50 protein-coding genes (2 of these 50 running past the window's edge) are annotated in these 57,671 nt (G+C 40.6%); 32 read left to right on the top strand and 18 right to left on the bottom strand.

What is annotated here, in order from left to right; translation table 11 throughout:
• From VRK28_RS03380 to VRK28_RS03360, 5 genes are all read left to right on the top strand, one after another.
• Window positions 1-599, top strand: partial view of a MipA/OmpV family protein gene (locus tag VRK28_RS03380; protein WP_062565711.1) — the 3' portion only. Its footprint begins 232 nt before the window's first position; 599 of the gene's 831 nt are visible here — the last part of the coding sequence; its start codon lies off the left edge, out of view; the stop codon is at window positions 597-599.
• Window positions 600-1,031: a hypothetical protein gene (locus VRK28_RS03375; protein WP_063527237.1), complete on the top strand. Its 432-nt coding sequence runs from the start codon at window positions 600-602 to the stop codon at window positions 1,029-1,031.
• 67 nt (window positions 1,032-1,098) lie between these two features.
• Window positions 1,099-2,400 (top strand): DEAD/DEAH box helicase, encoded by a 1,302-nt coding sequence (locus VRK28_RS03370; protein ID WP_062565709.1) that lies wholly within the window; start codon window positions 1,099-1,101, stop codon window positions 2,398-2,400.
• 208 nt (window positions 2,401-2,608) lie between these two features.
• Window positions 2,609-4,855: a carbohydrate binding family 9 domain-containing protein gene (locus VRK28_RS03365; protein WP_332393316.1), complete on the top strand. Its 2,247-nt coding sequence runs from the start codon at window positions 2,609-2,611 to the stop codon at window positions 4,853-4,855.
• Between the two features lie 24 nt (window positions 4,856-4,879).
• Window positions 4,880-5,386, top strand: a complete 507-nt coding sequence (locus tag VRK28_RS03360) for an Sbal_3080 family lipoprotein (RefSeq protein ID WP_269407174.1) — start codon at window positions 4,880-4,882, stop codon at window positions 5,384-5,386.
• Window positions 5,387-5,404: 18 nt separating this feature from the next.
• On the opposite strand, the gene VRK28_RS03355 is transcribed toward VRK28_RS03360, so the two are convergent.
• From VRK28_RS03355 to VRK28_RS03330, 6 genes are all read right to left on the bottom strand, one after another.
• Window positions 5,405-5,923, bottom strand: a complete 519-nt coding sequence (locus VRK28_RS03355) for a protein tyrosine phosphatase family protein (RefSeq protein WP_332393311.1) — start codon at window positions 5,921-5,923, stop codon at window positions 5,405-5,407.
• Between the two features lie 19 nt (window positions 5,924-5,942).
• Complete coding sequence (locus tag VRK28_RS03350; RefSeq protein ID WP_332393309.1) at window positions 5,943-7,679, bottom strand: amidohydrolase; 1,737 nt, start codon at window positions 7,677-7,679, stop codon at window positions 5,943-5,945.
• Window positions 7,680-7,752: 73 nt separating this feature from the next.
• Complete coding sequence (locus VRK28_RS03345; RefSeq protein ID WP_250660465.1) at window positions 7,753-8,718, bottom strand: Solitary outer membrane autotransporter beta-barrel domain; 966 nt, start codon at window positions 8,716-8,718, stop codon at window positions 7,753-7,755.
• A gap of 116 nt (window positions 8,719-8,834) precedes the next feature.
• Complete coding sequence (locus tag VRK28_RS03340) at window positions 8,835-10,430, bottom strand: AbgT family transporter (RefSeq protein ID WP_054562399.1); 1,596 nt, start codon at window positions 10,428-10,430, stop codon at window positions 8,835-8,837.
• A gap of 77 nt (window positions 10,431-10,507) precedes the next feature.
• On the bottom strand, window positions 10,508-10,807 hold the full coding sequence (locus tag VRK28_RS03335) for a hypothetical protein (RefSeq protein ID WP_175081605.1): 300 nt from the start codon (window positions 10,805-10,807) through the stop codon (window positions 10,508-10,510).
• Between the two features lie 7 nt (window positions 10,808-10,814).
• Window positions 10,815-11,075, bottom strand: coding sequence for a DUF3081 domain-containing protein (locus tag VRK28_RS03330; protein WP_332393308.1), 261 nt, complete (start codon window positions 11,073-11,075; stop codon window positions 10,815-10,817).
• Window positions 11,076-11,276: 201 nt separating this feature from the next.
• On the opposite strand from VRK28_RS03330, the gene VRK28_RS03325 reads away from it, so the two are divergent.
• The gene (locus VRK28_RS03325) at window positions 11,277-12,143 is read left to right on the top strand and encodes a TlpA family protein disulfide reductase (RefSeq protein ID WP_332393307.1); all 867 of its coding nucleotides are present in this window, start codon (window positions 11,277-11,279) and stop codon (window positions 12,141-12,143) included.
• Between the two features lie 79 nt (window positions 12,144-12,222).
• Complete coding sequence (locus VRK28_RS03320; RefSeq protein WP_058584118.1) at window positions 12,223-13,503, top strand: flavohemoglobin expression-modulating QEGLA motif protein; 1,281 nt, start codon at window positions 12,223-12,225, stop codon at window positions 13,501-13,503.
• Between the two features lie 90 nt (window positions 13,504-13,593).
• Here the strand turns inward: VRK28_RS03320 and VRK28_RS03315 are convergent, their stop codons facing one another.
• From VRK28_RS03315 to VRK28_RS03290, 6 genes are all read right to left on the bottom strand, one after another.
• Window positions 13,594-14,811 (bottom strand): type III PLP-dependent enzyme, encoded by a 1,218-nt coding sequence (locus VRK28_RS03315; RefSeq protein WP_332393305.1) that lies wholly within the window; start codon window positions 14,809-14,811, stop codon window positions 13,594-13,596.
• Between the two features lie 259 nt (window positions 14,812-15,070).
• On the bottom strand, window positions 15,071-15,961 hold the full coding sequence (locus tag VRK28_RS03310) for a transporter substrate-binding domain-containing protein (RefSeq protein ID WP_332393304.1): 891 nt from the start codon (window positions 15,959-15,961) through the stop codon (window positions 15,071-15,073).
• Between the two features lie 29 nt (window positions 15,962-15,990).
• A complete protein-coding gene (locus tag VRK28_RS03305) occupies window positions 15,991-16,794 on the bottom strand; it encodes a DUF1338 domain-containing protein (RefSeq protein ID WP_055021080.1) in 804 nt (267 codons plus the stop codon).
• 40 nt (window positions 16,795-16,834) lie between these two features.
• Window positions 16,835-18,307, bottom strand: a complete 1,473-nt coding sequence (gene astD, locus VRK28_RS03300; protein ID WP_332393301.1) for a succinylglutamate-semialdehyde dehydrogenase — start codon at window positions 18,305-18,307, stop codon at window positions 16,835-16,837.
• Between the two features lie 18 nt (window positions 18,308-18,325).
• Window positions 18,326-19,360, bottom strand: a complete 1,035-nt coding sequence (astA, locus tag VRK28_RS03295) for an arginine N-succinyltransferase (RefSeq protein WP_062565696.1) — start codon at window positions 19,358-19,360, stop codon at window positions 18,326-18,328.
• 45 nt (window positions 19,361-19,405) lie between these two features.
• On the bottom strand, window positions 19,406-20,611 hold the full coding sequence (locus VRK28_RS03290) for an aspartate aminotransferase family protein (RefSeq protein ID WP_062565695.1): 1,206 nt from the start codon (window positions 20,609-20,611) through the stop codon (window positions 19,406-19,408).
• A 204-nt stretch (window positions 20,612-20,815) separates the two neighbouring features.
• Between VRK28_RS03290 and VRK28_RS03285 the strand changes: the two genes are divergently transcribed.
• Complete coding sequence (locus tag VRK28_RS03285; RefSeq protein ID WP_054554593.1) at window positions 20,816-21,244, top strand: Lrp/AsnC family transcriptional regulator; 429 nt, start codon at window positions 20,816-20,818, stop codon at window positions 21,242-21,244.
• 71 nt (window positions 21,245-21,315) lie between these two features.
• Window positions 21,316-22,479: a cellulose-binding family II protein gene (locus VRK28_RS03280; protein WP_332393289.1), complete on the top strand. Its 1,164-nt coding sequence runs from the start codon at window positions 21,316-21,318 to the stop codon at window positions 22,477-22,479.
• On the opposite strand, the gene VRK28_RS03275 is transcribed toward VRK28_RS03280, so the two are convergent.
• Window positions 22,473-23,396: a hypothetical protein gene (locus tag VRK28_RS03275; protein WP_304637042.1), complete on the bottom strand. Its 924-nt coding sequence runs from the start codon at window positions 23,394-23,396 to the stop codon at window positions 22,473-22,475. The two genes, VRK28_RS03280 and VRK28_RS03275, sit on opposite strands and share 7 nt — an antisense overlap.
• Before the next feature lie 42 nt (window positions 23,397-23,438).
• Window positions 23,439-25,262: a putative bifunctional diguanylate cyclase/phosphodiesterase gene (locus tag VRK28_RS03270; protein WP_420331606.1), complete on the bottom strand. Its 1,824-nt coding sequence runs from the start codon at window positions 25,260-25,262 to the stop codon at window positions 23,439-23,441.
• A gap of 1,307 nt (window positions 25,263-26,569) precedes the next feature.
• Between VRK28_RS03270 and VRK28_RS03265 the strand changes: the two genes are divergently transcribed.
• The 11 genes from VRK28_RS03265 to rluF all read left to right on the top strand — a co-directional run bounded on the left by VRK28_RS03265 (window position 26,570) and on the right by rluF (window position 43,200).
• Window positions 26,570-26,869, top strand: coding sequence for an isoamylase early set domain-containing protein (locus VRK28_RS03265; protein WP_054562386.1), 300 nt, complete (start codon window positions 26,570-26,572; stop codon window positions 26,867-26,869).
• Window positions 26,870-26,877: 8 nt separating this feature from the next.
• The gene (gene malQ, locus VRK28_RS03260; protein ID WP_063527863.1) at window positions 26,878-28,854 is read left to right on the top strand and encodes a 4-alpha-glucanotransferase; all 1,977 of its coding nucleotides are present in this window, start codon (window positions 26,878-26,880) and stop codon (window positions 28,852-28,854) included.
• Window positions 28,854-31,091, top strand: a complete 2,238-nt coding sequence (glgB, locus tag VRK28_RS03255; protein ID WP_304637041.1) for a 1,4-alpha-glucan branching protein GlgB — start codon at window positions 28,854-28,856, stop codon at window positions 31,089-31,091. Before malQ ends, glgB begins: the two co-directional genes overlap by 1 nt.
• The gene (gene glgX, locus VRK28_RS03250; RefSeq protein ID WP_332393284.1) at window positions 31,081-33,138 is read left to right on the top strand and encodes a glycogen debranching protein GlgX; all 2,058 of its coding nucleotides are present in this window, start codon (window positions 31,081-31,083) and stop codon (window positions 33,136-33,138) included. The genes glgB and glgX overlap by 11 nt, the downstream gene beginning before the upstream one ends.
• Entirely contained in the window at window positions 33,131-35,653 is a 2,523-nt protein-coding gene (locus VRK28_RS03245; RefSeq protein ID WP_332393283.1) for a glycogen/starch/alpha-glucan phosphorylase, read from the top strand. Before glgX ends, VRK28_RS03245 begins: the two co-directional genes overlap by 8 nt.
• An 18-nt stretch (window positions 35,654-35,671) precedes the next feature.
• Entirely contained in the window at window positions 35,672-36,973 is a 1,302-nt protein-coding gene (glgC, locus tag VRK28_RS03240; RefSeq protein WP_054562381.1) for a glucose-1-phosphate adenylyltransferase, read from the top strand.
• 123 nt (window positions 36,974-37,096) lie between these two features.
• On the top strand, window positions 37,097-38,635 hold the full coding sequence (locus VRK28_RS03235; protein WP_130167627.1) for a glycogen synthase: 1,539 nt from the start codon (window positions 37,097-37,099) through the stop codon (window positions 38,633-38,635).
• A gap of 91 nt (window positions 38,636-38,726) precedes the next feature.
• Window positions 38,727-39,941, top strand: a complete 1,215-nt coding sequence (locus tag VRK28_RS03230; protein WP_054562379.1) for an EAL and HDOD domain-containing protein — start codon at window positions 38,727-38,729, stop codon at window positions 39,939-39,941.
• Between the two features lie 7 nt (window positions 39,942-39,948).
• Window positions 39,949-41,031, top strand: a complete 1,083-nt coding sequence (locus VRK28_RS03225; protein ID WP_332393279.1) for a DUF418 domain-containing protein — start codon at window positions 39,949-39,951, stop codon at window positions 41,029-41,031.
• 43 nt (window positions 41,032-41,074) lie between these two features.
• Window positions 41,075-42,166 carry an ABC transporter substrate-binding protein gene (locus VRK28_RS03220; RefSeq protein ID WP_304637038.1) on the top strand — a complete coding sequence of 364 codons (1,092 nt, stop codon included), beginning with the start codon at window positions 41,075-41,077 and terminating at the stop codon, window positions 42,164-42,166.
• A gap of 89 nt (window positions 42,167-42,255) precedes the next feature.
• The gene (gene rluF, locus VRK28_RS03215; RefSeq protein ID WP_332393276.1) at window positions 42,256-43,200 is read left to right on the top strand and encodes a 23S rRNA pseudouridine(2604) synthase RluF; all 945 of its coding nucleotides are present in this window, start codon (window positions 42,256-42,258) and stop codon (window positions 43,198-43,200) included.
• Between the two features lie 73 nt (window positions 43,201-43,273).
• On the opposite strand, the gene VRK28_RS03210 is transcribed toward rluF, so the two are convergent.
• The 3 genes from VRK28_RS03210 to VRK28_RS03200 all read right to left on the bottom strand — a co-directional run bounded on the left by VRK28_RS03210 (window position 43,274) and on the right by VRK28_RS03200 (window position 47,724).
• Window positions 43,274-43,405, bottom strand: coding sequence for a hypothetical protein (locus VRK28_RS03210; RefSeq protein WP_285835542.1), 132 nt, complete (start codon window positions 43,403-43,405; stop codon window positions 43,274-43,276).
• A gap of 162 nt (window positions 43,406-43,567) precedes the next feature.
• Entirely contained in the window at window positions 43,568-46,639 is a 3,072-nt protein-coding gene (locus VRK28_RS03205; protein WP_062565683.1) for an efflux RND transporter permease subunit, read from the bottom strand.
• Entirely contained in the window at window positions 46,639-47,724 is a 1,086-nt protein-coding gene (locus tag VRK28_RS03200; RefSeq protein ID WP_250660533.1) for an efflux RND transporter periplasmic adaptor subunit, read from the bottom strand. Before VRK28_RS03200 ends, VRK28_RS03205 begins: the two co-directional genes overlap by 1 nt.
• 117 nt (window positions 47,725-47,841) lie before the next feature.
• Here VRK28_RS03200 and VRK28_RS03195 point away from each other — a divergent pair, with 117 nt between their 5' ends.
• Together VRK28_RS03195 and VRK28_RS03190 are read left to right on the top strand one after the other, a co-directional pair.
• Window positions 47,842-48,753, top strand: coding sequence for a LysR family transcriptional regulator (locus VRK28_RS03195; protein ID WP_054562369.1), 912 nt, complete (start codon window positions 47,842-47,844; stop codon window positions 48,751-48,753).
• The gene (locus VRK28_RS03190; RefSeq protein WP_054562368.1) at window positions 48,737-49,045 is read left to right on the top strand and encodes an MGMT family protein; all 309 of its coding nucleotides are present in this window, start codon (window positions 48,737-48,739) and stop codon (window positions 49,043-49,045) included. The genes VRK28_RS03195 and VRK28_RS03190 overlap by 17 nt, the downstream gene beginning before the upstream one ends.
• Here VRK28_RS03190 and trhA read toward each other — a convergent pair.
• A complete protein-coding gene (gene trhA, locus VRK28_RS03185) occupies window positions 49,042-49,671 on the bottom strand; it encodes a PAQR family membrane homeostasis protein TrhA (protein ID WP_062565680.1) in 630 nt (209 codons plus the stop codon). The genes VRK28_RS03190 and trhA overlap by 4 nt on opposite strands.
• Before the next feature lie 258 nt (window positions 49,672-49,929).
• Here trhA and VRK28_RS03180 point away from each other — a divergent pair, with 258 nt between their 5' ends.
• The 10 genes from VRK28_RS03180 to VRK28_RS03135 all read left to right on the top strand — a co-directional run.
• Window positions 49,930-50,208 carry a hypothetical protein gene (locus tag VRK28_RS03180; RefSeq protein ID WP_250660534.1) on the top strand — a complete coding sequence of 93 codons (279 nt, stop codon included), beginning with the start codon at window positions 49,930-49,932 and terminating at the stop codon, window positions 50,206-50,208.
• Window positions 50,209-50,428: 220 nt separating this feature from the next.
• The gene (locus VRK28_RS03175) at window positions 50,429-51,007 is read left to right on the top strand and encodes an LON peptidase substrate-binding domain-containing protein (protein WP_130167624.1); all 579 of its coding nucleotides are present in this window, start codon (window positions 50,429-50,431) and stop codon (window positions 51,005-51,007) included.
• Between the two features lie 62 nt (window positions 51,008-51,069).
• Window positions 51,070-51,693: a sigma-70 family RNA polymerase sigma factor gene (locus VRK28_RS03170; protein ID WP_054562364.1), complete on the top strand. Its 624-nt coding sequence runs from the start codon at window positions 51,070-51,072 to the stop codon at window positions 51,691-51,693.
• Entirely contained in the window at window positions 51,686-52,336 is a 651-nt protein-coding gene (locus tag VRK28_RS03165; RefSeq protein ID WP_332393267.1) for a ChrR family anti-sigma-E factor, read from the top strand. The genes VRK28_RS03170 and VRK28_RS03165 overlap by 8 nt, the downstream gene beginning before the upstream one ends.
• A 10-nt stretch (window positions 52,337-52,346) precedes the next feature.
• A complete protein-coding gene (locus tag VRK28_RS03160) occupies window positions 52,347-53,300 on the top strand; it encodes a YbgA family protein (protein WP_332393265.1) in 954 nt (317 codons plus the stop codon).
• Window positions 53,300-54,691, top strand: a complete 1,392-nt coding sequence (gene phrB / locus VRK28_RS03155) for a deoxyribodipyrimidine photo-lyase (RefSeq protein WP_332393264.1) — start codon at window positions 53,300-53,302, stop codon at window positions 54,689-54,691. The genes VRK28_RS03160 and phrB overlap by 1 nt, the downstream gene beginning before the upstream one ends.
• A gap of 1 nt (window position 54,692) precedes the next feature.
• The gene (locus tag VRK28_RS03150; protein ID WP_105181833.1) at window positions 54,693-55,139 is read left to right on the top strand and encodes a nuclear transport factor 2 family protein; all 447 of its coding nucleotides are present in this window, start codon (window positions 54,693-54,695) and stop codon (window positions 55,137-55,139) included.
• Window positions 55,139-55,849 (top strand): SDR family NAD(P)-dependent oxidoreductase, encoded by a 711-nt coding sequence (locus VRK28_RS03145; RefSeq protein ID WP_054562359.1) that lies wholly within the window; start codon window positions 55,139-55,141, stop codon window positions 55,847-55,849. Before VRK28_RS03150 ends, VRK28_RS03145 begins: the two co-directional genes overlap by 1 nt.
• The gene (locus VRK28_RS03140) at window positions 55,846-57,102 is read left to right on the top strand and encodes an NAD(P)/FAD-dependent oxidoreductase (protein WP_332393261.1); all 1,257 of its coding nucleotides are present in this window, start codon (window positions 55,846-55,848) and stop codon (window positions 57,100-57,102) included. Before VRK28_RS03145 ends, VRK28_RS03140 begins: the two co-directional genes overlap by 4 nt.
• Window positions 57,095-57,671, top strand: the 5' portion of a protein-coding gene (locus VRK28_RS03135; RefSeq protein WP_062565675.1) for a DUF1365 domain-containing protein. It continues 173 nt past the right edge of the window; only the first 577 of its 750 coding nucleotides appear in the window; the start codon lies at window positions 57,095-57,097; the stop codon falls past the right edge of the window. The genes VRK28_RS03140 and VRK28_RS03135 overlap by 8 nt, the downstream gene beginning before the upstream one ends.

Here is a 57,671-nt window from a genome sequence, read left to right as displayed (position 1 = left end):
TTTTGTGGCAACAAGAAAATCTCCATTTAGATTTATCTGCCAACGTAGGTCTTGCAGTAGACAGTGAGGACAACAAAGCCCGAGAAGGTATGGATGATCTAGATTGGGTGTTTGAATTAGGGCCTTCCCTTAATTACTACCTAATAGGTGAACCAAACGCTAAACAGCATTTGTATTTAAGCCTGTTTGCACGCAAAGCCATTGCGACAGATTTCTCAGGTATTGATGATATTGGCTGGCGTTATGGGCCAAGTGTGTATTATCGAGTGCCGATCATCGAAAAGGCGGATTCACAATTTTCATTAGCGTTTCGTGGCAATATCAACTTTGCTAGCGATAAATACCTTGATTACTACTATGGAGTGAGTGACTTACATAGCAATGAAACTCGCCAAGCATACTCAAGTCGTTCAGGTTTTTCTGGCGCTGATGTATCAATTGGGGTACATTTTGACACACCAAAGTATTGGTTAGGTGGTTTTGTTAAATATCATCACCTTGCTAACAGTCAACAAGATGCAAGCCCACTCGTTAAGCAAGATTATAATGTTTCGGTTGGTTTTGGTGTTGCATGGAAATTTTATAGAAGGAATTTTTAAATGAAGTTATTGACCCTTGCCTGTGTTTTAGCTGCTTGTTTGTTTTCAACAAACAGTTTTGCACGTGATGATATACAAACGCTACCTGTACAAGCATTACTTGAAACTAGCAAAGCGAAACAAGCGCTGTTAGATGTTCCGCTGTATTTTGCTGATCAAAGTCATAACAGCATTAAAACCAACTATGGTGAAGTGATCACCAACAAGAAAACCAACGCATTTAATAAAACTGACCGAGAAGCGTGTGAGTGGGTAATGCTGAGTGCTTTAAAAGCATTACAAGAGCGTGCTATTCGTGAAGGCATGAATGCAGTTGTAAATATTCAGTCGTATTACAAGAAGCGTGAGTTTGTTAGCCAAACAGAATATCAATGTGGTGCGGGCACATTTGTTGCTGGCGTGGCATTAAAAGGCACTTTAGTTAAGTTATAACTAACTAAAGTCATTTTTTTTCTGTATAATTTGCGACCCTTGATATGATGGCCGCAGGTTATACAGCATGAATTTTAAATCATTTAGTTTTTCTTCTGAGCTTTTACAGGCATTAGAAGAACTTAATTTCGAAACGCTTACTCCCGTTCAACGTAGTGCAATTCCTGCGGTAAGAAAAGGCAAAGACGTACTTGTTAGTGCGCAAACAGGCACGGGTAAAACCGCTGCATTTGCTTTACCACTTATCCAAAAATTATCAGAATCAGCGGTTAGTGAAAATAATGCACCAAGTGCATTAGTGCTTGCACCTACCCGCGAGTTAGCTGAGCAAATTGCTAATAATTTTAAAGCGTTTGCAAAATACACAGAACTCAAAACAGTGTGTTTGTTTGGTGGTATCAATCTAGCGGGTCAAGCTAACGATTTGAAAGCAGGTGTCGATATCGTGGTTGCAACACCAGGGCGCTTACTTGATCATCTGCGTTTAGGTAACATCAGCTTAGCTAATGTTAAGCATTTAGTGCTTGATGAAGCTGACCGTATGCTAGACATGGGCTTTATCAGCGATATGCAAACTGTTATTAATGGTTGTGATGAAGCGCGTCAAATCTTGTTGTTCTCTGCCACTTTCCCGGCGGCAATTAAACAATTTGCGAGTAAAGTACTAAAGCAGCCTGAAATTATTCGTGTTGATCAAACAAACAGTACTGCAGAAACAGTGCAACATGTTGTTTATCCAGTTGAAGAACGCCGTAAGCAAGAGCTTTTATCTGAATTGATTGGTAAGAAAAACTGGCAGCAGGTACTTGTTTTCGTAAACATGAAAGAAACTGCCGATGAGCTTGTAAAAGAGCTTAACCTTGATGGTATTCCTGCTGTTGTTTGTCATGGTGATAAAACCCAAGGTAACCGCCGCCGCGCTTTACGCGAGTTTAAAGAAGGTAAAGTTCGCGTGCTGGTCGCAACTGAAGTAGCTGCTCGTGGTATTGATATTGAAGGGTTGCCACGTGTGATCAACATCGATCTACCTTGGCTTGCAGAAGACTACGTGCATCGTATCGGCCGTACAGGTCGTGCTGGTAAGCCGGGTCAAGCAATTTCGTTTGTCAGCCGTGAAGAAGAAAACACTTTATTCGATATCGAAAAGCTAATCGGACAGCGCATCAAGCGTGTTGTTTTACCAGGTTACGAAGTAAGCAGCCGTGAAGTACTGATTGATAAAATTGGTAAAAAGCCGTCGCATTTACGTCGTAGCCGTACAAATAAGGCTTCGGGTCAGGCAACGGGTGAAGCGCGTGCAAAGAACCGTTCACGAATCGCAAATGTTCGCAAATCTTTGAAAGGCAATAAATTAAGCCTTAAAAAGTAATAGATTTCGATAACAAACGTATGAAAAGCCCCATTGCTGTTTGGCAATGGGGCTTTTTTGGCTCTTTTATTAGTACAAATGGAGTATTTTGTTAAATTTTACGACACAAAACTGAAAATTAGATTAACAAATGTACCTTACTGAATTACAATCGCTTTGAAATCAGTCAAGTAGCGTTTCTAGCGCGTCAGTGTCTAAATGGATGTTTATGCAGTACTTAAAAAGAATAATAAATAAAATAGTCGCCCCTACTTTTTTACTTAGTGTTGCCTGTGTGCCTTTTTCTGCCAATGCATTTGATAAAGCAGAGTTCTCCCTTGCCCATATTAAAGAGTCTATTAGCGTTGATGGTGTGATGGATGAGTCGCATTGGCAATACGCCACAAAAGTACCATTAAAATATCAGAATGAGCCAACCGAAAAAGGCACGCCGCTCGTACAAACCGATGCCTACATGTATGAAGATGGTAAATACTTGTATGTTGGTTTTATTGCAAAAGATAATGACCCTTCTCAAATTCGTGCCGCCCTTCGAGATCGTGATACGCTTTGGCAAGACGACAATGTTGCCTTGATGATTGATACCTTCAATGATGAACGAACCGGCTATGAGTTTTATGTAAACCCTCTTGGTGCGCAAGGCGATATGCGCATGACTGATATTGATGATTGGGTTGAAGACCCATCATGGGATGCCATTTGGGATAGTGCAGGGCAAATAACTGACGATGGCTATGTGGTTGAAATGCGTATTCCGTTCACTGCACTTCGCTTTCCAAAAGATCAAACAGAGTTAACGTGGAGTTTTGCAGTTTGGCGAAATTATCCGCGTGATGTGTATTATCAAATGTCGAATGTTGGTTTTGACCGAGATGTAAAATGTAGCTTTTGCCAGTTTGATAAACTCACAGGCTTTGCCAACATGACAGAAAGCCAAAACATTCAGCTTACGCCCACTTTAACTGCGCTTCGCCATGATACCAAAGACGAAGTACCGGGTGATTGGCAAAATGGCGATATTGATACTGAAGCGGGTTTAGATTTACGCTGGGGTGTTACGCAAGATGCGGTTATTAATGCCACCATTAATCCTGACTTTTCGCAGGTCGAGGCAGATTCACTTGAGCTTGATGTAAATACTACTTACTCAATTTATTATGCTGAAAAGCGTCCATTCTTTTTAGATGGCGCCTCTTACTTTAATACCAGCCAACTAGAGCTTTTATATACGCGAATGATTGCTGAACCTGATGTTGGTTTAAAGTTAACAGGTAAAACCGGCGCGCACAGCTACGGCTTTATGTATGCTGACGATCAGAATACCAGTGTCTTACTTCCGACGAATCAAGGTTCTGGCTTTGCTAATCTAGCAGATAAAACGCAAGCCGTAGCAGGGCGCTATCAGTTTGATATTGGCCAAAAAGGCACAATTGGTGTGATGAGCACTCACCGTGAAAATGATGATTATCATAATACGGTGTTATCTTTAGATGGCAGCTACTGGTTTAATCAATCAGATAGTTTGCAGTATCAAGTAGCAAGCACAGATACCACTAACTCAGAATTTTTAGTTGATTATTATGGCATTGATAAAAATCAATCAGATCAAGCTTATGCCATTGAATTTACAAGAACTAAGCGTGATTACGAAGTCTATGCTAGCTACGAAAATATAGGTAAAGAATACCGCTCAGATTTGGGTTATCAAGCTAAAGTTGATTACGAGCAAGTACAACTAGGCGGTGGACAAACTTGGTATCTTGATGCTGATGATGCAATCACTGAGTACAGCTATAATGTTGAGTGGGATAAAACATGGGCGCAAAATGGCGACCTACTCGAAGAAGAATACGATGGCTTTTTTACCTTTAAAGGTAAGATGCAGTCGCAAACAGAAATTGGCTTTATTCATCGAAATGAGTTTTATGCCGGCGAGTTCTTTAATCAAAACATAGGTTATATCTACGGCGGTTTTAGACCCATTCGTGACGTAAGCTTTTTATTGTATGCTCAATACGGCAGTAAAATTGATTACAGTAATGCAGCTTTAGGTACTATGGTTCGCATTGAGCCTGAGATGACATGGGACATAAACGATCATTGGCAGGTTCAATTAGAGCACAGCTACAGCTATCTAGATAACGAGCAAAATGAGCGTGTTTATACTGCAAACTTAACGGATCTACGTGTTTATTATAAATTTAATATGCGTTCAATGCTGAAACTCGTTTTGCAGTTTGAAGATGTCGATCGAAACAATGAAGCTTATCGATTTGATGTAAGCCAAACTAACCGAGATTATGGTAGTCAGTTAGTGTACTCGTATAAAATTAACTCACAGACACTGTTTTATTTAGGGTATTCTGACAAAGGCTATCAAGATGATTCGTTGAAGAATCTTGAGCGTGATCAGCGCACCTTCTTCACTAAGCTAAGCTATGCATGGCAGCTTTAAAAATTATAAAAAAGGAAAATCATAATGAATATTGCAAAAATATCAGCTGTTGCAGTTGCAGCAACCGTACTTGCGGGTTGTGCAGCGAAACAAGATGTAAGTCGTTTTGAAGCGGAAAAACCAAAAACCGTGTGTATTGCAGAGCACCAAGCAGTTAAAGAAGGTGTTGTAGCATCACTACAATCAGGCTTTGCAAAACATAACGTGAAAACGCGTGTGATCCCAGCCAACTATGTTATGAAACATCAAGCGTATCAAACAGACATCTCAACTGCTAACACAGATGGTTGTGATGCTGTTGCATTTTATGTTGCTAACTGGCGTTGGGATTTAGCCCTTTATATGGCATATGCCAATATTTGGGTCACTAATGTTGACCAAACTGAAACAATTGCTCAGGCAAGCTATCGCACGGGTGGTGGTTTAGATAAGTTTATTGATGCGAACGAAAAAATCATTGAGCTCGTTGATTCGATGTTTCAGCAAGTTGAAGCTAAGAAACAACAAGAAAGTCAGAAAAAGGCAATATAAAGCAGCATGTTGGTCAGCTTATAGCTGACCAACTTCTTCGTTTACTTTACTTCTTACCACTCCTTCAAGGCTTTTTAAGCCCCATTGCTTACCAATCTCAATAGCTTCATCAACTGGCTTTTTTAAGGTTATGGCATTGTATAGCGCTACAAGAGCACCGACACGGTTGCTGCTAGCACAGTGCAGTAAGGTGGTTTGCTTTTGGTGCTCATTGAGCAAAGCCTGAAGTTTCGTAGCATTTTCAATGGTAATATCAGCCTTAGATTGCACAGGAATATGGTAATAGTTCATACCAAGCTCAGTGACTAACTCTTGCTCAGACCAATTCGTTTCGTTATCACAACGAAGGTTGATAATGTTCTCAACACCAAGTTGTTTTAATTTCGCAAAATCAGTTTGACTTGGCTGACCTGACGTTAATACATGCTCAGACTGCGCCTTAAGATTTAAAATATCCAGTTGCGTAGCAGCTGTTTGTGCTGCTAATGCTGAAAATGACAGCAGCGCAACACAGGCTAATCTTATAAACTTATTCATGTTACTCCTTGAAAAGTGTTTAATTTTTGCTGTAGACGGTTTCACCACGGCTAATGGTTTCTAGCACTTGTAAGTTATGTAGCTCTGCAGGCTTGATTTTCAACGGGTTGTTATCAAGGATAATTAAATCTGCTTGCATCCCTTGTTTTAATTGCCCTTTTGAGCTTTCTTCAAAGTGTTGATACGCAGGCCATGTTGTCATTGCTTGTAGTGCAGTATACACAGAAACACGTTGATCTGGGCCTAATACTTGATCTGTACGAGTCGTACGGTTAACCGTTGCATCTAATACACGCAGTGCATTGGGCAGAGCTACAGGCGCATCATGATGGGTGCTAAACATTAATCCTTGTTTGCGAACCGCATGGGTGGGTGAAATAAAATCTGCACGGGGGTGACCAAGCACCGAATTTACATGCCAGTCGCCCCAATAAAAGGTATGCATTGGGAAGAGCGATGGAAATATGCCTAATTCTTTAAGACGGTTTACCTGATCTTGACGAATAGTTTGGCCATGAATAAGTACCGGGCGGCGGTCTTTTTTACCAAGCTTGTTATTGGCATTTTCAACGGCATTTAAGAACTGCTCAATAGCGGCATCACCATTTGCATGAGTCATCACTTGCCAGTCATTGGCAAAGGCAGTTTCAATATACTGATAAGCTTGTTCATCATTAAAAGTAGGGTAGCCTGCATAGCCTTGCTCTTGTCCTTCAGGTGCTTTTAAGTATGGGTGAGATAACCAAGCGGTTTTCCCTTGTGGTGAGCCATCAAAGTTAAGTTTTACACCACCAATACGAAAATGATTTGTGTAGTTTTTACTGTTATAGGGTGAGTCCATAAAACTGCTGCTGGTGGCCATATCGGCATAGGCAACCACATCAATCACGAACTTATCGGCTTTGGATGCTCTTACCATCGAATCATAGGCTTCTTGAGTTGCTCGGCCTTCTTGTGCTGTGGTGTAGCCGTATTTTGTGTAGAGTTTTTGCCCTTCTTGCAGCATTAAATCTTGTAAGTCAGGATCAAACGACTGCATGAGCTTAAACAGTAAACCAAAGTGCGCGTTTTCTTCGAGCACCCCATTGGGTTCTTGTGAGTTGGCCATACGACGAATAAGCCCACCGTCAGGATTGTCTGTGTTTTCGTCGATGCTGGCCATGGCTAAAGCTTTACTGTTTGCAACACTTAAGTGCCCCGAAGTATGAATGATGATCACTGGCTTTTCGGTGCTAACGCGGTCTAAGTCCATTTTAGTCGGGTATCTATCAAGCTCAGCATCATCGTAACCAAAGCCTAAAATAGCACCCGTTTTTTCAATAAATGTGGTGTAGTCAGGGTTATTTTGTGCGGCGGTAAGAATATTAACGATTTGCTCAACACTATTGGCATCTCCATCTGGGCTAGGTAATACATTGGCTACCATGGCTTGCAAACCAACACCATAGACATGGCTATGGCCATCAACAAAGCCTGGCATTAAGGTTTTGCCTTGCAAATCAATTAGCTTTGTTTTGCCAAACTTATGCTCAAGTGCTTTAGTTTTATCACCCACAAAGATGATTTTGTCACCTTGGGTAGCGATTGCCTGTGCATACTCGGGTTTGTCGCCAGTCATTGTAAGAATATCACCACCATAATAAATGGTATCTGCAGCACTCACTTGCAGAGGTAGGGTTTTAACTGTTTGTTCAGGGGGGTTATCGCAAGCCGTTAAGGCAAGTAATGAACAAGCGATTGCGATGTGATGTTTCATATAAATCTTCCATGAATTTTAACTATGTCTAAGAATATAGTCTGTTTAAAATTTTTGTCTTTAAAAAATAGTATTAAATTTCGTTAAAGTACAAGACTATAGCAGCGCCATCGAGGCTACTACCGTTGTGAATGTTGATACCAATGCCAAAGTTGTCAAACCATGACGTCCACTTTCTACTGTCCCATAATAAGCCGATACCATATTCATAAAAGTGATCGGTCCCAAATGCTACGCGACTATCGCCGCCTAAATCGATTCGCTGGCCTTTAATGTAAAAAGCTTGCTCAAAAACCCCGATTTTGAACATGTTAAATTTAGCTTTAATACCATTAAGTGTGCGCCATGTTTCAGGTGCTGCATTACTTATCCCATCAGGGTGAGAGAGTGCCCATCCATAGTAGTAATTGAAGTTAAGTTTGTACTCGTAATAGCCCCAATGCCTAGGTAAGCGATAGATCATGGTCGCATTTGGGTTTAACACCAGCGCATTACTGTTGAGGTTGGTGTAAAGATTTTCAGCTAATGGCTTAAAGTTACGCCTAGACTCGGGAGAGTTATACTCATAGTCATTATTGTAATGTAAGTAGTGAGTATTAAAGCCAAATTGATATGACCATTTAGAGCCAAGTGCTTTTTCGGCATTAAAACCGATCATGCCGTTATATACAGTTTCTGAAATATAGTCGTCAGCCACATTATCAAATAGCGAAATGAAATCTGATTGATTCAAATAGCTTACCCTGCTGGTCAAACTTAGTTTGTGTTGATAAATTGGCTCATCAAGCTGCCAAGTATAAGGAATACTGTAGAGTCTGAGTTTTTTTCTAAGCGCGATACTGTCTTCATCTTTACTGCTATGTTGCGGGTCAAACAGTGTTTGTGGGTCAAAATCACCCATACCTAAGGTAATACTGTCCCCATCCGTTAAAACCAACGACGTTGCAAATGCGGTTTCAAGTTGCTTTGTTGGATTGGCATATAAATTAAATACACTTAATGCGTGCAATAGAAACCACAGCTTAAATAGCTTTTTCATATAAAATAACAATAAAAATTAATGTTTTAATAATAGTCGTAAAGTTAGCTTTCAACAATCTCAGGTACAAAAAAGCCAAGCATTAGCTTGGCTTTTTTACATCTTTAAGAAAAAGATTAAGGCTGATAGTAAATCGGTGATTCAGGGCCAACTGGGAAGCCCAGAACAAATACCCATAAGTAGAATAATGCAACCCAACCAACAAAGAAGATCATGCTGTATGGAAGCATGGTCGCAACCAATGTACCAATACCCATGTCTTTCTTATACTTAGTGGCAACAGCCAGTATCAAGCCAAAGTAACTCATCATTGGGGTGATAAGGTTAGTTACCGAGTCACCAATTCGGTACGCCGCTTGAATAGTTTCTGGTGCATAGCCGATGAGCATTAACATTGGTACGAAGATTGGTGCCGTTACAGCCCATTGTGCAGATGAAGAGCCCAAGCTTAAGTTTACTAAAGCACACATTAAAATGAAGAGCACAAATACTTCTGGGCCAGTTAGGTTTAATGCTTGCAAAAGAGCTGCACCGTTAATGGCTAAAATTGTGCCTAGGTTGGTCCATTTAAAGAAGGCAACGAACTGTGCAGCAAAGAAAACCAGCACAATGTACATACCCATCGAGCTCATGCTTTTACTCATGGCATCGATGACATCTTTATCGTTTTTCATGGTGCCTACGACACGGCCGTAAACAAAACCTGGAATACCGAAAGTTACAAAGATAAATACCACAATGCCTTTTAAAAATGGTGAGTGTGCAACAAGGCCTGTTTCTGGGTTACGCAAAATGCCGTCTTCAGGAACAATTGTCCAAGCAAGTAATAATGAAACCACTAACAGAGAAACACCTGCCCACTTGAGACCTGACTTTTCTTTATCAGTAAGCCCTGCAATGTCGTTCTTTGGCAAATCATTGCTTGCTTCATCTGGGTTGTACTTGCCAAGACGAGGTTCAACGATTTTCTCTGTAACTAACGTACCTAGAGTAGCGATTAGAAATACTGAAATCATCATGAAATACCAGTTTGCTTCAGCGCCAACTTGGTAGTTCGGATCAATCATTTGTGCTGCAGGTGTAGTGATACCAGCAAGTAGCGGGTCAATGGTGCCGAGCAATAAGTTTGCACTGTAACCACCTGAAACACCAGCAAATGCCGCAGCAAGACCGGCAAGAGGGTGACGACCAAGGCTGTGGAATATCATGGCTGCTAATGGAATTAGTACGACGTAGCCAAGTTCTGATGCCGTATTTGATAAAATCGCAGCAAACACCACCATAAAAGTAACTAAACGCTTAGATGCGCCCATTACCATGCCGCGCATAGCAGCAGAGAGTAAACCAGAGTGCTCTGCAACACTCACACCTAATAAAGCAACCAGTACTGTACCAAGTGGTGCAAAGCTGGTGAAGTTCGTAACAAGGCCAGTAACGATGCGCTGAAGGCCTTCGGCACTAAGTAGGCTGACAACTTCAATAACCCCATCAGGGTCTCGACCAGCAGCGCCTTCAGGGCGTGGGTCGATAGCACTTAAACCATACCAATCGGCAATGCCGCTAAAAACTATAATGGCAACGCAGAACATTGCAAATAAAGTGATAGGGTGAGGGAGCATATTACCCAAAAATTCAACAGTGGCTAAAAATCGGTTAAACAACCCATTATTACCACCCTCATGGGTGTTGTGAGAGTTTATAGTTTTTGACATGTCCAGTTCTCGTTATTTCAAAATGGCGCTAACCTAGCATTTTTTACCGGACAGATCATGTTTTAGCGGTGGGATATCTAATAGGTACGTTCCAATACACCCTTGTATAGCAAGGGATAACGGCGCAAACGTTTGCCAATGTAATCATCGGCTAAAATTTGCGCACAGATTTGCTCTACATCATTCGTTGCTTCAAATACCCAATCAAAACGCTCAATAGCAAGCAAAAAGCCACGTTTGAGGAACTGTTGTTCGCGATAGTAGCTAAGGTTTTCGCGAATAATATCTAACTTACCTGGGTTAGATTTTAGTTCATTAATAACTTGGTTGATAAATGCCTGCTGTTGCTTTGACTCAGCTTTTACCCGTCGTTTCATTACTTCTTTACAGGTCCTGTTCTGCGATATAAAGCACTTTCTTTAAAAAGTCTTCTTTGTTCTTTTCATGTTGATAGTCAAGGTGGTAAGTATTATGAAAGCCAAAGCGCAGTAACACACCACTGCCTTTTAGATATACCGTATAACCATCGATATCCGAAAAAGCGCAAATACCCTCATATAGCTTTCCATCTTCATGATCTTCACCGTGTTGAATGATTTTTTCATACACAGATAGAATTAATTTACCGTCTAGCTCATTTTTCATGATGACTCCTTTTTGAAGTAATACGTTTCAGATCTATAAAAAGTTTAGTGCTATTTTATGCAGGTATTAAACGTGCTGCGTATTTTTAAAACCTTACTTTGCGATAAATCACTAAAATCATATTTAGATAGCAGATGTCGAAAATTTACAATATTTTCTCTTACCTTAAACTTAAGATAGATTTTATTTTAGGGACACACAATGAAATATAAGTTTATACCCCTGATACTACTAACAGGCTTGTTGCTTGTAAGCAAAAGCATATCAGCAAATACAGCTCCCCTGATGTTAGAAAATGAAGCGGGGAAAATAGTTAAACTTGACAGTTACTTAGGCAAGAAGCCCGTTTACTTAAAGTTTTGGGCGACTTGGTGCAAGCCATGTATGGAGCAAATGCCACATTTTCAGCATGCATATGAGCAATATGGCGATAAAATTCAATTTGTGGCTATTAATATTGACCTTAATGATGACGCAGACGCTGTTGCTAAGGTTAAAGAGCGTTTTTCACTCACTATGCCACTATTTACTGATCACACAGCCCAGGTTGCTAAACATTATGAATTTATGGGCACCCCGTTTCATGTATTGATCGATAGTGATAAAAAGGTGATTTTTCAAGGCCACGAAGCAGATAAACCGCTTGATAACACATTACGTTTGTTATCACACAATGGCAAAGTTGATAAAGCGCGTTTACTAGGCGAAAAGCAAGGCCAAGCGACTCCTTTGGTAATTCCGAACAAAGGTAAAAAAGCCGTGCTGTTCACCGCTACGTGGTGCGACTGGTACTTAGCCGACACGCGCCCTGCAATGGCAAAACAGTGTGTACTAGCGCAGCAACACGTTAATAAGCTGGCAGAGCAAGGAATTGATGTCGAGGTTAAAGTGAGTCAGTTATGGACTGACCAAAGCGCAGTGCAAGAATATGTAGATAAATTCGCTGCAACCATGCCGGTTTCAATCGATTATGGTAATGATTTATTTATCGAAAATGGCATTAATTCGGTACCCAGTTTACTTCTCTACAACGATGGAAATTTAGTCTCTAAGCACGCTGAATTTTAGCTAAAAACCGCTTAATTTTGCTTTGTAATTATGCAAATTTAGCCTATGCTCAAGGCTCATTATACAGTGAGCCTAGAGCATGATAGATAAGGCATTATTAGCAAAAACGCGCGAGTTATCTGACCGATTAATCGCACTGCAAACACCCATCCGTATTCTTGATGCGATCAACTGGGATAAACAAATCAAAGAAGAGTTTTTTAAGCATAAATGCCAAAAGAACCCAACGGTTGATCAAGCCTATTACCAACAGCGTGATCTTGGTTTTGTACCAAGCGAGTTGCGCCGCGCATTTTCTGATTTAAATCGCGATATCATCAGCCAGTTAGGGCAGCTAAACCCAATTGCCCAATACATGAGCAAGATGTGCACTGAATATAAAACAGTACTCAGTATGATTGAGTATCGTGGTACCCCTGAATTTCATGATTTGTCAGTTGAGCTGTTCGGTCATCCCAAGGATTTATTCCATGCAGGAGAGCCTTCACTTTCTGAGCTTGCAACCATGCTTGAGCAGCCACTAAAGAGTATGCTTGATGCGGATATTTTACCGGATGATCCAAAAAACATAGATGCACAAGATGCGGTGAAAATTCTAGCATCACAAGTGGCTCAAACGATGCCGGGTATCGATGTTGAGGTTATTTTGAGCGACGGTATTGTGAGTGATGCTGCGGCAGGTGCAAATAATATTAAACTTAATCAAGATGTTAAATTCTCTCAAAGAGAGCTAGATATTCTAGAGGTGCATGAAGGCTGGATCCATGTGGGGACGACGCAAAACGGTCTTGCTCAGCCTTATTTAACCTGTTTAAGTAAAGGCACACCGAGCTCTACAGTGACCCAAGAGGGCCTTGCTGTCTTAACCGAAATTATTACTTTAAAGTCGACGCCACGACGTTTAGCAAAATTAGTGAACCGTATTCAAGGTATTACTAAGGTTATTGATGGCGCGGAGTTTGTTGATATTTATCGTGATTATGTAGCGCAAGGTTTGAGTAAAGACGACAGTTATACGCTTACTCAGCGGGTGTTTAGAGGCAGTACAGCAACAGGCTTACCTTTTACCAAAGATATCGCCTACATCAAAGGTTTCGTGTTGGTGTATAACCTTATTCGGGTTGCCATTCAGTTAGGTCGAATTGATCAATTGCACTTGTTATTGGTCGGTAAAATCTCAATTGATGATTTTAGACTGATATCGCAATTACATGATTTAGGTGTGATTGAAGACCCTAAATTTATTCCACCACACTTTAAAGACTTACGAGGCCTAGCAACCTGGCTAAGCTTTGGTCGTTTTATTGGTAACTTGTCGTTTGAACAATTAGAAAACGATTACAAACCACTCTTTCTTTAAACAAAGAAATAAAAAAATGCAGCTGGAATGAGCAGCTGCATTTTAAGAGTTAAAGCATGTTGCCTTACATGCTTTTAGTCGAGGAAACGATTAACCGGTGAGTGCGTCAACCTGCACTACATCATTCAGTACGATAACTTCTGCACGTTTGAAGAAGTTAAAATCTGTTGCGGTTGCTAATGTGTAAGCACCCATCATACGGCTGATGATTAAATCACCATTGTTTAATTTTGGTAGCATGATTGACTCACTTACTACGTCGATGCTATCGCAAGTTGGGCCTGCTAATACTGACTCTACGCGCTCGTTTGATTGTTTGAACGAGTCGATAGGGTACGAGGCTTCATCGAACAATAAACCACTGAATGAGCCGTAAATACCATCATCTAAATAGTACCAAGGCTTGCCATCACGAACTGCTTGACCCATTACTGATGCAACACTGGTTACAGCACTGGCTACAATAAAGCGACCTGGTTCAGCAATTACGCGAACTGTCTCTGGTAACTGTGCTAAGGCATCATTAATAGGCGCACAAAACTCATCAATTGGCAGCACATCTTTGTTGTAAGGCACAGGGAAACCACCGCCAATATCAAGCGTACTAAGCGCAGGTAATCCTAATGTGGCTACGTCGTTAATCACTTGATTACATGCAGCAATGGCAGTGACATATTTAGCTGGGCTTGCTGTTTGCGAGCCAACATGGAACGACAACCCTTTGATACGAATACCTAATTGTTGCGCATAGCTAATGATTTCAACGGCCATTGCTGGGCTACAACCAAATTTTTTCGATAAATCAGCGAATGCTTCCGCATTACGAAAACTTAAGCGAACAAGTAACTCAACCCGGTCTTTGTATGCAATGAACTTTTCTAATTCATTGATGTTATCAACCACAAACACATTACAACCGTATTTAAGTGCATCACGAATATCACGATCACGTTTGATTGGGGGCGTGTGAATAGTACGATCACTTGGTACGCCTTGGCTGGCGACTAAGTCAACTTCGCCGCTGGTTGCTAAATCAAAGCTGGCACCTTCTTCTAAAAGCGTACGAACAACCGCTGGATGAGGAAGTGGTTTTAATGCAAAGTGTAAAGCAACGCCAGGTAAAGCACGGCTTAATGCACGGTATTGATGACGAACAGATTCACAATCAAGCACCATTAATGGCGCGCCATGTTGTGCAACGAGCTGTTCAATAAATTGGTTTGATGGTTGTGCTACTGGTTCGTTTGCAGCAACCGACGCTGCAGGTACTTTGATTGTTAAGTCTTGTGTAAGTGTTGAAATAGCCATTTTACTCTCCGGCAATTAAGCAACTGCTCAGAAAAAATGGAAGTCCGAGTCAGTTGAGTGTTATTAAGCGCACAGTATGTTCTGTGCAATCAAATACACTCTTGGATAGTTGCTCTATCGCCTTGCTACAAACAGAGTTTGTAATGTACTCGGATTGGCTATCATCAAGAAGCGGCGAGATGATAGATCTGCTTTTTTATTTGCGCAAGTATTTTTTAAATATTTTTTGAATTAATTTTGTACAGTAATTAATAGTCACTTAGTTACTGTTTTCAAAGCGTATTCCATAACTTTTTGAATAAATATCAAGCATGGCTTTTGCGTCATCAGGGTGATTACTTTGGCTGTGTAATTGCTGAATATAGGCAGCCATTTCTGCACTTTTCATATATTCATCGATAAGTGAAATGGCACGATAACCCGCCGCGGTTTTACTGCAGGTAAAAAAGCCATTAATAAATTGAGGGTATTCTTTTATCGTTCGTGAGCTGAGCAATTTTAATTGCTTCGCGTCTAGGTGCGAATATAAAGACTCTCGATACGCGACGATATAATCAATACGTCGATTTAGTAGTAACTTACTTAACTGTAAAAACGGGTTTTCACCATAAATACGGGCTATTTTAGTATTATGCTTGTCAAAAATAGGGTCCAGTTGTTGGTAGCTTGTAGAGCCTATAACACCAAAAATTTGTTTATTTGCTAAAAGGCTTTCAACGGATGCAGAAGATGGAAGGTTGTCGATATTCGGTTTTAAAGCGAACAGTTGTCTTTGCATGTGCATATACGTAGGCACGTTTGAAAACAACATGTTTTTAGCTCGTTCGGGTGTCTTAATCGCATTGTAAGTACAACTCGTTTTTTCGCTTGCTAGGCGTTTCATTAACCGAGCGTGATTAGTTAATTGGACACTTAGCTGAAATTCATCACTTAACGCAGGTTCAATCACTTTATAAAAGTGTTGATTTATGTTCTTTTCGTCATACTCATTCGCAAAATAGGAAGGAGTTAGAATAGTTAAAGAACTCTTTTCATTGGCTTTAACAGTTATACTAATAAAGGTTACAACAAGTACTAAAGGAAGGTTAAATACCCAAGCCATTTGATAAAAAAAACGATTTTTTTGATAGTTAAACGCTAGTTTTTTCATAATGACCTGAGTATTAAAATATAACTTACTTATCGAGCATTAGTGCTCTCAAAAATTTTGTCAGCTGATGCTGCCACAAAACCTGTGTATAGCTCGCCATCTGGTTTTGCATAACGCAGAGCGAACTCATAAAAACAACTCGGTACAGCAACAACACCATCGCTAAACTCAACTTCGCTGTCATCAGCAAGAGTCGAAGATTGCTCAAGTAATACTTCTGGTGAACCTTTGATCTCGCCGCCAGATGTATTTAGCGCAAAACCTGCATCTTTAAGTGCTTGGTTTACACTTTCGATATCATCGAATTTTGCTAATTCATTGATGCTCACAGTAAAGTGATTAGCACGGTAACCCCATGCTGACATCCATGCAGCGTATTCGCTTTCTGCTAGCAGCTTTTTGTAGGTGTCTGAACTTACTTGCCAGTGCGTACCTGAATAAAGGAAATTATCCGCTGTTACAGCGTCTTCGTCAATCTGTTCAACCATGTCGTTAACGATAGCTTGTAATTCTTCTGAGCATTGCTCAACAAGTAATTCAGAAATGAAAACTTTAGGTTGCTTAGGATCTGAATGTTCGAAGTGCTTTGCGTATAGTTTTTTCGCTTCGAAATGGTACTCGCCGCATTCTTTGTAGCCAACTGCTAAAAAGTGCGCAGCTAGTTTCTCTAAACCGATTTTCTCATGGTTAAAAGTACGCAGTGCGATGTGATCGTTAATCACGTCATCTTTTTGTGTAGAGCCAAGTAACTCATGTACTTTTACCGCCGATGGCGTAACTGATAAATAGTTGTCCCATAGGTTTTCAAATAGGGCGTTTACATCTGTGTGCATGTTTAATTCCTTCAATTAAGGCGGCGAGGCCGCCAAACAATTATTCAATAATTAAGCCCGGCGCAAGGGTCTGTGGTAAGTTAACTTTTTCGGCTTCAACAGAAGCAACAGGGTAAGCACAGTAGTCAGCAGCGTAATAAGCGCTCGCTCTGTGGTTACCACTAGCACCAATACCACCAAACGGTGCAGCGCTTGATGCGCCTGTAATTGGTCGGTTCCAGTTAACGATACCGGCACGAATACGTTTTAAGAAATGCTGGTAGTCATCACTATCATCACTTAATAAACCAGCAGATAAACCAAAAGAGGTGTTATTTGCTTCATTAATCGCACTATCGAAATCTGTATAACGGTAAACCTTGATAAGAGGACCAAAGTGCTCTTCATCAGGCATGTCTTTAACAGCGGTTACATCAATAATACCAGGGCTTACAAAACCTGTACCCGGCTCAAGATGCTTAAGTTCAACAAGAGAAGTTGCTCCCATATCAAGTAACTGCTGTTGAGCTGCAACCATACCTAGTGCTGCTTTTTCGCTGATCATTGCCCCCATAAATGGTTGATCTTCACTGAAGCTGTCGGCTACTTTGATGTTTTTTGTTGCAGCAATTAACTTTTCTAAAATTGCATCGCCATTTGCCGAGTTCTCAATGAATAAACGACGAGAACAGGTACAACGTTGGCCAGAAGTAATGAAACCAGACTGAACAATATCGTGAACAGCCGCACTTACATCTGCGACATCTTTTACGATCAGTGGGTTATTACCACCCATTTCCAGCGCTAAGATTTTACCTGGATGACCTGCAAATTGCTTATGTAATAGGTGACCTGTATTTGAGCTACCCGTAAAGAATAAGCCATCAATATCTTGGTGAGATGCAAGAGCAATACCTGTGTCTACTTCACCTTGTACAAGGTTAATGACACCGGCTGGTAAGCCTGCTTTTAGCCAAAGCTTTAAAGTGAACTCAGCAACATGAGGCGTAAGTTCTGATGGCTTAAATACAACAGTATTACCCGCTAAAATAGCTGGCACAATATGGCCATTTGGTAAGTGACCTGGGAAATTGTATGGGCCAAATACGGCAACAACGCCATGTGGTTTGTGACGAATAAACGCTTTGGCGCCAGGCATTGGGTTTTCTGTGGTCCCAGTACGTTCGTGATAGGCTTTAATTGAAATGGCAATCTTACCTGTCATTGCGCCTACTTCGGTACGTGTTTCCCAAAGTGGTTTACCTGTTTCACGGGCGATAATCGTTGCAAACTCTTCGCTGTGCTCTTTAAGCTCTGCTGCAAAGTTTTCAAGAATAGCAATACGCTCTTCAAGGGCCATATCAGCCCAGCCAAGCTGCGCATTACGAGCAGCTTTGATTGCATCAGCGACTTGTTCAGCAGTGGCTGTTTTACCTTGCCAAACAACCTCGCCATTACTTGGGTTGATTGAACTAAAATCATGACCAAGGCCTGCTTGCCATTGGTTAGCAATAAGTTGAGTTGTTACACTCATTTTAAACTCCTTAAGTGGTTACAAACGGAAGAACCGTGCTGCATCCCCTTGTTTTAATTTAAGTGCATCTGCCACTTCTTGGCTGACGATTAATGTGTGCTTAGCGTGGTTGTAATGAGCATGTTTGGTGAATGTGGCTCTAAAGTCATTCACGCCTTGGTTGCAAATAGCTAATGTATCTGAGCTTTGCTCATTGATATGCGCAAGCTCACCAATGCTGATAGGGCACACTTGTGACTCACGGACACTGCGAATATTGCCAAGCTTTGCTTCAACCGTTGGCCCTGCATCGAATAGGTCAACATAACCACGGTGCTCAAACCCTTCTTTTTCCAAAAGTTTAAGCGCAGGCTTGGTTTTTTCATGAACCTTACCAATCACAGCTTGGGCTTTTTTGCTCAGTAAGTTGGCATAAATAGGGTACTTAGGCATTAACTCGCTGATAAAAACTTTATCGCCTAAACCAACTAAGTGATCAGCTTGTGGGAACTCAATACTAAAAAAGTGCTCTTGTAACCACTGCCAGAAAGGCGAGTGACCGTCTTCATCACTCACACCACGCATTTCTGCGATAATGGTGTCAGCAAAACGTTCGCTGTGTTGGGCCATAAATAAAAAGCGAGAACGTGATAAAAAGCGACCTGTTAAGCCTTTGCGATTTTGCTCCCGTAAGAACAAGGTACAAATTTCAGAGCAACCTGTGTAGTCATTACACATACTCAAAATATCAACCGTGTTATATACGTTGAGAGTAGGTGAATGGTGAACAGTTTTACCTTGGTGGTAATGATACAAAGGAACCGACATACCCACGGCAGCTTCGATAGCCGTTGTGCCGATAACGTCACCCGTTTCACTGTCTTCTAATACAAATAAGTAGGTTTCGTCTTGTGGTTTATTAATATCTTTTGCAAAACTGCGTTCAGCGCGTTCAATTTTTTCTTGTAGTAAATTGTCATCAACCGGTAACGAGGTAAAACCATGACCAGATTCAACAGCAATTTGTTTTAACGCAGCAAAATCATTTGCTGTTATAGGACGTAATACTTGCATTAAGTGCACTCCAATGGCGCATGCTAAAGCATGCGCCAACTAGGATTAACCGTTTACAACGTCTGCAACCGCTTTTTCAAAGCGAGCTAAACCTTCTTTGATATCCTCTAATGGAATCACTAAAGATGGCGTAAAGCGCACAACGTTTGTACCGGCAACAAGGCTCATTAAACCGTGTTTAGTGCTTGCTACTAGGAAGTCACGTGCACGGCCTTCGAATTTACTGTTAAGAACCGCACCTAATAATAGACCTTTACCACGTACTTCACTAAATACGTCGTATTTTTCGTTGATTGCTGCAAAGCCATCGCGTAAAAGTTGTTCACGCTCTTTAACACCAGCAAGTACTTCTTCGCTATTCACAGTATCAAAAGCCGCTTCTGCTACAGCACATGCAAGTGGGTTACCACCGTAAGTTGAACCATGTGTGCCTACTTTTAAATGCTCTGCAATGCTAGTTGTTGTGATCATCGCACCAATTGGGAAACCACCGCCTAACGCTTTTGCTGTAGTTAGGATGTCTGGCGTTACATCTAAACCTTGGTATGCGTATAAATCACCTGTACGGCCAACACCTGTTTGTACTTCATCAAAAATAAGTAAAGCATTGTGTTTGTCGCATAACGCGCGAACACCTTTAATAAATTCGTTCGTTGGCGAAATGATACCGCCTTCGCCTTGTAATGGCTCCATCATCACAGCACATGTGTTGTCACTGATAAGCGCTTCAAACGCCGCTAAATCGTTATAGTCACAGTGATCGATTGCAGCAGGCTTAGGACCGAAACCATCTGAGTAAGCTGCTTGACCACCTACGGTAACAGTGAAGAATGTACGACCGTGGAAACCTTTGTTAAACGCGATGATTTGGTTCTTTTGCTCGCCGTGTACATCTAATGCCCAGCGACGCGCTAATTTTAATGCCGCTTCGTTAGCTTCTGCACCTGAGTTTGCAAAATATACTTTATCTGCAAATGTAGCGTCAGTTAACTTTTTAGCTAAGCGAAGTGCAGGCTCGTTTGTCATTACGTTTGATAAGTGCCAAATTTTTTCGCCTTGCTCTTTTAGGGCATTGACAAGAGCTGGGTGACAATGGCCTAAACAATTAACGGCAATACCACCTGCAAAATCGATAAATTCTTTACCGTTTTGATCCCAAACACGTGAGCCTTCACCGCGAACAGGAATCACCTCTGATGGGTTGTAGTTTGGTACCATTACGTCGTTAAAAAGTTCTCTTGTTACTTGCATTTATTGCACCTAAATCTGGCTTAGTATGAAAAAAGTTAAATTGCAAAAAATAGGTCAGTTAAGCCGTTCCTGCCTAATTAAGCACGATGAGATTATTTTTCTTATCTATTTTTCTTATTATCTGGGTTAGGGACTTAAATTTGCAGTGCTATTTTGTGAAAAATGACTAAAATAAAAAGCAAATTAACGAAAAGAGTAGTCAAAGTGATAACTTCACAAGATGAAAAACTATTAGCTATCTTAAGAACCAACGCGCGTGCGAGTATTTCTGACCTAGCGAGAGCGCTTAATTTATCGCGCTCAACTGTTCAAAGCAGAATGTTGAAATTAGAAGAAACAGGTGTGATCAAAGGCTACAGCGTAGACTATGGTGACGCCTATTTGAGCCAAATGGTATCGGCCCACGTTTCGATTAAAGTGAAACAAAAACTGACCACCAAAACGAATCTTGAACTAAAGCAGATTGATGCTATTTCACAGCTCTATGCAATTAGTGGTGAATTTGATTTGATTGCTGTTGTGCAAGCGCAAAACCTTGAAAAGTTAAGTCACCTATTAGATGACATTGGTAACTTAGATGGCGTAGAGCGAACAACGTCGTCTGTGATTTTAGAGACAAAGTTTAAGCGTTAACCCTTAATCAGGTAAAACTGCTTCTTTTGTCTATAATAACTGTTACTCGTTAGTTATTTAGGCTTGTATTGATGCTTGCTTCATTATTGCTGTCACTCACTGTAGCTCAGCCTTTTCAGTTAGGTACTAACTTACCAATTAACGCACCACACAACGCAATTACGCATGTTGAATGTATTTTCAAGCAAATCAATGTGCCATTTCACTTGCAGAAGTTACCTTGGTTAAGGGCTAAAAGGGAAGTGCAGCTAAATCGGCTCGATGGTTACTTTACCGCAAACCTGTTGTCGCAAATGCAAGAGTATGGTGAGCTTTCTGCCCCGATGTTTTTAGAAAACTGGTACTGGTTTACCCATGCAGATTCAGCTTCAATAGCCGAACACGAACTTCGTTATGGCGTCGTAAGAGGGAGTCATCAGGCTGATTGGTATCAATTAACAAATCGGAAAATTGAAGTCGAAGTCAATACCACCCAAGAGCTTATAAAAGTATTTAAAAAGCAACGGGTAGATAGAATTTTGCTTGATTTAGAAGAGTTTGAGTTCAATGCTGTGCAGTTACAGATAAAGCCAGATGAATACACGCAAACATTCTATCGTTATGTGCCTTTGGGTTTATTTGCAGCAAATAAAACACTCGAGGAGTTTCCTGAGTTTTTAAAAACCTTTAACAGCCACATAAGTAGTTGCTCACAAAGTCCCTTTGTATTGTCAAAAATTGAAAAACTTACTTTAGTGCAAGGGCTTTTAGAAAAAATACAGCAATTAGCGAATTCAGAACAGGTGCAGCAAGCAGTAATTAAAAGTAATCAGCAACCACTCGCGCAGCAGGATCTCGAACAGCTTGATCACCAGTGGGCACAACAAGTTCGTGACAATACACCTATTCTTGCCGAGCGCTACTTAAAACTTGAGGGTTCACAATTCTTACAAGTATGGCAAAAGCAGATGCTAGGTGTTATTACAGAAATAATTGTCAGCGATAAACAAGGTAAAAATGTCATTATTAGTGAAGTCACAACTGACTATTGGCAGGGTGATGAAGCCAAATTTTTAAATATGTACCAGCAAGATGATGACTATTACATTGATACAGTGGAGTTTGATGAATCGACTAAACACTTTCAGGTACAGTTTAGTGTGCCCATATTTGATAAGGAAAATCAGCACATGGGAGTGCTGATATTAGGTGTAGATATCGAAAAAGCGCTCTCTAATAACGCACTTAGTCATTGATTGGTTTTGGGCGCTTTGCGAATGACTTTCTTTTCGACTTCATCGAGCTTTATAACATAGGCATTACCGCCAATGCCTTTAAACTCTTCGTCTGTAAAAACAATTGTGTTGTCATCGTAAAAAGTGATTGCTTCTTTTTGCGTTACGATCCCGAGATCAATACGAGATACATCCCCGGAAAAAAACTTATCGCCTTGGTAGTTTTCAAATAACCAAATGCTGGTTGAATCTAGTAGAACTAACTTGGTTCTATCAGGGCTTAGAGCCGCAGAAGTGATCCAACAAAGTTTTTCCATTGTGGTGCAAGTTTGAAACGAATCTATTAATTGTGCATCAAAGTTAGCCGCATGATCGCCAACTTTATACACTTTTGTAATACCATCAAATGGCTCAGTGCGATTTTTAGTAAATAAATAGAGGTGTCGGCCAAGGGCTACAAAGGCCTCCAAATCAAAGTTACGTTGATCTGGTTGAATAGGGCTGCCGTCCATTTCAGGATAAGTGAACTTGATTATCTCTGCTTCTGTGGTGTCGCTTTTGATATCGATAGGGTTTTCTATTTTATAAATAGTTAACCATTTTCTGTCGTTTTTATTATTGCCAAAGTCGCCCAAGAAAAAGTGACCAAATTTGTTTTGTGTCATATCTTCCCAGTCAATGTTTTTAGCATTGGTTACCAAAACTTCTTTTGCTATAGAGCCATCTTCATTAAGACGGTAAAGTTTTGGCTGGTCACCGCTGTCATTAATAGCCCAGAGTCGATTGAACTTATCAAATTCGATACCGGAGATTTCTCTCAGTTTTGGGTCTACCGTTAAACGTTTTTTGCTGTAAAGGGTATAAATAGAAGAGCCGACCAATAATCCAATGATGGTTACTGATAAGATAAAAACTGTAAGTAAGCTTTTTTTTAACATTAACAAGGGAATGGCTTTGAATAATGTCGTTAGTATAACTTACTAAAGCGGTTGCTGTATATTCCAAACCCCTGTTCCAGTAACAGACATAAAGTTAATGTTATCTTGCAATACTTTATGGCCAACATTAACAGACGACTCAGGGTGGCTCACTAGGTAGCCTTGAACACTGTTTATGCCCATCGATTTAACTAGTTCAAATTGAGCGAGTTCTTCAACTCCTTCGGCGACAACTTTAAGGCCGAGTTTTCGGCCAAGTTCACTGACAGAGTGCATTATTTCATTGTATTTAAGGTTGTCGTTAGCTTGCGCAACAAACAGTTTATCAAGTTTGATCACATCGATAGGTAAGTCTGCAAGAGTACTTAACGAGCTAAAACCGGTACCAAAATCATCAATCGCAATGGTGATCCCTTCGCTTCTGAGTTTTTCTAATGATTGAATAATCTTGTTGCTTGCTTTGATTAAGGTTGATTCGGTTATTTCTAGCATCAGCGCTTTTGCAGGCAGCCCCGTTTTAGCAAGCTTCTCCATGACCCACTCATAAATATCGTAGTGCTTTAATTGCACGCCGGATATATTCACAGAAATAGACACTTTCTTCATCCCCGCATTATACCAAGCAGACATTTGCCTACATGATTCCAGCATGATCCAATCACCAAGTTCTAGTATCAGATTAGACTCTTCAGCAATGGGGATAAACTCATCAGGCGTGATTGAGCCTTCAACAGGGTGATCCCAGCGAACTAACGCTTCGAAGTAGTCAATGGCACAATCATCTACATGTACAATAGGTTGAAAAGACAAATGAAAACTGCTGCTAGCAATAGCAAGACGCATTTCTTCTAGCAAGTAATGATAGCGCCTAATCTTTTTACCCATTTCAGGAGAATAGACTTTAAAAATTCCACGACCATCTGTTTTGGCTCGATACATGGCAACATCAGCCATCTGCAGTAATGCTTGTGGGGTGGATGCACTATCTGGGTAAACCGCTATACCTATACTAGCGCTAATTTTGATTAGCTTGTTACCTAAGACAAAATCACGTTCGATTTCGTGCAGTACATTTTGTGCAACCTCTAATGCTTTATCTTTATCATCTTTTAAGTTAATGAAAATCGAGAACTCATCACCACCAAGGCGTGCTAAGTTTTGTTCTAATTGACTAATTGGGGAAATATTACTTATTTTATGGTGGCGCAAAACACTACTCAAGCGTGTTGCTACTTGAATTAACACATCGTCACCAAAACTGTGACCAAAAGAGTCATTCACCTGTTTGAACCCATCTAAATCTATAAATAGTAAAGCACAGCTGAATTTATCCATCTCAGCAAGTCTCAATTGTTTGGCAAGGTGTTCTATATAGGCATGTCGGTCAATAAGGTGGGTTAACTTATCTTGATAAATACTGACTTCAGATTCACGTGTGTAATTAGTTATATGGGTTGTAAGTGTTTGAAAGTTAGCTTGTAACTGTTCAAGTTCTGTATGCTTGTTTATACCTGATTCACTGGCTAAGTTTAGGCTGTTGAGTAATTCAATTGCTTTAGTATTGAGCATCTTGAGAGTGTATTTCTCATGATTATTTTGAAATCTTAAGTTAACTAACCAACTGATGGCTAATGCTAACAAGATTAAAATGATAATGTTTACCGGTGAGAATAATGTAGTGAGTATAAGATCCGAAGTCATCGCGGTTACGACTGACTCATTGGTTGTATTAATAACAATATAAGAAATATTATTATCGTAAACTAAATGCTGGCCACTTAACACGAGGTTATACCAAGGAGCTGTTACCACTGTAACATCTGTACCTTGGAAGGTATGTAGTTCTAAGCCTTTTGGCGCGTACATCAAATCATTGACCTGTTTAGTCAAGAAGATATTTAAGCCATATATAAAAGCTATTAAAGTTATAATACTTATTGATAAAGTTCGAAGAGCATTGGCCATACATTACTACCATTGTGGTGTCTTTGTTTTACAATAAAACCTCACCAGTTAATACATCGAGTATATTGTTTGTATCTAGATTAGACAAAACCTTTCTCATACTTTGGGGCATGGATGAGTATAGAATGTGAAAATTCATAGTCATTAGTGTTAATACTCTAAAATGTTTTTCTTATGCTAATTAATTGAAGTCTTACTTTTATACTGCATTGTTGCTATTCATCGAGCAAACTTTAGCACTGGTACGATAAAAATGCTTAGATACTTTCATACTAATAATATTTATGGTTATTGTTTAGCTAAACAATAAGTCACCACTTAGTATTTATTTTATTATCTCTTCTCGCCATGTGTGGAATTTATTATTTTTCGGCTGATTGTTAATTATTAAATGTTATATACCAACTTTTGCTATGGCCTGCTAGTTTTATCCGAAACAGGTTTTAACCTAGCTATTCTTGTGGTCAGAAAAAGTGGTTATAACATTACTGAAAAGCAGCACTGTTAATGCTTTCAGGGATTGGTAGTCCGTTCGAATTTACGCTTTTCTACTTATTGTGTTTGTATATGCACTGAGATAATTTTTAAAAACGTTAATTGGGTAGTGCGGGATTAGCGTCTGGTTTATAAAATTAAATTTGCGTTGCGTTTTATCATTTTTCATGTGATAAAAAATTAAAAATCAGTCAAAAATAAAGATTTTATTACCATCTTGTTTGTTAATTTATTTAACGAGGATGTACGGTGTAAATCTGTTTTGTCTTGTTTTTATAAATTGTTGGCAGTGTATTTTTGACGAACGAAGTTGTGTTTATTTTAGTATGATTGCTCTAACTTTTCACTTCAATTTTATTCACTTTACCCAATCTAAATTGTTATCTATTTTTTTATAAGTTGCGAATAGGGTTGATAAAAAAAGGTACTGAAAATAAAGTATATTTTATTATCAACTTGGTTCAGTTATTGCTCGTAATAATACAGCAATATGATTGTTGTAGTTTTTGTGTGTTTTATGCACTATGGTGGTGCGAAAAACATACAGATGCACTGTCATAATGCGTAAATATAGGTTTGGTTTACTAGATTCAAACTTGATGTTTTAGTAAGCAAGTTTAGAAACCTGAAACGCACAGCTTCCGCTGAATGAGTCGTTGAATGCGGTACTGTGGCAAGGATTAATTTACCAATTGGTTGAATTGGAGCCCACTATGCTAAGTAAACGTTTTTTTAAAACTAAAGACGAAACAGAAGTTACTTTTGAATTTCAACACCCTGATGCTGATGATGTGCAATTAGTCGCAGAGTTCACAGATTGGCAGCCAGTGCCAATGAAGTTTAATAAAAAAGAACAAGTATTCAAATGCAAGCAGCGCTTACCGCTTGATCAAGAATTTCACTTCCGTTACTTAATCAATGGCGAAACATGGGACAATGACCACCAAGCAGATGGTTATATTCCTAACGGTTTTGGTACTGATAACAGCATTGTTAATACCCAACGCGCTTAGGTGTTTTGATGCAGTCACTTTCGCAGTTATATTACCTGCATGGCATAGGCTATGAATATACTAAATACACTGGTGAGCATGTTATTTTCGATGAAAGTACACGCATGCAGGCACTTAGTTGTTGTGGTGTAGATACTCAGGATACTGATGCAATTAACCAACTTAATTTTGCATTAGATGCAGGTACATGGCTGAATTTGTTGCCTCATACAAGCATTATTGAGGCACACCACCCAATTTTGAAAGTACGCGTTGATGAGCGTTTATTATCACGCTCATGTACTCTAAGCGTGCCTTCGCTTGATATTCATTTTACTTGTGAAAACTTACAAGGTTTAGCTATTCTTGGTGATTATGGTCTAAACGGTATTCGTTATCTTGAGCTTGCATTGCCAGTTCCTGAAATGCCAATTGGTTATCATGATGCCCTCATTACTGTGGCAGATCAGCAATCTCACAGTCAGCTATGGATCACACCTAAAGAAAGCTTCTCTATTGATGACAAAAAGCGTTTGGGCTTATCCATTCAGCTTTATAGCTTATGCAATGAAGAGGGGTTAGGAATTGGTGACTTCGCTGACTTAACAAAGCTTATTAAAGCAGCGGCGACTAAAAACATGGATTATGTGTTGCTTAATCCACTGCATTTACTGTTTGAACACAGCCCAGAGAGGGCGAGTCCCTATAGTCCAAATAGCCGAGCGTTATTGAACCCGCTGTATATTGCAGTGTCATTATGCGAAGACGCCAAAAATAATAATGCACTTATTAAATTGTTAGCGGATAAACCGCAAACCGATGCGACTTACATTGATTATACATCAGTTAGTGACTTTAAATATCAAGTGTTTAGCTGTTTATATCAACACTTTTGTGAATTTGGCTCAGCAGAGCGAAAACAGCAATTCACTCGTTTTTGTGAAACCCATAAACACAGTCTTGCAACTATGTTGGTTGGGGACCGTGATTATGCTAGCTATTTACAATGGCAAGCTCACCTTCAATTAAATATATGCCAGCAAGCTGCCCGTGACAGTGGTATGGCAATTGGCCTTATTAATGACTTAGCCGTTGGCTGTGCAGGTGATGGTAGTGAGTTCAAGAGCCAAAATGAATTATTTGCCGAAAATGCACATGTTGGAGCTCCGCCAGACCCTTGGGCTGAACATGGTCAGAATTGGGGCTTACCGGCACTTAATCCACAAAAGTTAAGTAAAGACAATTTTGCTTTTTATCGCTCACTTATCCGCGCCAATATGGAAGATGTTGGTGGTCTTAGAATTGACCACGTTATGGCGATACGCCGACTTTGGTGGTGTTTTGAAAATAACTCCCAGCAAGATGGTTGTTATGTCTATTATCCCTTTGAACAACTATTAGCAATTCTAAAGATTGAATCTCACCTCAATCAATGTGTGGTGATTGGCGAAGATTTAGGTGTTGTACCTAATGAAGTGCGTGAAGCACTAAAAGCAAGTGCAATCTATTCAAACGGGTTGTTTTACTTTGAAAAGGACCACCAAGGTGAGTTTTTAGCGGCTGAGCATTTTGCTCCTCATAGTCTTTTAATGATAGCCAACCATGACGTACCACCATTTAAAGGCTGGTGGATTGGCCATGATATTACGATTAAACAACAATATGGTTTGCTTGATGATGAGCAAACTCGGGCTCAATTCGATGCGAGAAACATTGAAAAGCATCGTATGCTTAATTTTATCGCACGAGAGTCAAATCAGCATTTATCGTTAGAAACAGATGCCTTTACGGTTTATGAAGCGTTGGCATCCTCATTAGCGGCAGCACCAGCAAAGCTATTTACTATTCAAATAGATGACTTAGATCAGCAAATACTGCCTGTAAATATCCCCGGTACTGATAAAGAGTACCCAAATTGGCGGCGTTTATTGTCGCGTCCAGCGGCGCAGATTATCGAAGCGCAACAGTCATTCTTAGCCAATTTAATTTCGATAAGGAATCAATAATGCGAAGTCGTGTTCGTCAAGAGCAAAGTGCACAACCTGTTATTTATCAAAAACAAATCGATGCATTAGCCAGTGGTTGTTTTAGAGATCCTTTCAGCTTTCTTGGGGCGCATAAAAGTGGCCCTACAAGCTATGAAATTCGTTGCTTTTTGCCTGGCGCAAGCAGTGTTTCGATTCTGCTTGGCACAGAAAAAATCGTTGCGCAGCAACAAGGTGATAGTCATTTATTTATCGCAAATATCAAATCAAAAACTAAGCCTGACTACCAGCTAGATGTTAGCTATAGCAATGAATTTACTCATCAACAATACGATGAGTACAGCTTTGAAAGCAGCTTAGATGAACAGGCAATGTATCTGTTTAATGAAGGCAGTTTAGAGCATGCGTATCAACATTTTGGTGCACATTTTGTGACTCAACAAGGCGTTGATGGTGTTCGCTTTACAGTGTGGGCGCCGAATGCCAGTAGTGTATCGGTTATTGGTGAATTTAACTATTGGCAGCGTAATCGTCATTTTATGCGTTTTCATCCTGCCAGTGGGGTATGGGAGTTATTTATTCCTGGGCTTAAAGAGCATCAATGCTATAAATTTGCTATCACCACTCTAACAGGAGAAGTGCTTGATAAAGCCGATCCATTTGCGTTTAAGATGCAACAAGCACCGGGTACGGCGTCAGTGCTACAAAAGCTAAAAACAGGTATTCAGCTTTCTGAAAAGGCGTTAGCAAATCGTGCAAAACGAAACAGTATTGATGCGCCTGTTAGTATTTATGAAGTGCATGCGGGTTCTTGGCAAAGACGAGATGATGGCGAGCGCTATCTCACATGGCGTGAACTTGCTGATAATCTTATTCCTTACACAAAAGAGCTCGGTTTTACGCATCTACAATTAATGCCAATCAGCGAGTACCCATTTGATGGTTCTTGGGGTTATCAACCTGTTGGATTGTTTGCCCCGACCAGTCGCTATGGCAGCTTTGAAGATTTTGTTTACTTTGTCGAGCAATGTCACGAAGCCGATATTGGCCTTATTCTTGACTGGGTACCAGGTCATTTCCCAAGTGATCCCCATGGTTTACATCGTTTTGATGGCACCCATCTATACGAACATGCTGATGTTAGGCAAGGTTTTCACCCTGATTGGAATACCTATATCTACAATTATGACCGCGCAGAGGTTCGTAGCTTCCTAATTGCGAATGCAATGTATTGGCTGCATGAATTTGGCATTGATGGTTTACGCGTTGATGCGGTTGCCTCAATGCTTTATCTAGACTATAGCCGTGAAGAAGGGCAGTGGGTTGCAAATCAATACGGTGGCAGAGAAAACTTAGGCGCCATTGAGTGCTTAAAACAAGTCAATATGCGCTGCTATGCAAAAAATCCGGGCATTATGATGGTGGCCGAAGAGTCAACAGCATGGCCAGGTGTTACGCGCCAAGTTGACCATGATGGTTTAGGTTTTGGTTATAAGTGGAACATGGGCTGGATGAACGACAGTTTGCATTATATGCAGCGCGATTCAATTTACCGTTCGCATCACCACCATGAAATGACGTTTTCAATGGTTTACGCCTACAGCGAGAACTACATTCTACCGCTTAGCCACGATGAAGTGGTGCATGGTAAAGGCTCATTAATTGAAAAAATGCCAGGGGATGACTGGCAAAAGTTTGCGAACTTACGTGCATATTATGCCTTTATGTGGGCGCATCCAGGTAAAAAATTATTGTTTATGGGGGCAGAAATCGCCCAGCGTAAAGAGTGGAATCACGACCAATCGCTTGATTGGCATTTACTTGAACATATTAGCCACAGAGGCATGCAGCAAACGATTAAAGATTTAAATGCTGTTTACACCAGTACGCCAGCTTTATACGAGCAGGATACCAGCCCTGCGGGTTTTGCGTGGCTTGATAGCAATAATGCTGAGCAAAGTATGTTTAGCTTTATTCGCTATGCAAAAAAAGCTGAAGACTTTGTGGTGGTGATCTGTAATTTAACGCCGCAGGTGTATCACGACTACGTGATTGGTGTGCCAAAAGCTGGTACCTATCAAGTTATTTTGAATACCGACAAAGAGGATTATTTTGGTTCCGGCGTTGAAGCAACTAATCATGCAGAGCAAATAATTATAAGCCAAGCGAAAGAAAGTCATGGCTTTAATCAAAGTATTAGTGTTTCTTTGCCTGGCCTTGCGACAATTTACCTTAAGAAGGTGAGCGATGAGTCATAGTGTCGAACTAGAAGTCGGTGTGAGCTCACCTTTAGGGGCGTCTGTTGTTGGTGAGGGCGTAAACTTTGCTGTGTACGCACCACAAGCACAGCATATGTCTCTGTGCTTATTTGATAGCAGCGGTCATTCAGAAATTCTTACCCTTGCGATGCATATGAACGAAGGTGGCATCTGGACACTGAAAGTGAGCCCTCTGAAAAGTGGCGCCTTGTATGGCTTTCGAGCTGATGGTGAGTACGCACCTGAAAAAGGACTATTTTTTAATAATCACAAATTGCTGTTAGACCCTTATGCCCGCGATTTGTATGGTGAGTTTACCTGGAGTGAACGTCACTATGGGCAAATGCCTGTAGGAAAGTTAAGTCAGGTTAATAATGCCATTGATATGCCAAAATCACGAGTCCGCGAACTGGCACCTTACACAGGTAAAAAACCGAATCACTGCTGGGGAAAAACGGTAATTTATGAGTGTCATGTGGTTGGTGCAACCTGCCGCCACCCTGAGATCCCAAAACCGTTACAAGGTAAATTTTTAGGTTTAAGCCACCCTAGTTTTATAGAACATTTACGTACTATTGGTGTGACTTGCTTAGAGTTATTACCCGTTCATGCTTTTATCAGTGAGCAGTTTTTAACAGCCAAAGGCTTACAAAACTACTGGGGCTACAACACACTTAATTTCTTTACACCGCATAAAGAGTATCTGGTTAATGATGATATTAGCGAGTTTCAAGAAATGGTGGCGGCGCTTCACAAAGCAGATATCGAAGTAATACTTGATGTGGTTTATAACCACACAGCAGAGGCGGGCACAGATGGACCTATCTTGTCGCTACGTGGCTTAGACAATCTAGGTTACTACCGCACCGTTGCTGATAAACCCCAGCATTATATTAATGATACCGGCTGTGGTAACACCGTAAATATTGATTCGCCTCGCTCTTTACAGCTGGTACTTGATAGCTTGCGTTATTGGGTTGAAGTGATGGGGGTCGATGGCTTTCGTTTTGACTTAGCAACCATTTTAGCGCGTAACCCAAATGGCTTTAATCAGGCACATGCGTTTTTCCAAGCGATTAATCAAGACCCAGTACTAAGCCAAGTTAAAGTGATTGCAGAGCCGTGGGATATTGGCCCAGGTGGTTACCAATTAGGTGCTTTTCCTGCGCCTTGGCGTGAATGGAATGATAAGTATCGCGATACGATAAGACGCTTTTGGAAACAAGAGCAGGGCGTAATTGGCGAGCTTGCAAAACGTTTACATGGTTCGTTTGACTTGTTTGAGCACAACCTACGTGGGCCACTTAACAGTATTAACTTTATCACCAGCCATGACGGCTTCACGCTGGCTGATTTAGTCAGCTACGAGCATAAACACAACGAAGCCAATGGTGAGCAAAATCGTGATGGCCACAGTGGCAATCACTCATTCAATTGTGGTGTCGAAGGGTTTACCAACGATCCACAAGTGAGCAAATTACGCTTACAACAACAAAAAAATATGCTGTTAACTTTGTTACTTTCTAAAGGCGTGCCTATGCTTTCATTAGGAAGCGAAATGGCACACTCTCAAGGCGGTAACAATAACGCCTATTGTCAAAACAATCGCACAAGCTGGCTTGCATGGAAAGACTCACAATTCAGTCATCCTCTAACTCGATTTATTGACGATGTTCTGCGCATTCGCAAGCAGTTCAGTATTTTTAAACATCGCTTTTTTGTTCACGATAATGACCCACGTTATGACGTAGCGTGGTTCACCGAATCAGGCTCCAATATGCAACAAGACGATTGGCATCAAGGTGATCGCCAAGTGTTGATATACAGCCTGACCGACAAGCATACAAATCAAGCTTTATTGATCATATTAAATGCAGGTGCAGAGCCGGTAACTTGCCAACTTCCCAGTTTAGAAAAAGGAAAGTGGCAGTTAGCACTGACCAGCATTCATCCTATGTCAACACAATTTGTTGATAAGGAACACCAGATTGCTGCAATGAGCAGCTGGGTTTTTACCGCCAATTCAGAGGATCTAAATCATGGCTAAAAATGCCGATCAAGTATGTATTGTAAAGGGCTGGCAGGATGCGCCTACAGTTGATGAAAGTACACTAGATGATGACTTATCACGCCATTTTTATTACACCCTTGGGCGTGACAAAGTGGGTAAATCACAGCTGTATTTATACCATGCATTAGCATTAACTATTCGTGACCGATTAGTTGCTCGTTGCCGTGTGACCAAACAGCAAATCCATGAACAAAAACGCCGTAAAACAGCTTACTTATCACTTGAGTTTTTAATGGGGCGTGCTCTTGGGAATGCGATTTTGAACTTAGACTTAGATGAGCAAGTCGCTAAAGCGTTACAAGAATACTGCACAGAGCTCGAGCAAGTTGCTGAGGCTGAGCATGATGCAGGCCTTGGTAATGGTGGTTTAGGGCGCTTAGCTGCATGCTTCTTAGATAGCTGTGCAAGCCTTGCACTACCTGTGGTTGGTTATGGTATTCGCTATGAATACGGCATGTTTAATCAAGCTATTGAAAATGGTCATCAAATTGAACAACCAGATAACTGGCTACGTGAGGGACACCCGTGGGAACTAAGTGCACCTGAGCAATCAAAGCGCGTAAAATTCTTTGGTCATGTTGAAAGTTATACTGATAAATATGGTCGTGAGCACCGTCAATGGCTAGATTCTCATGATGTTTTAGCTGTGCCTTATGATGTGCCAATTCCGGGTTACAAGAATGATATTGTAAATACCTTACGTTTATGGAAATCAGAAGCAACAGACGAATTTGATTTGAGCGAATTTAATGCGGGTAGTTACTCAGAAGCAGTAGCGCGTAAAAACTTAGCTGAACAAATTACCATGGTTCTTTACCCGAATGACAGCAGTGAGAACGGTAAAGAACTGCGTTTACGTCAGCAGTACTTCTTATCATCAGCGAGCTTACAAGACATTATTGACACGTGGGTTAGCAAACATGGCGAAGACTTCTCTGATTTTGCCGATTACCATGTTTTTCAATTAAACGATACACACCCAAGTATTGCAGTAGCAGAGCTAATGCGTATTTTGGTTGATGAGTATGAGCTAGATTGGCAAGAAGCTTGGTCTATCACGACTAAGACCATGGCCTATACAAACCACACTTTACTTCCTGAAGCATTAGAGAAGTGGTCAGTATCTTTATTTGCTCGATTATTGCCGCGTATTTTAGAAATTATCTACGAAATCAATGCACGTTTCCTCGCTGAAGTTGCGTTAGCATGGCCAGGTGATGTTGAAAAACAACGTGCGCTGTCGCTTATCGAAGAAGGCCCTGAGCCACAAATTCGCATGGCATATTTAGCGATTGTTGGTAGCTATTCGGTGAATGGTGTAGCTGCACTTCACACTGAGCTACTTAAAGCGGGCCTATTCAATGAGTTTTATCAGCTATGGCCAGAGAAGTTTAACAACAAAACCAATGGTGTAACACCTCGTCGTTGGTTAGCACATTGTAATCCTGAGTTGGCTAAACTGCTTAATCAACATATTGGTGATGAATGGGTTGCAGACTTTAGTAAAGTTAGTCAGGTACGTCGTTTATATGACGACCCTAAATTCCATAAACAATGGCAAGCTGTAAAACACAGCAATAAGCAACGCCTTGTTGAGTTAGTGAAAAACCGCTGTGGCGTAGAGTTTGATGCCGAAATGATGTTTGACGTGCAAGTGAAACGTATTCATGAATATAAGCGTCAGCTATTAAACGTATTGCACGTTATTCACCTTTACGACCGTATTCGCCAAGGCGATACAGCAAACATTGTTCCTCGTTGTGTGCTATTGGGCGGCAAAGCTGCACCAGGTTACTACATGGCGAAGAAAATTATTAAATTAATTAATAACGTAGCAGAAGTGATCAACAAAGATCCGCTTGCTAAACCGTATTTAAGAGTTGCTTTTTTACCTAATTACAACGTGACAGCAATGGAAACTATTTGCCCAGCGACGGATTTATCTGAGCAAATTTCTACAGCAGGTAAAGAAGCATCTGGCACAGGTAACATGAAGTTCATGATGAACGGCGCATTGACTATAGGTACGTTAGATGGCGCTAACATCGAAATTCGTGATGCTGTGGGTGCTGACAACTTCTTCTTATTTGGTGCACGTGCAGAGCAAATTGATGATATCAAAGCGCACTATAACCCTGAGCAGATTATTCACCAAACTGACAGCCTCTATAAAATAATGCAATTACTTGAGAGCGGTCACTTCAATTTGTTTGAGCCTAATTTATTTGACGACATTATCGCGGCGATTAAGAGCCCGCACGATCCATGGTTAGTCGCTCATGATTTTGCCAGCTTCGTCGAAGCGCAAGAGCAAGTTGAACAAGCCTACTTAGACACTGCTCACTGGACCAAAATGAGTATTTTGAATACTGCAGCCAGTGGCATGTTTTCGAGCGATAGAACCATTAGTCAATACAGTGACGACATCTGGCATTTGGAGCCATTACTGGATACTAGTGCACAGCAAAACACACAGAAGAAAAGCAGCTAGCTTAAGACGGAGAGAGTTATGCCAAGTTATGCAAACCGATACATAAGTAGTTTAACCAGAGAAACGTATGCCCTAATTCTTGCCGGTGGTCGCGGCTCACGTTTACATGAATTAACTGACTGGCGTGCTAAACCAGCAGTCTATTTTGGTGGTAAACACCGAATAATCGACTTTCCATTGTCGAATTGTATTAATTCAGGTATTCGTCGAGTTGGTATTGCTACTCAATATAAGTCGCACTCGTTAATTCGTCACGTAAACCGTGCATGGGGTCACTTTAAGAAAGAATTGGGTGAATCTGTAGAGATTTTACCTGCATCTCAGCGATATGGTGACGAGTGGTATTGCGGTACAGCTGATGCGGTATTTCAAAATATGGATATCATCCGTCATGAACTGCCTAAGTATGTCATGATCCTCTCTGGTGACCACGTATATTGTATGGACTACGGCGGTTTGTTGGCAAAACATGTTGAGACAGGTGCTGATATGACGGTTTGTTGTATTGAAGTACCTTGCGAAGAAGCTGCAGATACATTTGGTGTAATGACGGTTGATGAAAGCAATCGTGTCCGTCGTTTTGATGAAAAGCCTGCTGAGCCAACGTCTGTACCGGGTAAACCAGGAACCTGCTTAGCATCAATGGGTAACTATATTTTCAATACTGAGTTCTTATTTGAACAATTGAAAAAAGACGCAGAAACGGAAGGCTCAGGCCGTGATTTCGGTCACGATATCATCCCAGCTATCATCGAAGAGCATAACGTGTTTGCATATCCGTTTAGAGACTCTAACACAGATGGTCAACCATACTGGCGCGATGTGGGTACGCTTGATTCATTCTGGGAAGCTAACATGGAGCTGGTAATGCCTGAGCCTCAGCTTGACCTTTATGATCCAAAATGGCCAATCTGGACTTATCAAGAGCAGTTACCACCTGCTAAGTTTATTTTTGATGATGATGACAGACGTGGTATGGCTGTTGATTCAACAGTTTCGGGTGGCTGTATTATCTCTGGCTCTAAAGTTAAAAAGTCACTGCTGTTCTCGAATGTATATGTTCACTCATTCTGTGAAATTGAAGAGTCTGTGATTTTACCTGGTGCGAAAATACAGCGAAATTGCCGAATTAGGCGTGCTATTATTGACCGTAATTGTGAGATCCCAGCAGGTCTAGAAATTGGCTACGATCACAAAGCTGACAAAGAAAATGGCTTTAGAGTCTCGAAAAAAGGGATTGTGTTGGTAACTCGTGATATGTTGAATGAACTTGCAAAAAAGTTAAAACAACAAGAGCAAGATAATAAACGACTTGCTTAAGCAATCGCGTTAAATGAAAAAGGGAGGGCATGTCCCTCCCTTATTTATATTTGAATAATACCAATTCGCTTAATTAAGTATTATTGCTGATTGGTATAACAGTTTTATGGAGTACTGCAAAGCATGCATGTATTGATGGTAGCTGCAGAGAATGATGCATTACCGAATGCAAAAGTCGGTGGTGTAGCGGATGTTGTTAGAGATTGTCCTAAAGCTTTAGTTGAAAAAGGCCTTAGTGTTGATGTGGTGATCCCTGATTATGGCTTTGATTATTTGGAGCGTCATCACATAGGTGTTGTGCATGTGCCATTTGCAGGTCAAATGCAAAAACTGGATGTGTGGAAGCTCGCTAAAAGTGATGAAGGTGTAACGCAACTACTTATATCTCATTGGGAATTTAGTCGCCATAATGGTGCTGTTTATTGTAATGATGAACCAGGCCGCCCGTTTGCAACCGATGCAAGTAAGTTTGCTCTTTTCAACGCTGCAGTTTGCGAGGCTTTATTACAAGGGCTTATCCGCACGCCGGATGTTGTGCATTTACATGACTGGCACAGTGCCTGCGTTGCTCTATTACTAAAAACAGACAGCCGCTATAAAAAATTATCGCACTTATTTTTAGCTTACACAGTACATAACCTTGCATTGCAAGGGATACGTCCTTTCAAAGGTGATAGCTCAAGCCTAGAAGCCTGGTTCCCAAGTTTAGGTTATAACGGCGAACGGTTATGCGATCCGCGTTATTTTGATTGTTTTAACCCAATGCGCAGCGCAATTAATCTGGTGGATAAAGTTCATCTTGTATCGCCAACTTATTGCCAAGAAGTATTGCGCCCTAGTGATGCAGAAAAAGGCTTCTTTGGTGGTGAGGGGCTTGAAGCTGACCTACAAGCTGCTTATGAACAAGGCCGCGTAGTGGGCATTCTTAATGGTTGCGAATACCCTGGAATGAAGCTTGAGGACATTAGTTTAGCGAGCCTTTATCAACATGCCGAAAATGCATTATTTCAATGGATGGCAAAAAGTCCTGTTTTAGATTCAAGCTATTACATAGCGCATCAACGCTTACTTAAATTTAAAACTCAGCCGTTTTCAGGGCCATTAGTAACCAGTGTGGGCCGTTTAACGGACCAAAAAGCACTGTTACTTCGCCAGCCTTTTGATAAAGGACTGGTGTTAGATGAGTTGTGTCAGCGCTTAAAACAACATAACGGCTATATGATTATTTTAGGCTCAGGGGATGCTGAACTTGAGCAAATTATGACATCGGTTATGGCTCGCCAAGAAAACCTGCTATTTTTAAAAGGGTACGCACATTTTGTTGGCGAATACATGTATCACTTAGGCGATTTATTTTTAATGCCAAGTTCGTTTGAGCCATGTGGTATCAGTCAGATGTTAGCAATGCGAGCAGGTCAGCCATGTTTAGTCCACGGTGTTGGCGGTTTGCGTGATACGGTAGAGCATCATGTGAGTGGTTTTAGTTTCCAAGGTGAGAGTTTAGCATCACAAAGCTACGAACTTGTTACTAGTTTTAGCGATGCGCTTGAGCTTAAAAAATCACAACCAGAACAATGGTGTGCAATATGTGAACAGGCTAAAAATGCCCGTTTTACGTGGCAATCCGTTGCAGAAGGCTATTTATCAGGCTTATATCAATAAAAAATGCGTGATTCATGGTAATTAAGTGACTTTTTTGTCAATTTCAGCTATTAATTACTTAGTGTGAGATAAAATATAAAAAGTAGGTAAAGTGGCTGTATTTGTTGCTAGGCAAGCGGTCTTTAATCGTCGTCAACAAGTTGTCGCCTATGAGCTACTATTTAGAGATAGTTTAAAAAATAGTTTTCCTGATGTTTCAGAGAGTACGGCAACGGCTCGGCTGATTATGGAAAACCAGCTCAATTTAGGTACTCGGCATATTACGTCGGGCAAAAAAGCATTAATTAATATAGGTCCAGAGTCTTTGAAGCTGGACCTTTGTGCGTTTTTGCCAACTCAAGATGTGGTGATTGAGTTACTCGAAACTATGGAACCTACCGACGAAAATTACGAATATTGTCGCGAGCTTTTTCACAACAACTACAAGTTGGCACTGGATGATTTTGTTTACCAACCTGAGTGGGATCGCTTTTTAAAACTTATTCGTCTTATCAAGTTTGATGTTCAGCAAACACCCTTTGAAGAAATTGCCCCTGTTGTAAATAAGCTTAAAAAACATAAAAAAATAAAGCTTTTGGCAGAAAAGCTTGAAACAGCCGATGATTACGACAAAGCCTATAAAATGGGCTTTGATTTCTTTCAAGGTTATTTCTTTGCTAAACCCAAAATGATTCAGCATCGCGATATTGATTACAACTACGCGCTGGTATTATCAATTTATGCTGAAGTCATGCGCCCAGATCCAAATATAAGTGAAATTGCGGGCTTGTTCTCGTTAGATACCGCACTTGCTTATAAATTGCTGCGCTTAATTAATAGCGGCGTGTTTCCTATTAAAAGCAAAATTGGCTCTCTAAAACAAGCGCTTGTATATTTAGGCCATGAACGACTGAAAAAGTTTGTTAGCCTAATTATTACTGCCCACAGTGCCCAGTCAAAACCAGCCGAGCTTACTCGGCTTTGTGTTGTTAGAGCGCGCTTTTGCGAATTAATAGCGCAGCGTGTTGCTAAGCAACAAACAGGTGAGGCATTTTTAACGGGACTGTTTTCGTTGCTCGATGCCATATTAGATCAGCCAATGGAAAAGCTATTGGATCGATTGCCGTTTCCTGACGAAATTCATGCTGCTCTCATGCAAGAAAAAAATATCCTCTATTACATACTAGAAACTGTCAAAGCTTACGAAACTGGCAGTTGGTGGGCACTTGAACAGGCTGTTGCCTATTTAAGTATTGAAAGTGCTGACCTTCCCAAGATATACGAAAATGCGGTAAATTGGAGCGATAGCTGCAGACAGAACCTATAAGGGATTTATGCGCAATATAAATATGGATGTTTTACGGGGTATTGCAGTACTCGGCTTGATGTTTATGAACATCTACACTTTTGCTGTGTTCGAGTACGATTATACCCCAAGTGCTACGCCACCATTTTCAGATTCACTAATATACATTTTTAATACTGCTTTTATTGATGGGCGCTTTAGGAGCCTTTTTTGCTTGTTATTTGGTGCCTCTTTAGTTATTCAATGGCAGCTTTGGCAAAGCGTCGAGAAGCAACATAAGCGACTAAAAGTTTTGGCTTTTATAGGCCTTGCCCATGGTTTTTTATTGTGGGCTGGCGATATTTTGTTTATTTATTCTTGTGCAGGCTGGTTAACGCTTAAATTTAGCCAGCAAGATGACGAAAAAATACTGCGTATGGGCATGCTGTTTTTACTTCTTGGTGCCTTCATTTCATTTTTACTCTCCTTTATAGAGCCAGAGTTTAGCCCTGTAACGAGAAGCTCTGAGAGTTTTTTAATGGCATATGACGCGGCTTATTCTTCTTATTTTGCAGGGTTTGTCAGTAACTTTTTGATTTTTATAATAATGCTTATTGCTGTGCCACTCATCACAATGTGGATGGCTGCAGGGTTAATGCTGGTGGGCGTTTATTTATATAAACAAGGGGTATTTGCTCAAGGTTTAACACACTCTCAGCTTAAGTTGATTACTGCTGCAGCGATAAGTTTAACGGCTCTAAGGTTGATGATAGAGCCTGACCAAAGTGTATTCATGTACGCGATTGCTGAACCAATTAATTGGCTTGCTGCTTTAGCTATGGCCATTTGTTATTGCCACATCATTGTGAAAATAGTTAAAAATTCTCCCAGTAACTGGTTGCTGTTACAGCAAGCCGGTCGCATGTCATTAACGCTATATCTAATGCAAACAGTGATTTTTATTCTGTTTTTTAAAGTCGCATACCCAACCGCAGCACTTAATTTTGATCGCATAGATTATTGGTTGGTCATTGCTGTTGTGCTTGTTTTTCAATTGTTTTTTTGTAAAGTGTATAGTCAGTACTTTACACATGGTCCGTGTGAATTAATTTGGCGAAAATTGTCTAGATAATTCCTTGTATACTACAATCAAAGAAAAACAAAGCGGAGTGGTAATGCGAGTTTGCTTGTTGGTTTTTACATTGCTTTGCTGTTCACCACTTTATGCTGGCGAGCAATTCTCTGTGCTGTTAGTTAACCCCTCAGTTAAAACTGATTTGTTTTGGCAAAAAGTGACTAATGTGATGCAGGTTGCTGCAAAGCAAAATAATGTTTCTCTCACAACAATTTATGGCGGTGGAAATCGCCACATTCAATTAGCCGAACTCAAACAATACCTGCAATATAAGCCCAAACCTGATTACGCAATTTTAATCAATTACCCAGGTGGTGCAGAGCAGTCAATGAGCTTGCTTGAGCAACATAAAGTGAATTTTATCACCCTTGAAGAAACGATTGTTGGCGTAGAGCGTGACGAAGTGGGTAAACCCCGTCAGCGCTTTAAGTATTGGTTAGGTGAAGTATTTCACGATAACTTCAAAGCGGGTGAGCAACTTGGCAAAGCCTTACTTGATGAGGCGATAAATACAAAACAAACGCCTCACTTTGTTGCGATTAATGGTCATTATGGCACAGAGTCAGACACCCGCAGTGACGGCCTTGTTCATTATTTACGAAAACAAGATGTTGAGCTTGAGCAAGTTGTGTATGCCAGTTGGAATAAGCAAGAAGCCGAGAATAAAGTGAGCCGATTATTACAAAGATACCCAGATACGAATGTGATTTGGTGTGCGTCTGATTTAATGGCGCAAGGTGCCCTAGAAGCAGTAAAAGGTAAAAAAGATAAAGCCTATTTCATTGGTGGCATTGATTGGCTTGATGATAATTTAGACTTAATAGAACAACAAAAACTCACAGCCAGTGTTGGCGGGCATTTTATGATGGGAGCATGGGCTTTAATTAGCGTGGTCGATCATCATAATGGCAACCCTTATTGGCAAAATCACGATGAGATTAAGTTTCAGCTTGGGGTGATCACAAAGCACAATATTCAAAGTTACAGCTGGCTAAGAAACATCAAAGATTGGTCGGTTATCCCTTTTGAAACCTTCTTACTGCAAAACAGCAAAAGCACTGAGTACGCCTTCGATTTTGATACGCTACATAGTTTATTGAGCGAAAAGCCCAAAAACGCAGCGCAACACTAAAAGTGTAGTCAAAGAGCCTAGATTCTACCTAGCTTGGTAAAGGCTTCTGGTATAAACTAGCGGCTTTAAAATCCAGACAGAAGTGTGCCATGACAGAGTTAAAGCGATTAAATAAATTTATCAGTGAAACAGGTTTTTGTTCACGCCGTGAGGCAGATAAATATATTGAAGAAGGTCGTGTTACTGTTAACGGCAGCTTGCCTGAAATGGGCGTAAAAGTTAGTGAAGCCGATGATGTACTTATTGATGGCAAACCTTTAAAAGCAAAGCCTAAGCTGGTTTATATTGCCTATAACAAACCTGTTGGTATTACATGTACGACTGAGCGAAAAATCCAAAGCAATATTGTTAAAGCCGTTAATTACCCAGAGCGTATTTTCCCAATCGGACGCTTGGATAGACCTTCAGAAGGCTTAATTTTCTTAACTAACGAAGGCGACATCGTTAATAAAATTCTTCGCGCTGGTAATAATCATGAAAAAGAATACGTAGTGACGGTTGATAAGCCACTTAATCGCCAGTTCGTGAATAAGATGGCAAACGGTATTCCTATCCTCGATACCGTTACTAAAAAGTGTAAGGTCAAGCAAACTGGCCCACAGCAATTTACCATTGTACTAACACAAGGCTTAAACCGCCAAATACGTCGTATGTGCGAATATTTAGGCTATGAAGTGGTGACTTTAAAGCGCACACGAATTATGAACGTGACCCTAAAGGGTTTAAAAGTAGGGCAGTGGCGTCACTTAACCGAACAAGAAATGGCTGAGATCAATAACTCAATTGCCGACTCAGGTAAAACCGAAGAGCGTTCAATTGATGAAAACAAACAGCCAACGCAAGCTCGTGCTAAGCAAAAGCCACGCAATGAAGAAGAAAAAAAGCGCGACTTTTCTAAATACGTGAAAAAAGCACGCAGTGATGCTAAGCAAGGTCAATCAAGATCAAAAGCTGGCAATCCACACTCATCAAAACCAAATCAAACTAAGCGTAGCAGTACTAAACGCACAGGCACATTAAGTCTAAAAAAGTAAGCTCAGCGCATTAGAGCCCTGACTAGTCTTTACTGGTTTGATTCAGGGTTCTTTAATGATGTATAGTGCAACCTCAGCCTTTATCAGGATATATAGCATCAGCTTCCCAAAGGTCTCCTCTTGATTGAAAGTCTTTTATTAAATCAGCAGCAATAGGTATTACAAAGCTGATAATTAAATAGACACCCACTTTATTTAAAACCATAAGCTGAACACCAAAAATAGACACCCATTAAAACTAAGTGGTTAAGCAGAATAACTAGTCGCCCACCATAACTAGACACCCACCTCAACTCGTGTGTTAACTCAGCAATAAAAAAGCCCTATCAGCAAACTGATAGGGCTTTTGGTTGAGAGTCAATCTGTATTAATTAGCGTGACGCTGTTTAGGTACTTTGATCTTAAACAGCATGGTATAGAGCACAGGCACAACAATTAGTGTCAGCACTGTCGCAAAACCAAGACCAAACATAATGGTTACCGCCATTGACTGGAAGAACACGTCAAATAGCAGTGGGATCATGCCTAAAATGGTGGTAATTGCAGCCATCGCTACAGGGCGAACACGGCTTACACCTGAGTCGAATACTGCTTTGTAAGGGTCTTTACCACTATCGAGTTCAAGATTAATTTGATCAACTAATACAATGCCGTTTTTGATGAGCATACCGCTTAAGCTCAGTAAGCCAAGCAGTGCCATAAAGCTAAATGCTGCATTCATTAGTAATAAACCAGCTGATACACCCACAATGGCTAGTGGCACTGTTGCCCAAATCACTAAAGGCTTTTTAACTGAATTGAACAGTAACACTGTGATTGCGAACATGGCTAAGTAACCAAGAGGTAATGAACCGAAAATAGCTTTTTGCGCATCTGTTGACGATTCATATTCGCCGCCCCATTGCAATTCATAACCACGTGGTAGTTCAATAGCTTCAATGTCTTTGCGAACACGTGCAAAGAGCTTCGCTGGAGTTTCATCGCCAATGACATCGTGGTCGGCCATTACAGTGATAGTACGCTTACGATCACGTCGCATGATCAAGCTGTCTTCCCACTCAACAACAAAGTCATCAACCACTTGTGTCACCGGTACAAACACACCTAACACTGGGCTGTAAATTTGTAAGTCTCGCAGGCTTTCAACGTTTAAGCGCTCTTCAGCAGGTGAGCGAGCAATAATTGGCAGCATTTGTGTGCCGTCTTTATAAACGCCTACTTGTTTACCCGATAAGCTAGTCAACAGTAGTTGATCAAGGTCAGATTTGGCAATTCCTAAACGACGGGCTTTTTGCTCGTTAAATTGCGGACGAATTAACTTTGAGCGAGCACGCCAATCGTCACGAATATTAAATGCCCCCGCATCTTGATGCAGAATGTCTTTCGCCTCTTTTGCTAACTGGCGAAGTACAACAGGATCTGCACCAGAAAAACGCGCTTCAATTTTTGCATCTGTTGATGGGCCAATTTCCATACGTTTAACTTTAAGCTGAGCATCAAGTACATGTTCGTGTTGGTAATCGCGTACTTTTTTGATCATGGTTGTAACAGCTTCGCGGTCTTTTACTCGAATAATCAATTGCCCATAAGCTGGGTATGATTTTTCAGGTGCGTAAGTCAGCATGAAACGCGGTGCACCTTGACCAACCGTTGTGGTTATTTCTTCAACTAATGGGTCGGCTTGTAAGAATTTTTCGAGCTTTGCAACACCATCCATAGTGGTATGAATATCAGCGCCTTGCGTATGCCAATAATCAACATAAAACATAGGAGTATTCGATGCAGGAAAGAACGACTGCTTGATAAATTTAAAGCCATAAACTGAGCTAACAAGCAGGATCACCATCAGCAGTAGCGTGGTTTTACGGTACCGCATTGCTGTATGTAACACGCCTTTATAAACATTAAAAATAACACCTTGATAAGGGTCTTCATCGTGATGCGGCTGTTTTTCAGTGGCTTGCTTAAACATTAAATCAGCGAAGAAAGGCGTTAAAGTAATGGCTGTGATCCAGCTTAGTAACAATGAAATAAATAACACCCAGAACAAGCTGCCAGCAAACTCACCACTGGCATCTGAACTCAAGCCAATCGGCGCAAAGGCAGTAATTGCGATAACCGTAGCCCCCAGTAATGGCCACTTGGTTTGATTAACAATATTAGTTGCAGCTTGCAGTTTTGTTTGTCCGCGCTTGAGGTTTATTAATATGCCTTCGGTTACCACAATGGCATTATCTACCAGCATCCCTAAGGCAATGATTAAAGCACCAAGCGAAATTCGTTGTAAATCAATGGCAAATAACTTCATGAAAATGAAGGTACCTAGTACGGTCAGTAGGAGTATTACACCAATCAATACGCCGCTCTTAAAGCCCATAAAGACTAAAAGCACGATAATAACAATGGCAACGGCTTCAAGTAGGCTGATAATAAAGCCACTTACTGACTTTTCAACTTCGGCAGGTTGGTTATAAACGCTGTTTATTTCCATACCATGTGGTCGTTGATATTCCAGTGACGCTAAATGGGCATCAATATTTGCGCCTACATCAACAACGTTAACGCCTGTGCTAAACGATACGCCTACCAGTAATGCTTGCTGTTGGTTATAGCGAATAATATTGTTAGGGACTTCGGCGTACTCACGAAAAACGGTAGCAACATCACCTAAGTAAATAAGCTCATTTTCACCTGGCTTAGAAATAAGTAAGTTTTCGAGCTCTTTTACGTCTTTAAATTCACCAGTTGGGTGTAAGCGAATTGATTCATCGCCAACGCGGACTTTACCTGCGTTCGACACGCTATTTTGAGTTTGTAAAAGCTGATAAATTCGATTAGGCGAAATACCTAACTGGGCCAGTTTGCGGGTTGAAATCTCGACCATGACTTGTGCTTGTTGCTCGCCACCCACGGTTACTTTACTAACGCCATCAACCAAAACAAGCTCACGTTTTAAATAATCAACGTAATCTTTTAGCTCATCGTAAGAATAACCATCGCCAGTGACTGCATACATCACTCCGTATACATCACCAAAGTCATCCATAATCTTGCTTGGATAAACACCAGAGGGCATCGACGATGCCTGATCATTGATTTTGCGACGCAACTCATCCCATATTTGGCGTAAGTCTTGTTTACGATAATTGCTTTTCATCTCAACGGTAATTTGCGATTTACCCGGTGATGAAATACTGGTTACGTAATCAACATACGGCAGCTGTTGAATTGCATTTTCAATAGGGAAGGTGACTTCTTCTTCAACCTGCTGTGGTGACGCGCCAGGATAAAGGGTGATCACCATGGCTTTTTTTAGGGTGAATTCAGGGTCTTCTAGTTGTCCTAAGCCAAAGTAAGCGACCGTTCCACCAATCAGTAAAAACAGCGCGAACATCCAGCTAATGACTTTTCTTTCAATAGCGAGTGCAGCAAAGCTCATTATAAGCCTCGCTCTTTTTGCCATGGACGCACTTTCATGCCTTCTTCTAAAAAGTGCACGCCAGCAGCCACAACGATTTGGCCTTCTTTAATACCTGAGAGTACTTCAATGCCATCACGGTGTAATTGGCCAACTTCAACAGCTTGTTTGTGCACTAAACCGGTGTTTTCGTCATAAAGCCACACATAGCTGTTATCGTTTTCAGACTCAGTAGGCTCAGAGAATACCGCCTCAACTGGCAGTAGTGTATAAGGTGACTGTGAGCTGGTGATTTTGCTTAAATCTATATCAACGCGGCCAGTCATACCGGCAAGTAGATTAAAATCTTCTGGCACAGGTAAAGAAAACACAACTTTATACGTTAAAGTAATTGGGTCGGCTTGGGTATCAAACTCTTTGACCGTTAATTGATATGACTTGTTTGGGTAACCATCAAATACAACATCAGGTTGGTAGTGAACGTCTTTATCGATGCGTGCAATGAGTTTTTCGGGTACTTGAATAACCACGTCCATTAGGTCGCGGGTTTCAAGGCGAAGGATATTTTGTTTTGCTTGAATGTTTTCAAAGTTTTTCACAAATACCTTTGCTACAGTACCGGCGAACGGCGCGCGTAATTCGCTATTATCGAGGTTGGTTTTGGCAATTTTTAGCGCTGACTCAGCAACCTGTTTATTGGCAAGGGCTTGGTCTAACTCAGATTGACTGGCAATAGAGCGGTTAAAAAGCTTTTGCACACGCTCAAGTTGAGACGCAGCAAGTTCAAAGCGTGCTTTACGTTCTTCGTACTGCAGTTGAAAATCTTCAGGATCCAGTTTTGCTAAAAGCTCTCCCTTTTCAACGTGTTGGCCCGCAAGTGCAGGGAACTCAAGTAACTCACCATTTACTCTAAAAGCGAGATAAGAACCTTGGTTAGCAACCACTTCAGCAGGAAAGCTGCGAATGCTTTGCTCTGAATTATTACCAATATTAAAAAGTTTAACAGGACGTACTACCGGCTCTGCTTCATCTTGCTGTGCTTGCTCTGAACATGCCACAAGAAGCAAAAACATGCTGCTCATTAACGCGGCGGTTGCCAATCTCATTGTCTTCTCCATAGATAAGAAAGCATAAATTTGCTGCAGGATACGCTGCAAAGATATAAAATAAAAATTATTAAATTTTAGAAACAGCATAAATTTTATTTATATAGTTTGCCATTAATGAATTTAAATCAATTAATCATTCTAGATGCTATTGTGCAAAGCACTAGTTTGAGCCAAGCTGCACTTAAATTGCATAAGACTCAACCAGCGCTCACGTTAGCTATTAAGAAGCTAGAATCAGAGCTAGGGTTTGAGTTACTAGACCGAAGCCAATACAGGTTACATTTAACTGAGAAGGGCCGTATTTTTTATCGTGAGGCCAAGCAATTACTTAATGCAAACAGTGAGTTAAGCTCACTTGCTAAAGAGCTGGCACTAGGTAATGAAGCCAATTATAAAATTTGTTACGAGCAACTTTGCCATCAAAATAGTTATAACCAAGTGATCAGCCAAACCTTCAAACGTTTTGCTAGTACTGAGTTTAGTATTTCTTCAGGTAAGCGCTTTGTATCTCTAGAGCAGGTTAATAGTCATCAGGCTGATTTAGGAATTGGCCCTTGGTTTGATTTGTTTCATGCAACAGGGGATCTCGAAAGTTTACCGATTGGTAAATTTGATATAGGTATAGTTAGCGCGCCTGATGTAGTGCCAAGTGAAATCAGTTTTGCAGATATTCAAAATTACCCGTGTTTAGCCATGTTTGAAAGTGACTTGAGTTTTGACAGTGATAGGCTTTCTTATACGCTAGGCTCTGCGTTAATGAAAATTGACGATATAACCAGTGTTAAGTCGTTTTTGCTCTCTGGTGCGGGCTGGGCAATGATCAGTTTGCAACATTGCCAAGCGGAAATCGATGCTGGTTTATTACAACAAATTAAAATTATCGATCGTGAACACCAGTTTGGCGCAGAAATTCGTGTATTTAGACAGCACTCAGTTCATCATGGCCCTGTTGCAAGAGCTATTTGGCAAGATTTTAGCGAGGTCAGTAAACAGTATTTGGAGTCGAGTCGTGCAGCAGGCAACTAAAGAAGATTTAATTTATACCATTATTTGCGCCATTCCTGAGGGGAAAGTTGCCAGTTATGGGCAAGTAGCAAAGCTTGCGGGATACCCTAATAACTCAAGGTTAGTGGGGCGGTTATTAAAAGTGATGCCCGAGGGCTCAAGCATTCCATGGCATCGGGTGGTTAATAGCCAAGGTAAAATATCGTTTCCAGAAGGCAGCAATAAACACCTTGAGCAACGACAAAAACTACTCAGTGAAGGTGTTACTTTTAATAAGGCTAAAATTAATATGCGCCTGCATCAATGGGACTAATAAACATACAAACTAATTGATAAGTAGTGACAAACACAGCCAACTAGCACAAATACATGCCAAATTGCATGGCTGTAATGGCGGGTTTTAGCGCTATAAAATACAGTGCCTAAACTGTAGGCAATCCCGCCAGCTAGCAGCCACCATAAAGCGCTTAAATCAAGGTTCAAATAAAGTGGATAAACAAGTGCTAATGCAAACCAGCCCATTAATAAATAGGTAGCGAGCGAGACTTTTTTATTCGTGTTTTTGACCAGTAATTTATATGCAACACCACCAAGCGCTAAAGACCAAATAAACACTAAAGCAGCAATTGCCCAAGCCCCAGATAACGAAATGACCAAATAAGGCGTGTAGGTACCTGCAATAAGCAAGTAAATCGCACAGTGGTCACATTTTTTATAAATGGCTCGTATACGCTCTCTGGTACTGGCGTGATATAAGGTCGAGGCTAAAAATAATACCAGTAGGCTTGAGCCATATACGATGGCACTTACCGTAGCTGACACAGCTTTAGATTGTGAAACTAAGTCCCACAGTACATATACCGCAAACAGGACTCCCATGCCGTGAGTAAGCACGTTAAGTTGTTCTTCTTGGCGTGAATAAGGGAGTTGCTCTGTCATATCTATCTACTAAAAATGAGTGAATAAAACAGTTTCAGTGTACAAGTGTGCGCTGAAATTGGCAATGCTTATTTTTTCACTAAATGTTGGTCAAAACATTTAAACCCATTGGTTTTATTAACCAACTCTGAATAAGGTTAAAAAACCAATAAATAATTAAAATCTAAAAAATCAATAATTTAAAATTTATTTTCAGGGTGGCACAACCTTTGATTAAGTAATTACGACTAATTACTTAAAGAGACAAGGAATACCACTATGAATAACTCACTTAAATTAACTACTGCTGTGTTACTTGTATTAGGGTCAACTCAAGCAAGTGCTACTGACTTTGAATTAGATATCAGCAACACAATTACACAATCTGTTAAAAGCTATGTTCAACAAGCGAGTAACGAGCTGAAGGAAAGCGTAATGAACAGCATTGAGTTTGATGCTCAAAAGTTACTAGATACTTACATGAGTGAAGATGCAATTGCTTCGAAAGAAGAAGAGTTAAAAGTTGCTCAAGCTCCTAAAGCAACAAACAAGCAGTAAGGAAACAAGACAATGAGTAGTGAAATCAGCTTATTTTTACTTATGGTTGCACCGGTTTTGAGTTTACTCAGTGCATATGCATCTATCGAATTATTTCGTAACGTTGCACAATGGTTCAACTTCTAAGGTACAAAGTAGATATTAAGATTTCATGAAATATTGATCGGCGGATTAAAAGCGCACGTAATTAAAGGCATGTGGTTTTAGAATAGTAGACTTTATGAAGCGTGCGATTTTTCCTTTACCGGTTTTTATTTTACCTGAAGGGTTCACCAAGCTAAGAATTTTTGAGCAGCGTTACTTAACGATGGTCAAAGAAGCTGTACAAGATAACACTGGTTTTGTGCTGTGCACTTACCAACACGATACAGATCTTAACTTGCCCGAAATTGGTTGTTTAGTGCAAATAACCGACTTCAATCAAGATGATAATGGTCAATTATTAATTGATGTTTATGCTGAGCATGCAGTGTCTATGCATAACGCTTTTCAGGATAAGCAGCAACTTCGACATGCTGACATCGAAATAATTACGTCACCTTCATGGTACGTAAGCACGCCAATTAATGACGAAAACACTTTATTGAGTGACACACTTCGTGCTGTATTTGCAAATCAGCCGGATTTAGCAGGTCTATACAAAGCCCCACAATTCGATAACCTTACTTGGGTTGTTGCCCGCTGGCTTGAAATTTTGCCTATATCGTTAGTTAAAAAACAACAACTTGCTTATAAATCTAACTTTGAAAACTTGCTAAGTTTCCTCCATACTCTAATCAACAACGAATTTACTGATTAATGTGATCTAACATCAACTTTTTGCCGTATTACTTCTAACGACAATAATTGGATGACATAAAGATGGTAAGTCAACAACTTCAAACAGGTTGTAAACCTAACACAGGTCAATACTCTGCCATGCCAGATACTCCAAGCAAAGAGCTTGCTGATGCTTTATTTGCTGTTGCTGAGCACCGTGATAAACGTGCGTTTGCAATACTTTTCCAATATTTCTCACCAAAAATTAAACGTTTTGGAATAAAGCAGTTCGGTTCTGAAGCACAAGCGATGGAATTAGTTCAAGAAACACTAACCTCAGTTTGGCGTAAAGCACACCTTTACCATAAAGAAAAAGGTGCAGCGACAACTTGGGTATACACAGTAATGCGTAATGCCTCTTTCGATATGCTAAGAAAAATGAAGAGCAGTAAAGAAGAGTGCATTAGTGAAGATATCTGGCCATTGATTGATGAAGCCGAGCCCGGCCAGCACGAATTTAGTGACCACTTAGAAGATAAACAGATCAAACAATACCTTGATAAATTACCGCTTGCGCAACGTGAAGTTGTGCGCGGGGTGTACTTTCAAGACATGTCGCAAGAACAACTTGCTGAACATTTAAATATTCCCGTAGGCACAGTGAAATCTCGTCTTCGCTTAGCCTTGCAGAAGTTACGCAATGAAATGGGAGATCACCATGATTAAGCACCATCCTAGCAACGAATTACTTGCCAAATTCAGTGAAGGTAATCTACCTGCCACTTTGAGTGTTGCAGTCGCTATTCATGTTGAAATGTGTCCTGTGTGCCAAAAAGAGTTAGCCGCGCTTGAGGCAAAAAATGCTGACAATGTATTTACTGAATCAGCTAATGATATGGATGATATGTTCGATAAAACACTTTTTGATGCCATTACCGCTGATGAATCAATTGATGAAGTGTACGAGCAAGAACAGGTATCGGTTGATGTTAAAGATAAAACCTACACATTACCTAGAGCACTTACGCGTATTGGTCACAGTAACTTTATGCAAATAGGTAAGCTTGCTCGCTCTCGCATAGATTTAGACGACGGCCCATTACGAGCAAGTCTACTGCACATTGATGCGGGTGGTGAAATACCTGAGCACACACATACGGGTTTTGAGCTCACTTTATTATTAGATGGGGAGTTTAGTGATGAAGACGGACACTATGTACCAGGTGACTTTATGATGTTAGATGGTCGCCACAATCACACGCCAAAAACAATTGAAGGGTGCTTGTGCTTTACAGTTGTTAGTAGTGCCCTACACTTCAATAAAGGTATTAGTAAATTACTAAATCCAATTGGTAATCTAATCTATTAGTAGAGTTTATATGCAGCAATCGACAATTAAAATTGGTTTAAGCGCCTGCTTAGCAGGCGACAAAGTTCGCTTTGACAGCGGCCACAAAAAATCTAATTTTTGCATGGATGAGTTGGCTAACCATGTTGAATATAAAAAGTTTTGTCCTGAAGTAGCGGTAGGGCTACCAATCCCTCGACCAACTATTCGTCAAGTGCGTGTTGGCGATACTATTAAAGTGTGCCGCCCAGATGGCACTGGCGATGTTGGGCCTAAGTTAACAGAATACGGTAAACGTGTTGCTACAGAACAAACTGCAGAATTAAGTGGCTTTGTGTTTTGCGCTAAAAGTCCTAGTTGCGGTATGGAACGTATTAAAATTTATAACGAAGCGGGTACTGGCAATACTTCAGAAGGTGTGGGTTTTTTTGCAGAGCAAATAATGGCACATAACCCATTGCTACCATGTGAAGAAAACGGTCGTTTAAATGATATGCATCTTCGCGAAAACTTTGTAATGCGTGTTTATACCTACAAGCACTGGCAAACATTAAGCGAGCAACCACTCACAGTACATAGATTGACTCAGTTTCATGCCCAATATAAGTACTTATTGATGGCGCATAACTACGAAGCTTACCGTAATCTAGGAAACCTACTTGGCACCTTTGATGGTGAAGATATCCAAGCCTTGGCAGATGAATATATTCTAGGGTTAATGACAGCCCTTAAAAAACCAGCTTCACGTAAAAATAACGCTAATACATTAATGCACTTGCAAGGTTATTTTAAAAAATCACTTTCTAAGATTGAAAAGCAAGAACTACGTGATGCCATCGATGAATATCGCCAAGGCTTGGTGCCACTATACGTACCACTTACGCTAATTAAGCATCATTTAAAAGTGCATCCAAACGAGTATCTTGCTAAGCAAGTGTATCTTGACCCCTATCCGAACGAATTAAAACTACGCTACGGAATTTAATGAATACATTATTTTGGTTTAGGCGCGATTTGCGCCTTTTTAATAACGACGCTTTGTATCAGGCAATCGAAAATGGTTGCAGAAATGCGGTATTTTTTATTACTGAAAAGCAATGGCAAAAGCATGATGTGGCTGCTATTCAGCTAGATTTATTAAAGCGTAGACTTAGCTTCTTGGGGGAGCTTTTAGCTAGCAAAGGTATTGAATTACATATTATTGATGCAGCTGATTACGCAGGTTGTGTTGAAAAATTAGCGTCATTTTGTGAGCAACATCAGGTAAAAAATGTATACGCTAACAACGAATATGAGCTTAACGAAGTAAACCGAGATAAAGCGTTTTTACAGCATGCTGACAGTAAAAATATTGCTTTTTATGCATACGACGGTGATGTAATTGCGCCACCGGGAAGCATCAAAAATCAAAGCGGCGAAATGTTTAAAGTATTCACGCCATTTAAAAATGCATGGCTAAAAGTTTATCAAGACACCCACTTTTATTTTGCTGAGCCGCCTAAGATGTTCGAGGCCATTGAATGGCAGCCAAATGAGTTATTAGACTCAGACGGCAGCTCAGAAAAATGGCCTGTTGATGATGAAACGCTTAGCCACGTTTGCGCACGCTTTATTGAAGAAAAGCTAGCAACCTATCAAGACCAGCGTGATATCCCAAGCATTAAAGGCACCTCAGGTTTAAGCCCATATTTAGCCTTGGGTATTGTTAGCGTTCAGCAATTATTGGCACTTATTCAGCAGCGCCATCCTGATGTACTACGTAGCAGCAAAAGTAACTTGTTTTGTTGGGTTAACGAATTGGTTTGGCGTGAGTTTTACCGCCACCTTATCGCTATTTACCCAAACCTAAGTAAATACGACAACTTCAATGATAAATACAACGCTGTGAAATGGCGTGATGATGAGAGCGACTTTAAAGCGTGGTGCGAAGGTAAAACAGGCTACCCACTAGTTGATGCTGCAATGAGGCAGTTACTGCAAACTGGTTGGATGCATAATCGTTTACGCATGGTGGTCGCAAGCTTTTTAACAAAGCACTTATTAATTGATTGGCGTAAAGGCGAGCGTTTTTTTATGCAGCATCTTATAGACGGCGACCTTGCATCTAACAACGGTGGCTGGCAATGGGCTGCAAGTACGGGGTGTGATGCTCAACCGTATTTTCGAATTTTTAATCCTATCACCCAAAGCGAGCGATTTGATCCAGATGGTGAATTTATCCGTAAATATTTACCAGAGCTGGAAAAAATTCCTGCTAAGCAAATCCATTTTCCGCATGATTATTTAGCGAAACAGGGTAAGTCGAGCAGTTATTGGCCAGCAATTGTTGATCATAAAGCCGCGCGAGAGCGAGCGCTAAACGCATTTAAGGTGTGACATGGACAAGGCGATCCTTGATAGGTTTATTGATGTTTATCAATCACTCAATAAAGACAATTTACAGTTATTGGATGAAATCTATCATCCAGATATTCAGTTCGCAGATCCCTTGCATGCGGTAAATGGTCTTGGGGAGCTGCGTGATTATTTTAAAAACCTCTATGCCAATGTGCTTTCTTGTGAATTTGCTATCGAAGACAGCTATGTTACTGAAAATATTCAGAGCAAAGACGACATCGCGTTTATTTATTGGACCATGCATTATCGCCATCCAAAGCTCAATAAAGGCCAAGCAATCTCGGTTGCAGGCCATAGTCGTTTAAAATTTGCTGGCGATAAAATAATTAACCATCGCGATTATTTTGATGTAGGTGCTATGCTCTACAGGCATATTCCAGTGCTTGGCTCGGCTGTGAAATACATCGATAAAAGAGCGAGTGCATAATGACGACATTAATTACAGGTGCAACCTCAGGTATTGGCGAGTCATTAGCAAAGCTTTATGCAGACAATAATGAACAGGTCATTGCATGCGGTAGAAATACAGAAAAGCTTGCTAAATTGAGCCAGCATCAAAATATAGAGTCTTGCCAGTTTGACGCAACCGACCTTCAAGATATTCGTTCGAGCACAGTGGCTTATACACAATTTGACCGGGTTATTCTAAATGCTGGCAATTGTGAATACATTGATGATGCTCGCAATTTTGACAGCAGTTTGTTTGAGCGGGTGATCACGACCAACTTGCTCAGTATGGGCTATTGCCTTGAGGCATTACTACCAAAGATAAAACCCGGTGGTCAGCTGGTGATCGTAAGCTCTAGTGTGACTTATTTACCCTTACCACGCAGCCAAGCATATGGTGCGTCTAAAGCCGGTGTAAGTTATCTAGCTAATAGCTTAGCGGTTGATTTAAAGGATATCGATGTCACTTTAGTTCACCCAGGTTTTGTTAAAACGCCGCTTACAGACAAAAATGACTTTCCAATGCCTATGGCTGTGAGTGCAGAAAAAGCGGCAAATTATATTTATAAAGGGGTCGCGAAAAGGCGCAAAGAAGTGCACTTTCCGCACCGTTTTACCTTCATTTTAAAATTTTTAAGAATGCTTCCTACGCCACTTTGGCTGAAGCTTGCAAAAGGATTATCACGTTGAAAAAAGTGGCTGTTATTGGATCTGGCATAGCGGGTTTAAGCTGTGCGCACCTATTGCATAAGCACTACGATGTAACCGTATTTGAGAAAAACGACTACATAGGTGGCCATACTGCAACCATAGACGTAAAAGTTGATGGCGTTGAGTACGCTGTTGATACAGGCTTTATTGTCTTTAACGACCGAACTTACCCATACTTTGAAAAACTACTTAAGCGCTTGGGCGTTGAGCGTCAGAAAACCCAAATGAGCTTTAGTGTGCATAACGAACAAACAGGCTTTGAATATAACGGTCATACTTTTTGGAGTTTGTTCGCACAAAAACGCAATATCTTTCGCCCTAAATTCTGGAAACTTTTAAAAGACATTGTTCGCTTTAATGATGTGTGTAAATCATTACATGCTGAAAAAAATTATAAAGAAAATCAAACACTAGGTGAGTTTTTAGACGAGCATGATTTTAACGAGTTCTTCCGTTTTCATTATATCTTGCCGATGGGCGCTGCTATTTGGTCAACAAGCATTAAAGAAATGGCGGAAGTTGGCGTAGAGTTTTTTGTTAAGTTCTTTTATAACCACGGTTTGTTGGATATCACGAATCGCCCGCAGTGGTATGTTATTCCGGGTGGCTCTCGCGAATACATTAAACCTATGATCCAAGGTTTTGCTGATAAAATTCGTTTAAATAGTAATATCAGCTCGGTATCTCGAAAAGGTGATAGTGTGCATGTCCATTTCGATGATGGCCATAGTGAAACATTCGACAAAGTTGTGTTTGCTTGCCACTCAGATCAAGCTTTAAAGCTGTTATTAGACCCTAGCGAAGACGAAAAAAGTGTTCTATCAGCGATACCTTATACGGCTAATTCAGTGGTACTACACACTGATACTACACTTTTACCAAAACGCAAAGCAGCATGGGCGAGCTGGAATTATCTGTTAAATAACAACACAGACAAAGCCGCTGTTGTGACTTATCAGATGAATATTTTGCAAGGCATTAAGAGCGACACGCAATTTTGTGTCACGCTTAATCACCTTGAAGGCATCAAAAAAGACAGAATTCTGCGTGAGTTTACTTATCATCATCCGGTATTTAATAAACAGTCGATTGCCGCTCAGCAGCAAAAGTCTCTTATTGACGGTAAAAATAATAGCTACTTTTGCGGTGCGTACTGGTACAACGGCTTCCACGAAGACGGTGTAAGAAGTGCTGTAAATGTGGCAAAGCAACTCGGAGTCGAGTTTGAATAGCGCCATATATGTAGGTGATGTTCGCCACAGGCGCTTTGCCGTCAAAGAGCATCACTTTAAATACCCGCTTTATATGATGTGGGTCGATTTAGCTAAGCCTGATGAGCTTAATGGAGTTCATCCTTGGCTTGGCTTAAGTGGTTTCAAGGCGCTTAAATTTAATCAGAGCGACTATTTTAATTATCAAACCGATATGCAGCTGCCACTCAAACAGCGTGCACTTAATAAAATTAAAGAGCTTGGCATTGACGATGAATTTACCCATGTTTTTATGCTCGGACAGGTGCGCTGTTTAGGAATTTATTTTAGCCCGGTTAACTTTTTCTTCTTTCAAACTAGTCATGGCGATTTCACTCACATGCTTGCTGAAGTCAGCAACACACCTTGGAATGAACGTCATTATTATGTCGTACCCCTTGAAAAAAAAGTGAACTTTAAAAAGGTTTTCTCCGTATCACCTTTCATGAACTTAGATATGAACTATCATTGGCATATTAGAATGAATTCTGATAACACCATGATTCATATTGAAAATAAAAAAGACGACACTCTTTTGTTTGATGCAACCC

Origin of the sequence: Pseudoalteromonas sp. P80D2, assembly GCF_036680945.1 — a bacterium.
Lineage (GTDB): Bacteria > Pseudomonadota > Gammaproteobacteria > Enterobacterales > Alteromonadaceae > Pseudoalteromonas > Pseudoalteromonas shioyasakiensis.
This window is presented reverse-complemented; position numbering and strand designations above follow the sequence as displayed.

Coding starts and splice junctions, on each gene's coding strand:
- VRK28_RS03280 (WP_332393289.1), top strand. CDS start 21,316: ATGCTTGCTTCATTATTGCTGTCACTCACTGTAGCTCAGCCTTTTCAG.
- VRK28_RS03265 (WP_054562386.1), top strand. CDS start 26,570: ATGCTAAGTAAACGTTTTTTTAAAACTAAAGACGAAACAGAAGTTACT.
- VRK28_RS03175 (WP_130167624.1), top strand. CDS start 50,429: ATGAAGCGTGCGATTTTTCCTTTACCGGTTTTTATTTTACCTGAAGGG.
- VRK28_RS03330 (WP_332393308.1), bottom strand. CDS start 11,075: ATGAAAAATGAGCTAGACGGTAAATTAATTCTATCTGTGTATGAAAAA.
- astA (WP_062565696.1), bottom strand. CDS start 19,360: ATGCAAGTATTACGTCCTATAACAGCAAATGATTTTGCTGCGTTAAAA.
- VRK28_RS03225 (WP_332393279.1), top strand. CDS start 39,949: ATGCGCAATATAAATATGGATGTTTTACGGGGTATTGCAGTACTCGGC.
- VRK28_RS03335 (WP_175081605.1), bottom strand. CDS start 10,807: ATGAAACGACGGGTAAAAGCTGAGTCAAAGCAACAGCAGGCATTTATC.
- VRK28_RS03375 (WP_063527237.1), top strand. CDS start 600: ATGAAGTTATTGACCCTTGCCTGTGTTTTAGCTGCTTGTTTGTTTTCA.
- phrB (WP_332393264.1), top strand. CDS start 53,300: ATGAATACATTATTTTGGTTTAGGCGCGATTTGCGCCTTTTTAATAAC.
- VRK28_RS03340 (WP_054562399.1), bottom strand. CDS start 10,430: ATGTCAAAAACTATAAACTCTCACAACACCCATGAGGGTGGTAATAAT.
- VRK28_RS03325 (WP_332393307.1), top strand. CDS start 11,277: ATGAAATATAAGTTTATACCCCTGATACTACTAACAGGCTTGTTGCTT.
- trhA (WP_062565680.1), bottom strand. CDS start 49,671: ATGACAGAGCAACTCCCTTATTCACGCCAAGAAGAACAACTTAACGTG.
- VRK28_RS03195 (WP_054562369.1), top strand. CDS start 47,842: ATGAATTTAAATCAATTAATCATTCTAGATGCTATTGTGCAAAGCACT.
- glgX (WP_332393284.1), top strand. CDS start 31,081: ATGAGTCATAGTGTCGAACTAGAAGTCGGTGTGAGCTCACCTTTAGGG.
- VRK28_RS03305 (WP_055021080.1), bottom strand. CDS start 16,794: ATGCACACAGATGTAAACGCCCTATTTGAAAACCTATGGGACAACTAT.
- malQ (WP_063527863.1), top strand. CDS start 26,878: ATGCAGTCACTTTCGCAGTTATATTACCTGCATGGCATAGGCTATGAA.
- VRK28_RS03310 (WP_332393304.1), bottom strand. CDS start 15,961: ATGAAAAAACTAGCGTTTAACTATCAAAAAAATCGTTTTTTTTATCAA.
- VRK28_RS03150 (WP_105181833.1), top strand. CDS start 54,693: ATGGACAAGGCGATCCTTGATAGGTTTATTGATGTTTATCAATCACTC.
- VRK28_RS03220 (WP_304637038.1), top strand. CDS start 41,075: ATGCGAGTTTGCTTGTTGGTTTTTACATTGCTTTGCTGTTCACCACTT.
- VRK28_RS03180 (WP_250660534.1), top strand. CDS start 49,930: ATGAATAACTCACTTAAATTAACTACTGCTGTGTTACTTGTATTAGGG.
- VRK28_RS03370 (WP_062565709.1), top strand. CDS start 1,099: ATGAATTTTAAATCATTTAGTTTTTCTTCTGAGCTTTTACAGGCATTA.
- VRK28_RS03210 (WP_285835542.1), bottom strand. CDS start 43,405: ATGGTTTTAAATAAAGTGGGTGTCTATTTAATTATCAGCTTTGTAATA.
- VRK28_RS03270 (WP_420331606.1), bottom strand. CDS start 25,262: ATGTACGCGCCAAAAGGCTTAGAACTACATACCTTCCAAGGTACAGAT.
- VRK28_RS03315 (WP_332393305.1), bottom strand. CDS start 14,811: ATGGCTATTTCAACACTTACACAAGACTTAACAATCAAAGTACCTGCA.
- VRK28_RS03165 (WP_332393267.1), top strand. CDS start 51,686: ATGATTAAGCACCATCCTAGCAACGAATTACTTGCCAAATTCAGTGAA.
- VRK28_RS03245 (WP_332393283.1), top strand. CDS start 33,131: ATGGCTAAAAATGCCGATCAAGTATGTATTGTAAAGGGCTGGCAGGAT.
- VRK28_RS03365 (WP_332393316.1), top strand. CDS start 2,609: ATGCAGTACTTAAAAAGAATAATAAATAAAATAGTCGCCCCTACTTTT.
- VRK28_RS03350 (WP_332393309.1), bottom strand. CDS start 7,679: ATGAAACATCACATCGCAATCGCTTGTTCATTACTTGCCTTAACGGCT.
- VRK28_RS03345 (WP_250660465.1), bottom strand. CDS start 8,718: ATGAAAAAGCTATTTAAGCTGTGGTTTCTATTGCACGCATTAAGTGTA.
- VRK28_RS03145 (WP_054562359.1), top strand. CDS start 55,139: ATGACGACATTAATTACAGGTGCAACCTCAGGTATTGGCGAGTCATTA.
- VRK28_RS03200 (WP_250660533.1), bottom strand. CDS start 47,724: ATGAGATTGGCAACCGCCGCGTTAATGAGCAGCATGTTTTTGCTTCTT.
- glgB (WP_304637041.1), top strand. CDS start 28,854: ATGCGAAGTCGTGTTCGTCAAGAGCAAAGTGCACAACCTGTTATTTAT.
- rluF (WP_332393276.1), top strand. CDS start 42,256: ATGACAGAGTTAAAGCGATTAAATAAATTTATCAGTGAAACAGGTTTT.
- VRK28_RS03205 (WP_062565683.1), bottom strand. CDS start 46,639: ATGAGCTTTGCTGCACTCGCTATTGAAAGAAAAGTCATTAGCTGGATG.
- VRK28_RS03275 (WP_304637042.1), bottom strand. CDS start 23,396: ATGTTAAAAAAAAGCTTACTTACAGTTTTTATCTTATCAGTAACCATC.
- VRK28_RS03360 (WP_269407174.1), top strand. CDS start 4,880: ATGAATATTGCAAAAATATCAGCTGTTGCAGTTGCAGCAACCGTACTT.
- VRK28_RS03235 (WP_130167627.1), top strand. CDS start 37,097: ATGCATGTATTGATGGTAGCTGCAGAGAATGATGCATTACCGAATGCA.
- VRK28_RS03160 (WP_332393265.1), top strand. CDS start 52,347: ATGCAGCAATCGACAATTAAAATTGGTTTAAGCGCCTGCTTAGCAGGC.
- VRK28_RS03290 (WP_062565695.1), bottom strand. CDS start 20,611: ATGCAAGTAACAAGAGAACTTTTTAACGACGTAATGGTACCAAACTAC.
- VRK28_RS03355 (WP_332393311.1), bottom strand. CDS start 5,923: ATGAATAAGTTTATAAGATTAGCCTGTGTTGCGCTGCTGTCATTTTCA.
- VRK28_RS03170 (WP_054562364.1), top strand. CDS start 51,070: ATGGTAAGTCAACAACTTCAAACAGGTTGTAAACCTAACACAGGTCAA.
- VRK28_RS03320 (WP_058584118.1), top strand. CDS start 12,223: ATGATAGATAAGGCATTATTAGCAAAAACGCGCGAGTTATCTGACCGA.
- glgC (WP_054562381.1), top strand. CDS start 35,672: ATGCCAAGTTATGCAAACCGATACATAAGTAGTTTAACCAGAGAAACG.
- astD (WP_332393301.1), bottom strand. CDS start 18,307: ATGAGTGTAACAACTCAACTTATTGCTAACCAATGGCAAGCAGGCCTT.